The following is a 57,671-nucleotide window of genomic DNA, read 5'->3' on the forward strand; positions in this document are numbered from 1 at the left end:
GCAGACCTCGCCACCTTGCGCTGGTCAGTGCGCAGCGCGGGCGGCAGCGGCTTCCTCTTCGTCAACAACCACGTCCGCCAATATCCGACGCCGGCCCATCCCGGCACGCAGTTCACCGTGCGCCTCCCCGGCGGCCCGGTGACGCTGCCCTCCGCGCCGGTCACGATCCCGAGCGGTGCCAGCTTCGCCTGGCCCATCGGCATCGACCTCGACGGCCTGCGCCTCGCCTGGGCCACCGCGCAGCCGGTGACGCGGCTGGAGGACGGTGAAGGCCCGATCCATGTCCTGGCCGCGACGATTGCCGACGATGTGGAAGTCGCCATCGACGGCGCGAGCCTTCAGGACGGGCCGGCGGGCTTCCGCCGCGACGGTGCGGGACGCTGGATCGGGCAGGTCCGGTCCGGACCGGAACGGCTGCTGCGCTTCGTCACCGCGCAAGGGGCGGCAGTGCGGCTGCTGGTGCTGGATCGCGCCTCGGCCGGGCAGACATGGGTTGGCACATTTGGCGGGAAACGACGGCTGATCCTGACGGACGCCGACGTGATGTTCGCGGGCGGCGAGCTGGAACTGCGTCAGCGCGGCAACCGGGACTTCGCTTTCGCCATGATCCCCCCGGAGCCCGGGATGAAAGCGGACGCCGCCCTGACCCGGCACGGCGGCCACCATGGCGCGCGCGTACCCGGTCCCGTCGCGGCATCCGTCGAGGCCCGGCAGATCCGCCCGGCGGGCGAAGCGCCGGCGCCCGTGATCGGCGGCCCGGCGAAGACGGTGCTCCAACCGTTGCCGGAAACCTGGAAAGCCGCCGCGACATGGGAATTCACGCTCTCACCCGCGCTGCTGCCCGAAGGCGGAGACGCCTTCCTGGAGATCGCCTGCAAGGGCGACATCCTGCGCCTGCACGATGGCATCGACTTGCTGGACGACACTTTCTGGGACGGCCAGCTATGGCGCATCGGCCTCAAGCGCTTTGCCGGGCGGCTCGGACGGCCCTGGCGCCTCTCGATCATGCCGCTGCGCGTCGATGCGCCGATCTACCTGGACGACAAGGCGCGGGCCGCGCTGCCCGCTGCCGGGCAGGTCGCGACACTGGATTCGCTGCGCGTAGTGCCGGAGCACCGCCTAAGGGTGCGGCCGCCCCGGCCATGACCCGGCTGCTCGCGGATTAGCCCCGCGGCGCGCGGTAGCCCACGGCCTCGCCGACCTGCCCCGCGGTGGCGACGATGGCCGCGACCAGATCGTCGACGATGTCGTCCGTCAGGTAATGGGCCGCGCTGGCGATCGAGATGGCGATGCAGATCTCGCGGCGCGCATCGCGGATCGGCACTGCGATCGAGCGCACGCCGTCGCCCAGCTCGCTGTCGTGCAGCACGTAGCCATGCGCCTTGTGCTCCCGCATCAGCGCCACGTATTCCTTCACCGCCTTGGCCGAGACCTTGCCGCCATTGGCTTCACGGTAGAGGTCTTCCCAGACCTTCTCGTCCTCGTCCAGCAGCAGCGCCTTGCCCAGGCCGGTTTCGGCGATGGGGCGGCGGTCTCCCGGCGCGGTCGCCACGCGAAGACGCTGGCGCCCGGTCACGCGGTCGAGGTGGCGGGACCAGTCCCCCTCGCGCTTGCCCACGAAAACGCAGAAACCCGTCTTTTCCGAGAGCTTTTCCATGAACGGCCGCGCCACCCGCACATAGTCGATCTGCTCGGTGGCCATGACGCCCAGTTCCAGCAGCTTGGGGCCGAGACCGAAGCCATCGCTCGTCACCGAGAGATAGCCGCGGGACTTCAGCGCCTGCACCAGGCGGTGCGCGGTGGTCTTGCTCATGCCCAGCTTGCGGGCGAGATCGGCGGCGCGGATCGGGCCGCCGATCACTTCGTCCATGATGTCGAGCGCACGCATCAACGTTTGCGTGCCCTTGACCTCGACTTCGGGCTTGTCGTCGCGAAGTGCCGTCATCGTTCGTGTCTTTCTCCGGATCGGTCCACTTTGCGGGACGCGAATCCATTTGTTCCACCTGCTCTATACCCTCGGGCGCGGCGGTCAATGGGAGAAGACGGAGACGGAGGCGCCCGCAGGACGGGCGGGTCTGGAGCGCATCCGATCCTGCTGCGGGGGCTCTACCGCTTTCGGGTTTCTGGCTTGCCGCGTTTGCCGCGTCATCAGGCGATTCCACCCGATGGGAAGACGTTCTAGGCGGTGAAGGTCCGCTCGGTGTTGCGCCGGATCGACAGCAGGCCGATCAGGCTGAGGATCGCCGCCGCCGAGATATACGTGCCCACATATAGCACGCCGCCCTTGTCGGCCAGCGTCTGGGCGATAGCGGGCGCGAAGCCGCCGCCGAAGATGCCGCCGACGTTGAAGGCGATGGACGATCCCGTGTAGCGGACCCGCGCGTCGAAGAGCTGCGGCAGGAGCGAGGCGACCGGACCGTAGACGAAGCCCATCGTGAACAGGCCCAGGCACAGGAAGGCGGCGATGGCCGAGAGCGATCCGGCCGCGAACATGGGCCCCATCAGCAGGCCCACCCCGATGGCGCCCAGGCAGCCGGCGATCAGCACGCCGCGCGAACTCCAGCGGTCCGCCGCATAGCCGGCCAGCACGATGCCCAGCGCCATGAACAGGATCGCGAACAATTGCACGCCCAGGAAGCTGCGGCGATCGTAGCCCAGCGTCTCGGTGCCATAGCCCAGCGCGAAGGTCGTGGTGAGGTAGTAGAGCGCGAAGCAGGCGATCACCGCGAAAGTGCCGGCCAGGGTCTGGCGCAAGTGCGTGCGGAACAGCTCGACGATCGGGATCGACTTGGGCGGGGTTTCCTCCAGCACGGCTTCGAAGGCCGGGGTTTCCGTCAGCTTCAGGCGGATCCACATGCCCAGGCCGACCAGCACCGAACTCAGCAGGAAGGGAATGCGCCAGCCCCAGGCGAGGAAGTCCGCGTCGCTCAGGGTCATGCTGAAGACCAGGAACAGCCCGTTGGCGGCGATGAAGCCCACCGGCGCGCCGAGCTGGGGAAACATGCCGAAGCGCGCGCGGTAGCCGGGCGGGGCGTTCTCCACCGCCAGCAGCGCGGCACCGCCCCACTCGCCGCCGAGGCCCAGGCCCTGCGAGAAGCGCATGAGGCACAGCAGCAGCGGCGCGAACCAGCCGATGCTCTCGTAAGTGGGCAGGAGGCCGATGATCACCGTGGCGCCGCCCATCAGCAGCAGCGAGGCGACCAGCGTGGACTTGCGCCCCACCCTGTCGCCGAAGTGGCCGAACAGCGTGGCGCCCACCGGCCGGGCGATGAAAGCGATCGCGAAGCTGGCATAGGCGGCCAGCCGCTGCACCGAGGGCGATTCCCCCGGAAAGAACAACGGGCCGAATACCAGCGCCGCAGCGGTGGCGTAGATGTAGAAGTCGTAGAATTCGACGGCGGTACCGACCAGGCTGGCGGCCAGGACGCGGGAATTGCTGCGATAGACGTTCATCGCCGCGGCTCCGCGATACTGCCGCACCATCCGATCACACCCGACTCTTCAACCGACACTTTGGCGCCCCTGCAAGGCTCCGCCCTGGGAGCCGCTTCGTTTCAAGCGGCCCGCCTTAGAGCAAGCCTCGCCGGTTTACAGCCGAAATGCGCGCAACAATATTACGCGGATCAGCTCGCCGCGGCGAGGCGCTTGCCGGTGACCAGCGTCTGCACCACGAAGAGCACCATCAGGATCGCGCCGACCGAGCCCACGAACAGGTCGAAGCCCGAAACCATGCCGAACAGGCCGCGTCCCGTGCCCAGCAGCATCATCATCGCGGTCAGGCCGATCAGCATGAAGCGCAGTTCGGTGGGGCCGGCCTGGAGATACGAGAGCTTGAATTCGCCAAGGACCCGCGCGGCGAGATAGGCGTGGATCGACAGCAGCAGGTAACCCACCAGCGCCACCATCGCCACGTCCATCGTGACATAGGGACTGGTGCCGATGCCCCAGACGATCAGCGCGGTGGTCAGGCCGTCGCAGCTATGGTCGATGAAATAGCCGTAGGAGGGACGCTCGATCTTGCGGAAGCGGGCGAGGCTGCCGTCCATGGAATCGCCGAACCACTGCACCACGTATCCGGCCATGGCCAGCCAGAGCCAGCCCGGGGACAGGTTGCTGGCCGTATAGCCCGCAAAAGTCATGAACGCGCCCAGCAGGCCCCCGGCGGTCAGCAGGTCCGGCGTCACCCAGCGGGGCATGCGGGCGCAGAGCCATTGCAGGAGCTGCCGCTCGCGCCGTGCCAGCAGGTTTTCCTGGATGCGGGTCGGCGGGGCGGGATGGGCGGTGGTCTTGGCGTTCATGCGGATCTTCTCGATTATCGGGGGGCGAAGTTGCTGGAGGTCGAAGCCATGTCGATCAGGACAGGGCACAGCCAGCCGCTTCCCGCGTGCGCGGCGCGCGAGACTTGAATCCTCAGGATTTTACAGAGTTCCATGAGCGGCTCCTTTATGCGGGAGCTCGTTGGTCTCTCAGTCGCCGGCGCGCAAATTCCAGTCGGCGATCCGGCCTCCATAGCCGACGATGCGCCGATTGGCCAGTTTTGGGGCCCTTGGCGATCCCGCCACGCCCACCGCTCGCCGATTAAAGCCGCGAAAACAGCGGGATCGGAGAGAACATCATGGAGATCAATCCGCCCAGGCTCAGCGCCACGAGCGTCGCGCCGGTCAGTTCCATCAGCCGGCGCGGGGAAATGCGGCGGGTGAGCAGGGCGCCGAACGGTGCGGCCACCACGCCGCCGATCAGCAGGCCGCTGGCGGCGATCGTCAGCGATTCCACGCCCAGCCTGCCGATGAAGGCGGTGAGCACGGTGACGGTAACGAAGAACTCGGCGGCATTGGCCGTGCCGATCGCCATGCGCGGGGTCATGCCCTGGGCCATGAGGTTGCCCGTCACCATCGGTCCCCAGCCCCCGCCCGAGGCATCGAGGAAGCCCGCGATGAGGCCGAGCGGACCGACCAGCTTCATCCGCCGGTACGACTGCGGCCGCCGCGGCCCCCGCCAGATCAGGTAGAGCCCCACGGCTGCGAGGTAGACCAGCACGGCAGGGCGCAGGATCGCCATGCTGACGCTGGTGAGCACCCAGACGCCCAGCAGCCCCCCGGCGATGCCCGGCACGACCAGCCGCGCGAACAGCGGCCAGTCCACATTGCGCTGCAAGGCATGGGCGATGCCCGATGCGCCGCTGGTGAAGCTCTCCACCCGGTGCGTCACGGCCGAGGCCGCCCCCGGCGGCACCCCGAGCAGCATCAGCAGCGAGTTGGACAGGACGCCGAAGCCCATGCCCAGCCCGCCGTCGACCAATTGGGCGAGGAAGCCGGCAATGATGAACGGGGCGAGCGCGGCCCAGGGAATGGTCGCCGGATCGATCATCCGCCGGTCCTTCGGCGCAGGGAGGAAGCGGACCTGCCGAACCGTCCCGTCGGCGCGGTGGTCATGAACAGCACGGGGAAGCACAAGGCGATCACCGAAAGCACGGCGCCGGGAACCACGTCCGCGCCCGCCAGCCAGGGCAGGACCGCCGCCCAGATCGCCGCCACCAGCACGATCATCAGCGTCCTTTCCTGTTCGGTGTCGTTGAGCGCCGAGAGATCGGCGTTGACCCGGCCGTCGAACAGGGTGCGCAGGCCGGTGCCGACCCGGCTCTTGCGGTCGACCAGCATCGGCGGGAGGCTGGCATGGGCCAGGCAGCCCAGTCCTGCGCCGACCATGCGCAGGCCGACGGCGCTGGCGAAGCGGCGATATTCGGGGTTGCGGTCGCTGAGGACGCGCAGGCCCGCGCGTCCCCCGAAAGCGAGTTCGGCCAGGGCATTGCTTTCCGCCGCCGGGGCCGTGACAGGCTCCGCCGCGTCCTGGGTGGAGATCACCCATTCGAGGATCGCCGAGGGCACGTCGTAGCTGGTGGCGCGCTCCAGCCCCTGGAAGCCCGGCGCCGAGTTCGCCTCGCAGATCCGGTAGCCTTCCTCGTCGAAGAGGATGTCGATCCCGGTCACGTCCAGCCCCAGCACGTCGGCCGCCTGGACCGCCAGTTCGGCCATTTCCGGCGGCGGATTATAAGCGATCCCCACGCCGCCGAGCGAGACGTTGGACTTGAACCCCCCGGTCAGCGAGCGCCGCTCCATCGCCGCCACCACGCGGCCGCCCACCACCAGCACGCGCACATCGCGGCCATGGCTGGCGCGGACGTAATGCTGGAGGATGAAGTCGGCCTGGGCATCGGCGCTTTCCAGCAGCCCGGCCAGATCCTCGAACTGGTTGCGATCCTCGCACTTGAGCACACCGGCCCCGCGCGTGCCCTTCAGCGTCTTGACGATCACGGGAAAGCCCAGTTCGCGCTCCACGAGGTCGACGTCGATGGGGAAAGTGCCCAGGATCGTGCGCGGGATCGGCAGACCGGCGCGGTTGAGCGTCTGCAGGGTGTGCAGCTTGTCCGCCACCTGCTCGATCGTCGCCGGGCCGTTGACCAGCCGCACGCCGCGCCGCTCCAGATGGCGCAGCAGGGCCAGGGTGAAATAGTCCGTCTCCGCGCCGGTGCGGCAGATCACGAAATCCGGCCGCTCCACCAGCCGCCCCTGGTAAGTCGTGCTCCAGCCTTCCTCGGAGCCGACCACCAGGTCGAACTTGTGGGGATGGAGCACTTGCAGCTCGATGCCCATGGCGCTGGCCGCTTCCTGGAAGCGCAGCACCTCGGGCACTTCCGAGTTCGCGGGATCAAGCTCGCGATGAAACAGTATCCAGCCACGCAAGGCTTCATTTCCCCCAAGGATAGACGGCGGCGGACCGATCCGCCGTGCCCAGTACGGCGTGCCCAGTACGGCGTGCCCAGTACGGCGTGCCAAGTGCGGCGTGCCAATGCATTAGAAACAAAGCAGATTAGGCCGAAACGCGTCGGCGGCGCCGTGGTGCCACGCAATTCAACGCCCGCCAATCTTCTTTGGTTGCCTGTCACACATTGCCACGGAACGCCAGCCGCCGCCCAAGCTCCGGTCGCTGTCGGAGCACGGGTCTCCGATGACATCCCGGCCGACGAATTGCGATTTCCCGGTTCCCTCGTCGGCCCAAGGCTTTATGCACGGGGAGATCGGCGCGGGGAGACGGCGCCAGAAGGAGAGCACCATGATCCGCCACTTGCCCTGGCTCCTCACCGGCCTTGTCGGCGCCATTTCGCTCGCCGTCGTCGCGGTTTCGCGCGGAGAGGCGGTGAATGCGCTGTGGATCGTGGTGGCCGCCGTCTGCTGCTTCCTCGTCGCCTATCGCTACTATGCGCTGTTCATCGCCCGCCACGTCATGAAACTGGACCCGTCGCGGCCGACGCCCGCCCTGCGCCGCGCCGACGGGCTGGACTATGTCGCGACCGACCGCACCGTGCTGTTCGGGCACCATTTCGCCGCGATCGCCGGGGCCGGACCTCTGGTCGGGCCGGTGCTGGCGGCGCAGATGGGCTACCTGCCGGGCACGCTCTGGATCATCGGCGGCGTCGTGCTGGCAGGGGCGGTGCAGGACTTCATGGTCCTGTTCATCTCGATGCGGCGCGACGGGCGCTCGCTGGGCGAGCTGATCCGCATGGAAATGGGGCAGGTGGCCGGGACCATCGCGCTGTTCGGCGCCTTCATGATCATGGTCATCATCCTGGCCGTGCTGGCGCTGATCGTCGTGAAGGCCCTGGCGGAGAGCCCCTGGGGCATGTTCACCGTGGCCGCCACCGTGCCGCTGGCCATGCTGATGGGCGCTTATACCCGCTGGATCCGGCCCGGCCGGATCGGGGAAGTCTCCATCCTCGGCCTCGTCGGGCTGCTGGCCGCCATCGTCTATGGCCAGGCGATCGCCCAGTCGCCGGTGTGGGGACCGCTGTTCACGTTCACGCCGGTGCAGCTCTGCTGGATCCTGATCGGTTACGGCGCGGTCGCTTCGGTCCTGCCGGTCTGGCTGCTGCTGGCCCCGCGCGACTACCTTTCCACTTTCCTCAAGATCGGCGCCATCGCCGCGCTCGCCATCGGCATCGTCATCATGGCGCCGCCGCTGCGGATGCCCGCGCTCACCGCCTTTGCCTCTGGCGGCGGGCCGGTCTTCTCGGGCGGGCTGTTCCCCTTCCTGTTCATCACCATCGCCTGCGGCGCGGTCTCCGGCTTCCACGCCCTGATCGCCAGCGGCACCACGCCCAAGCTGATCGCCAGCGAGAGCGATGCCCCGCTGATCGGCTACGGCGCCATGCTGATGGAGGCCTTCGTGGCGATCATGGCGCTGGTGGGCGCCTCGATCCTCGATCCGGGGATCTACTTCACCATGAACAGCCCCGCCGCGCTGATCGGCACCGACGCCGCCAGCGCCGCCCATGCGGTGACGGCCATGGGCTTCGCGATCTCCCCCGAGACCATCGCCCAGACCGCCCGGGACGTGGGTGAGCATACCATCATTTCCCGCGCGGGCGGCGCGCCGACCCTGGCCGTGGCCATGGCGGAGATATTCTCCCACGTCGTCGGCGGGCCGGCGATGAAGGCCTTCTGGTACCATTTCGCGATCCTGTTCGAGGCCCTGTTCATCCTCACCGCCGTGGACGCGGGCACCCGCGCCGGACGCTTCATGCTGCAGGACCTGATGGCGCTGGCCGTGCCCCGCCTCGGCGAGAGCAGGAGCCAGGTCCCCGGCCTCGTCGCCACGGCGCTCTGCGTGGCGGCCTGGGGGTTCTTCCTCTATCAGGGCGTCACCGATCCGCTGGGCGGGGTGAACACGCTCTGGCCGGTGTTCGGCATTTCGAACCAGATGCTCGCCGCCATCGCCCTCATGCTGGCGACCGCCGTGCTGTTCCGCATGAAGCGCGACCGCTACGCCTGGGTCACCGTGCTGCCGACCGCGTGGCTGCTGATCTGCACGCTTTCGGCGGGCTGGCTGAAGCTGTTCTCCGCCGATCCCGCCGTCGGCTTCCTGGCGCACGGCGCCAGGTTCTCCGCCGCGCTGGAGCGGGGCGAACTGCTGAACCCCGCCAAGTCCATGGAACAGATGGAGCGCATCGTCTTCAACGACCGGGTCGACGCCGCGCTGGTGGCGGTGTTCCTGGCGGTGGTGCTCTCCCTGATGGTCTTCACCTGGCGCACCTGCATGGCCTCGCGCCGCAGCCCGGTGCCGACCGTGAACGAGATCCCCGCCCATGAGGCCTCCTCGCGGCCGGTGCCGGCATGAGCGGCCTGATCCAGACCCTGCGCCGCACGGCCCGGCTCATGGTGGGCCTGCCGGACTACGACGATTACGTCCGGCACATGACCGCGCATCACCCGGACCGCCCGGTGATGGACCGCAAGGCGTTCTTCCGGGACCGTCAGGAGGCGCGGTACGGCGGCAAGAACGGCGGACGGTGCTGCTGAGGCACTGACGCGGCGCAAGCCGCGCCGTCAGTGCCGGCGAATCACCAGCTTGGTCTCGCCGCAAAGGCTGCATTCGTCCTTGCTCCGCACGAAACCGTTGGTTCCAACGAGTTCGCGGGTCTGGACATCCGCATGGTGAAGCACGCTCAGGCCCAGCCTTTGCGTGATGCAATCGTCGCAGACCGGCTCTGGTGCGAGCCGGACGACGAGTTTCTCGATATCTTGCAGGATGGTCATTCGCATTGCCCTCGACCTGCCCGTGCCAGCTTGGCGCGGTCCCGGCAATGGCAATTACGGGTGTTGGAGTTTCGCTCCGGTAAACTCACCATCAAGGCGATGCTTCAGCCACACCGCGAAGGCCAGCACCGCCGCGGTCCTGGCCGGAGGACTGCCGGGATGGCGAACGAAATGATAGGCGCCTTCAAAGGGATGCTCGACCGCGGAGAGACGGACCAGCCGCCCGGCGGCGATGGCGTCCTGCGCGATCACCTTGCGCACGAGCGCCACGCCGTGCCCGGCCGCGGTCGCTTCCAGCAGCAGCCCGGCATCGTCGTAGGGCTGCGAATCGGCAGGCTCCGGCAGCGCCAGCCCGGCGCGCTGGAACCACGGCGTCCAAGGCTGCCAGGAATTGCGCAGGAACCGGCAGCGGCCGAGGTCCTGCTCGCTCTCGATCCCCATCCGCTCGCGATAGGCGGGCGAGCAGGCGGGGAACACGGTGTCCTGCATCAGCCGTTCGACCACCAGCCCCGGCCACTCGCCGCTGCCATAGCGGATGGCGGCGTCCAGCCCCTGCGGGCCGACCGGGCTGAGGTCCATGCGCGGATCGAGCGCGATGGCGATGCCGGGATGGGACTCGTGGAACTCCGCCAGCCGCGGCACCAGCCAGTGCGAGGCGAATGACGGGAGCACCGCCACTTTCAGCACCACATGCCCCGCCGCGGGCGGTTCCGGGAATACGCTGGCGATCAGTTCCAGCGACTGGCGCACGGTGGGCAGGATGCGCAGCGCCGCCAGGGTCGGCTGCATGGAATTGCCCTGCCGCTCGAACATCGGCTCTCCCAGCCGCTCCTCCACTTCGCGGACCCGGTGGCTGATCGCGCCGTGCGTAACGCCCAGTTCCTCGGCCGCCCGCGTGAAACTGCGGTGCCGGGCAGCGGCGACCAGCGCACGCAGCGTGTTGAGCGAGGGCGGGCGGTACATGCCCGGGTTGTTACTGGAATTCACAACCCGCGCCAATCTTTCTCGTTCGGATCGCGGCGGGACTCCCGCTATCTCTCCGCTTCGACCTTTTCGGGAAACCTGCCCATGCCCCTTGCCCTCCGCCGCCCGCACCCCGCCTGGATCGTCGTGGCCGTGACGTTCTTCGCCCTGCTGTTCTCGGCCGGCCTGCGATCGGCACCGGGCGTGATGATGCTGCCCCTGGAACTGCACTTCGGCTGGGACCGGGCGACGATCTCGTTCTCCGCGGCCATCGGCATCCTGCTCTACGGCCTCGTCGGCCCCTTCGCCGCGGCGCTGATGATGAGCGTGGGGATCAAGCGCACCATGCTGGCGGGCCTCGTGCTCATGGCGCTGTCCACTTTCGCCAGCCGCTGGATGACGGCGCCCTGGCATTTCGTGCTGAGCTGGGGCGTGCTGTCGGGCATCGGTTCGGGTGCCGTCGCCTCGGTGCTGGGCGCGGCCGTGGTCAACCGCTGGTTCGCCTCGCGGCAGGGGCTGGTCATGGGCATGCTGAGCGCCAGCACGGCCACCGGCGCGCTCGTGTTCCTGCCCTTCCTGGCCTGGCTGTCGGAAGGCGGCGCCTGGCGGCCGGTGGCACTGGCCGTCAGCCTGGGCTGCGCCGCGCTAATCCCCGTGGTGGCCCTGTTCGTCCCCGAACGTCCCGAGACGCGCGGCGTGCGGCGCTTCGGCGAAGACGAAGGCACTGCCCCCGCGCCGCCGATGAAGCAGGCGGCGACGCCCTGGCTCGCCATCGAGGCGCTCGTCCGCGCCGCCCGCCAGCCGGTGTTCTGGCTGCTGGCGGGAAGCTTCTTCGTCTGCGGCCTCACCACCAACGGCCTGGTCGGCACGCATATGATCGCCTTCTGCGGAGACCACGGCATCGCCCCGGTCGCGGCCGCCGGGCTGCTTTCGCTGATGGGCTTCTTCGACCTGATCGGCACGACCGCGTCGGGCTGGCTGTCCGATCGCCACGACCCGCGCCGCCTCCTGGCCGTCTATTACGGCCTGCGCGGACTGTCGCTGCTGGCCCTGCCCTTCATAGATTTCGGCACGGTCAGCCTGACCATCTTCGCGGTGTTCTACGGGCTGGACTGGATCGCCACGGTGCCGCCGACGCTCAAGCTCGCCAACCTGTCCTTTGGAGAGCGCGACGCGCCGATCGTGTTCGGCTGGGTGATGGTGGCGCACCAGATGGGCGCCGCGCTGGCCGCTTTCGGCGCCGGCGTGATCCGCGAGCTGACCGGCTCCTACACGCCCGCCTTCGCCCTGGCCGGCGCGTTCGCCGTGGTTGCCGCGCTCGTTTTCGTGGCGGGCATCGGCAAGGTTCGCGCCGTTCGGCGGCCGGAATTCGCCTGATCGGGGGGCGAGAATATCCCGGTTGCCCCTGACGGATGTTAGCGCTATCTTTCGGATAGAAGGTTTAAACCGACCGGGAGATAGATGTGTCGAGGCGAATTTACGCAGCCCTTGCGGCAACCGCTTTCTGCGGCCTGATGGCCGCCTGCAATGGTACCGGAGGCGCGCCTGACGCCGCCGCATCGGCCGATGCCACCGAAGCCGGCGCCGCTTCGGGCAAGAAGTACCTTTCGCAGCCGCTGGTCAGCGAGATGTATACCGCCGATCCTTCCGCCCATGTCTGGAACGGCAAGTTCTACATCTACAACAGCCACGACGTGGACGGTCCCACGCCGGAAGACGATCTCGGCGGCCACTTCGAAATGCGCGACTACCACGTCCTGTCGATGGACAAGGTGGGCGACAAGGTCACCATCGGTCCCCTCGCGCTGGACGTGAAGCAGGTGCCCTGGGCCTCGAAGCAGATGTGGGCGCCGGACGCCGCCTTCAAGAACGGCACGTACTACCTCTACTTCCCGGCCAAGGACAAGCAGGGCGCCTTCCGCATCGGCGTCGCCACCTCGAAGGACCCGATGGGCCCGTTCAAGGCGGAACCGCAGCCGATCAAGGGCAGCTACTCGATGGACCCCGCCGTCTTCACTGACGACGACGGCCAGAGCTACATGTACTTCGGCGGCATCTGGGGCGGCCAGCTCCAGCGCAACGTGAACGGCAAGTACGATCCGAACGGTTCGAAGACCGACCTCCAGGCCGACGACAAGCCCGCCCTGCTCCCGCGCGTGGCGCGCATGACCGGCGACATGCTGGAATTCGCCGAAGCACCGCGTGAAGTGAAGATCGTGGACGAGAAGGGCAAGCTCCTGCTCGGCGGCGACCATGACCGCCGGTTCTTCGAAGCCTCGTGGATGCACAAGTACAAGGGCAAGTACTACTTCAGCTACTCGACCGGCGACACGCACTACATCGCTTACGGTATCGGCGATAACCCCTACGGTCCCTTCACGTACAAGGGCCGCATCCTGAACCCGGTCGAAGGCTGGACCTCGCATCACTCGATCGTCGAGAAGGACGGCAAGTGGTGGCTGTTCTATGCCGACAGCCAGCTCTCCGGCCAGACGCGCCTGCGCAACGTCAAGGTCACCGAACTGCACTACAATGAAGACGGCACGATCAAGACGATCGATCCCTTCGTTCACTGATACGGCAAAGGGATGGCGAACGAGATGCGGTTCGCCATCCCTTTGGGCGCTCCTGTGGGGGTGCGGGAATGCGAGATCGCCCAAGGGGCGCGCAGTCTCTTGAACCACGCGCACAGCCGACAGACGGAAACACAGACATCCGACACCCGACACACCTCGTCATTGCGAGCGTAGCGAAGCAATCCAGGGCGGCTCTGCGCGACTCTGGATTGCTTCGCTACGCTCGCAATGACGAAATAAGGGATGGGCAGTGCGGAGGGACGGTTCAGGAAAAGGTGGGGGAAGAGGGCGTGCAGGCGGAAGTAACGACGCAAGTCGCAACGGCAACCAGGGCGCCAGCCGCAAAATCCACGCGCCTGCTGAGCGCCGCGCTGCCCCTGATCCTGGCGCTCGCCCCGCATCCCGCGCTTGCCGCCCCCGCGCCGCAGATCGCGCTCACGTTCGACGACCTGCCCCTGCACACGCCTTACCCCAGCGGCGATACCCCGCTCTCGGTGACGGACGCCATCCTGGCCGCCCTGAAACAGGCCCGCGCCCCGGCTTTCGGCTTCGTCAATGCCGGCAAGGGCGAGGCTGGCGATCTCGACACCGTGCTGGACCATTGGCACGCCGCCGGGCTGCCTTTCGGCAATCACGGCTTCCGGCATCTCAATTTGGACAAAGTGGGCGCGGCGGAATTCGTGGCCGAGCTGGACCGCAACCAGGCCGCCCTCGCACCGCGCGGCATGAAGCCCTGGCTACGCTACCCCTTCCTCGCCGAGGGCAGGGACCCGGCCATGCGCGACTCCGTGCGGGCGGCGCTGGCGCAGCGGCACTATCGTATCGCCGGGGTCAGCCTCTCCTTCGACGACTGGGCGTGGAACGCGCCTTATGCCCGCTGCGCCGTCCAGGGGAACACCGCCGCGATCGCCGATCTCGAAGCGCGCTTCCTTTCCGCCGCCCGCGCCGATGCCGAGGCCGCGCGGGCCGCTTCGCAGGCCCGGTTCCGCCGCGATGTGCCTTATGTGCTGCTGCTCCACGTCGGCGCTTTCGATGCGCGGATGATGCCGCGGCTCCTGGCGCTCTACCGGGACATGGGCTTTCGGTTCGTCACTCTGGAACAGGCCCAGCGCGACCCGTTCTATGCCGCCACCGATCCGGCCAGACCCGGCCCGACGCCTGCCCTGCTGCGCACGACACCGCTGCCGCGCCCCGGAGACGACGTCTGCCCGGCTTGAGATCGTCATCCCGGACCTGATCCGGGAGACGCACCTCTCCTCGCTCTTTCCTAGCGCAGCAAGTCCAGCGGGATCGCCTCGCCCATGGCCTTGTAGCCGGCCGGGTTGGGATGGATCGCGTCGCCCACGTCATAGGCGGGATTGAGCCGGTCCGGCCGCGCGGGATCGCGCATCACCTTGTCGAAATCGATCACCGCATCGAAGTTGCCCGGTGCCCGGATCCAGGCGTTGATCGCCTGGCGGTCGGCCTCGTTGACGGCGCCCGGGTGGTAGTAGTCCATGCCCATGAACGGCAGCAATGTCGCGCCGTAGACCTTGATCCCCTTCGCATGGGCGCGAGCAACGATCTGGCCGTAGGCGCCGGTGATCTGCTCCACCTTGGCGGCGTGTTCCGCAGCGCTCACCGGGTGGTCGCGCGTGAGGACGCCCAGGTCGTTGATGCCTTCCAGCACGATGAGGTGAGTGACGCCGGGCAGCGCCAGCACGTCACGGTCGAGCCGGGCCATGGCATTGGGCCCGAGCCCGTCAAGCAGCACGCGGTTGCCCCCGATGCCCTGGTTGATCACCGCGCGCCTGCCTGCCGAACTGCCCGCCAGCCGCCGGGCGAGAACGTCGGTCCAGCGGTCGTTGCCATTGGTGGTGGAGCCGCGCCCATCGGTTATCGAATCGCCCAGCGCCACCACTGCGCCCGCCCCGCAGGCCCGCGCCTCGATTCCCGAAAGGAGATACCAGTGGTCGATCGGCTTGGCCGCGGCCAGTTCGGCATCGGCAACATGGTCGCCCGCGATCCAGTAGGAAGTCGCGCGCGAGCCGGGATGCGCGGTCTGGCGCTGGGGCATGGCCTGGACGTGGAGCGAGACGGCCAGGTCCTCGAAAGCGCGGACGGGCAGGTCCAGGGGGTCGGAAAGCCAGTCCGCGCCCGGCGGGATCACCACGCGGGCCTTGCCGGAGAAGCGCAGCGGCGTGAGCGAACGGGCGTCGATCCCGGCCTTGTCCGCCGCCCGGGCGCGGGCCAGCGTGGCGGCCTCGATCACCAGCGGCGTGTCGCCGAAAGCATTGGACAGGCGCACGCGCAGTCCGGTGCCGCCGATCGAGGGCCGCACGATCTGGCGCAGCGTCACATCGCGCGTAGCCTCGGCCGGAAGGGCATTGTCGGCATCGGGAAGCATCTGCGAGGATCCCCAGGCCGAAACCCAGGGACAGGCCGCCGCCAGCGCAGGCGCCGAGACGCCCAGCCCGGCCGTCACAAGAGCGGCCGGGATCAGCACGCGAGTGAACGGGCGGCCCGTGACCATCCGGGCGGTGAGGGCAAGGTGACGGAACTTCGGCAGCATCGCGGACCCCATAAAAGAAATGAGCCGGCATCCAGGGAATGGACGCCGGCTCGGAGTTTTCAGGGAGGAGGAGTTCCCTGCAAGAACAATCAGAAGTTGGCGCGCAGACCCAGCAGGACCTGACGGCCCGGGTAGTAGACCGAGTAAGCGGCGTTGTCGTATTCGAAGGTGGTGCGGATCGGCTCGTTGGTGATGTTCAGCACATCGAGCGTCAGGCGCACCGCGTTGTTCAGGAAGGGCAGCTGGTAGCCGGCCGACATGTCGAGCTGGCCACGGGCGTCCGAGCGCAGGGCGGCGTTCTGGATGCCGTTCTGCGGACCGTTCACGGCGATCGACGCGTCGTTCCAGACGTAGTTCACGCTGACCGACAGGCCGTTGTTCTCGTAGAAGCCCTGGAGGTTGTACGAGTAGGGCGAAACACCGGTGGCGACGAGGCCCGAGGACGAGGACTGCTTCAGGTAGGTGCCGTTGGCCGAGAAGCCCAGGCCCTGCACCAGGAAGTCGAGCGGCTGCACCCAGGTGGCCTCGATGCCCTTGATCTTCAGGTCGCTGAGGTTGATCGGGCGGGTCACCGTGATCGGCAGGTTCGCGATCGGCACGCCGGTCTGGAGCGAACGGTCGCTGAGGGCGTTCTGCTGGGTCGAGATCAGGCTGTCGTACGGAATGTTGAGCGAACCGAAGGGCACTTCCGAGGACGTGGTGACGGTGAAGCCGGCGATGTTCTTCTGGAAGGCCGACACACCGACATAACCGATGCCGCCGGTGTAGAATTCACCGCCGATATCGAAGTTGTCCGAAGTGTAGGGCTTCAGATCAGGATTGCCCGCGCTGGCCGTGAGGGCCGAGGGATCCGAGAACGTGATGCCCGGCAGGATCTGGTCGGCATTCGGACGCGTCATCGTGCGCGAGGCCGAGAAGCGCAGCTTCAGGTTGTCCAGCACATCGTACGTGAAGTTCACCGAGGGCAGGAAGTTGTCGTAGTTCGAGCGCGAGGTGATGTCGATGATGGCGGTGCCGACCTGGCTCGGGCCGACGACGATCTGCTTGGTATGGGCATAGCGCATGCCGCCGTTCATGTGCAGTTCGCGGCCGAACAGTTCGGTGGTGCCGTTCAGTTCGAAGTAGGCGCCCAGCACCGTCTCGTCGATATCGCCCGTGGCGCCGCCGGTCACTGCGCCGCGCGTTTCCGGCGCGCTGTCACGGTAGCTGGCGTAGTTGGTGGCCTGCTTGATGGCATCGAAGTCGGGGATGACGAAGGCATTGTAGCCCACGCTGCCGCTGGCGAGATGGCCGAAGTTGCTGACCGGGAACTGGGTCAGGTACTGCGGGATCTGGCCGGTGGTGATCGAGCCGGTATCGCCAGTGCAGCCGGTGCCGCAGACGGAAAGCTGGTAGGCCGGGCTGTTGTCGTAAGCGCGGATCGAACGCTGGGCCCGGTCATAGGCGCCGCCGAACTTCACGCTGAAGTCGCTGTCGCCGATGGTGGTGTCGAGGTGGGCACCGCGCGTCTCGGTATCGCGGCGAACCAGCGACACGTTCTGGCGGTACCATTCCCAGCCCATGTTCGGATCGTTGAGATCGACATTGGTGGTGATGATCGGCTGGTTGCCGCCGCTGTTGTCGTAGTAGACGTCCACGCCCGAACCCGGGGTGGTCTGGAAGGCCCAGGTCGGCTGTTCGCGGAAGAACTTGCTCTTCGACCAGTTGGCATTGGCTTCCACCTTCACGCGGTCGGAAGGCTGCCAGGTCACGCTCGGCGCGATGTTCCAGAACTTGGTGGTCTGCTTGAACTGGCTCGCTTCGAGGAAGAACGAGGAGTTGGCGAAGGTGCCGCTGGTGACCACGCCGTTGTCGTCGACCGCAAGGTCGATCGGGATCATGCCGCCGGTCGACTGCGCGCTGGTGCCCGGGCCCGAGTTACGGACCTGCCAGTTCATGTTGACCTTGTAGTAGTCACGCTTGGACTTGGCCCAGATACCGTCGATCGCGAAGTGCAGCTCGTCGCTGGGACGCCATTCGAGCGATGCCAGCGCGGAGATGCGCGAACGGTCGCCGTTGGTCAGGCTGTTGCGGCCGAGGCGCGGGATCAGCGCGGTGCTGAGCTGGTCGCGGGTGAGACCCGAAGTGGCGACCACGTCCACCGGCTGGCCAGCAACGAGGCCGTGACCGGTATTGGTCGGAACCACCGAGGCCCAGGAGAAGTTGTTGCCGCCCGGATCGCCGGCGCCGAGGTTGCCGTCGGTCCAGCCCACGGATTCGAAGCCATCGACGCGGGTCTTGGTCTTCACGCCGGCCACGCCGACGAGAATGCCGAAGGTATCCGTGGTGTGGCTGGCGACGACGGCGCCGCGCGGGCTGATCTTGCCGTTGCTATCGGTATACTGGCCCTGGCCGACGACGGTGAAGTGCGTGCCTTCCTTGTCGAAGGGGCGCGCGTTGTGCAGGTTGACGGTGCCGGCGATACCGCCTTCGAGCGTCGAGGGCGAAGGGCTCTTGGCAAGGTCGAGACGGGTGAAGAGTTCGGACGGGAAGAAGTCGAGATCGACTTCGCGGTTGGCGCTGCCGCCGTTGGTGCCGCCGTCGGACGCGACCTGGAGCTGCGAGCCGTTCAGCAGCACGCGGGTGAAGCTGGGGCCAAGGCCGCGGATGGCGACCTGGGTGCCTTCGCCGTTGATGTCGCGGTTGAGGCGCACGCCGGGCATGCGGTTCAGCGTTTCGGCCAGGTTGGTGGCGGGCAGCTTGCCGATGTCTTCGGCGAAGATCGAATCGCCGAAGGTCACGGCATCGCGCTTGGCATTGGTCGCGCTCTGCAGCGAGGCGCGGATGCCGGTGACGATGATGTCGCCCGCGGAAGGCGTATCGTCCTGAGGGGCGGCGGTCGTATCGACGGTGTCGGCGGCCGTGGTGCCCGCAGCGTCCTGCGCAAAGGCGGCAGGCGCGGAAAGGCCCGAGAGCGCGGCGGCGCTCAGAAGAACGGCACGAACGGAAATACGGTTGGATCGCATTGGATATCCCCTCCCATTTAAATCACGTCCGCTTCCGAGCGGATCGTGGGTTGCGCCAACACTGGTAGCGCTATCATTGAAGCCTTAATATGCCCAGTGCCGGCGCGCGTCAACAGTTATGTTAGCGGTATCTTTCAATCGTAATCATAGAGTTTTACCCGCTGAATCTGCCACTTTCCGGACTCCAGGCGGATGTGGCGGCCCTGGTGCGTCTGGTCGCCGTTGAGCAGGCGGCCGGGCACCCATTTGCCGGTCGAATCGAATTCGCCCTCGAACGCCGAATCGATCCCGGCCAGCGCGGCCTTGCCGGTCCTGGGCTTGAACGTCACGGTAATGCCCTGCCCGGCGATCAGATACTCTTCCGGTCCGATCTGGATGATCATGCCGCCTGCCGCCGCGATCGCCGCAGTGGTGCCCGGTACCGAGGCGTCGGCGCCGGGATTGGCCACCGGCCTCTGGATATCGGCATAGGCGATGGTGAAGCGATAGGGGCCGACATCGCGGGTTTCCGGCTCGTAGACCAGCGTTTCGTCATAGAGCTGGCGCGGCTTGAAGCCGACCATGCGATCGGTGCCCTGCGCATCGAGAATGTAGGGCTTGAGCTGCTGGAGCACGCCGTAGGCATCCTTGAGCGCGCCGGGATCCTCGTCCACCGAGTCGATGGAGAAGGGGCCGAAGCCGATCGCGTCGAGCTGGCCGATGGCGTAGAACGCATTGGCGGGCGCCACCGGATTGGTGGAATTGTGCGCCTCGGGAATGAACAGCACGTTGTCCGGGCGCTTGTAGCCGTTCACGATGTCCACGAAGCTGGAAAAGTAGATGTCCGGCGCCAGGAAATCGAGGTGCGGCCCTCCGGCCTTCCAGACGTCGAGCAAGTGCGGCAGCGGGCCGCCGCTCGGGTATTCGCCGGGGATGCGGCCCGGGCGGTTGAGCGCGACATTGACGTACATCGGGATCGGATAGGCCGCCTTGCCCGCCGCGGCGAGCTGGTCGGCGAAGCGGGCATAGTGCCAGGCCGCGAAGACTTCCGCCGCGGCATCGCCGCCGCCGAACAGCTCGTCCCACGAACCGCTGGTACGCGCGCCGCGTTCGAGCCACATCCGGCGCATGCCCGGAACCAGCGAATCCTTGTGAGCGACGAGGTAGTTGACCAGTTCAGCAGGAACCGGCTCGCGGTAGGCGGCATTGGCGGCGGCGCTGTAGTCGCGCGCGACCGGCAACATGCCGATCTCGTTCTCCACTTGCACCATGACGACGGTATTCTGCGTGGAATCCACCGCCTTGAGGTGCGCCATGAGCGCGGCATAGGCGCGCTCGTCGGCCTTCAGCGTCTCCGCGCCGAACGTCGAGAGGATCTCCACGCCCTGACCATTGGGAAGCTGCGCGCGCGGGAAGCGCTGCTGGTCGCGCTTGACCCAGGCCGGGATGTACGTGGACATGGAGTTCTTCCACGCCCCGAACCACAGCACCACCAGCTTGAGGTTGTTGGCGCGTGCCGCCTTGATCTGGGAATCGACCGAGGACCAGTCGAACGTGCCCTCGGTGGGTTCGATCAGTTCCCACGACACCGGCGTCAGCACGGTATCGAGGTTCATCTCCTTCAGCCGCTTCCAGTGCGGCGCCATATAGGCGGCGCTGGAGGAGGCCGAATTGCTCAGCTCGCCCGCGATCATCAGCATCGGCTTGCCGTTCACGATCAGCTGCTTCGTATCGCCCTTGGTCTCCAGACGCGGCGCATCGGCCAGGGCGGGAGCGGCGAGGCTCAGGCTGGCCGCAAGGGCCGAGACCGCCAGCAGGGCAGTGCGGAGGGTCATGCGTTCTCTCCCAGGAATGCAGTGATGACGGCGCGGGCGCCGGAAGTTTCGAGATGGCCGAGATGGGCGGCCACGGCATCGAGCACGGCGGCATCGGGCACATGGCCCAGCACGCCGAGGGCTGCGGTGACCCGGGCGCGCGGCGTGGCCGCAAGGCGCAGTGCATCGGCAAGGGCGGCAGCGGCGGGATCGTCGATGGCGAAGCTCTCGCCCGCGTCGCTCGTGCCCGCCTGCCAGCGTACCCAGGCGGCAACGGCCAGCGTGATGGCCGCGAAGGAACCGCCCTGCTCCGCCACAGCGGCCAGCGGCGCGAGCAGGCGCTGCGGCAGCTTCTGCGATCCGTCCATGGCGATCTGGCGGGTGCGGTGCTGGAGCGCGCTGTTGGCGAAGCGGGCCATCAGTTCCTGGCGGTAGGCCGGCACGTCGAGCCCGGCGGGCGGGTTCAGCGTGGGCACCACTTCGTCCCACAGCCGCTCGACGAAAGCACGGCCCTGCGCGGTGCCGACGAACTCGTGGACGAACGCGTCGCCTGCCAGCCCGCCGAGATAGGCGATGGCCGAATGCGCGCCGTTGAGCAGGCGCAGCTTGGCTTCCTCCCACGGGGCGACGGCATCGGTCAGCTGGACGCCGAGAGCAGCGAAATCCGGCCGCTCGCCTGCGAAGCTGTCCTCGATCACCCATTGCAGGAAGGGCTCGGCCTTCACCATGGCCCGATCTTCCACGCCGGTCAGCGCGGCGAGACCGGCGATGTCCTCGTCCGTGGTGGCGGGCACGATGCGGTCGACCATGGTGGCCGGGAACGTGCAGCCCTGCGCGATCCAGGCGGCGAGCGCAGGATCGTGCGCCTCGGCCATGGCGAGCACCGCGCCTTTCAGCAGCGCGCCGTTGTGGGGCAGGTTGTCGCAGGAGAGGATCGAGAGCGGGGCGAGGCCCTCTACCCGCCGGCGCGCGAGCGCCGCGACGAGGAAGCCCGCCGCCGTGCGCGGACGCTCCAGCCCGGCGAGATCGGCGGCGACGTCCGCGTCATCCGCCATGAGCCTGCCGGTCTTGCGATCGAGGCAATAGCCTTTCTCGGTCACCGTCAACGTGACGAGGTGCGTATCGGGCGAGGCCAGCGCGGCGACCACCGCCTCCGGCTCTTCCGGCGCGACCAGCACGCGCTGTACGGCGCCGATGATCTGCGGGGTCTGCACCGCGCCTTCGCGCACCAGCAGGGTGTAGAGGCCGTCCTGCGGGTTCATCTGGTCCCGCACCGAGGCCGAGCGCAGCGAGACGCCGACCACGCCCCAGCGCAAGTCGCCCGAAGCCAGCGCCGCCTCGAACACGGCGGCCTGGTGCGCGCGGTGGAAGGCACCGATGCCGAGGTGGACGACCCCCGCCTTGACCGCCGCGCGGTCATAGGCGGGACGGGCGACGGAGGCCGGAACCTGGCCGAGGGTCTCTGCGGAAAGTCTCACAGCTTGTATGCCGCCTTGACGAGATCGTAAGCGAGCGCGCGGGCAACTTCATGCGCCTCATCCTCGGGCAGGCGGTGTTCGGCCACGAGCTGCGCCAGCCAGGCGCAGTCCATGCGGCGGGCCACGTCGTGCCGCGCGGGGATCGAGAGGAAAGCGCGGGTATCGTCGTTGAAGCCGACGGTGTTGTAGAAGCCCGAGGTTTCGGTCGTGCGCTCGCGGAAGCGGCGCATGCCTTCGGGGGAATCGTGGAACCACCAGGGCGGGCCGAGCCGCAGCGAGGGGTAGTGCCCGGCGAGCGGCGCCAGTTCGCGCGAATAGACGTCCTCGTCCAGCGTGAACAGGATCAGCGTCAGGCGCGGGTCGTTGCCGTAGCGGTCGAGCAGGGGCTTCAGCGCCTGCACGAATTCGCCGGGCAGCGGAATGTCGCCGCCCTTGTCACGCCCGAAGCGGTCGAGCACGGCCTGGTTGTGGCTGCGATGGACGGCGGGGTGAAGCTGCATGACCATGCCGTCTTCCACGCTCATCCCGGCCATTTCGGTGAGGAGCTGGGCGCGGAACAGTTCGGCGTCATCCTTGCCCGGTGCCGACAGGACACGCTGGTAGAGCGCCTCGCAATCCTCTGGCAAGAGATCGGCGGTGCGGGCGCTGGGATGGCCGTGATCGGTCGAGGTGGCTCCGGCCTCGCGGAAGCGGGCGCGGTGGAAGCGGTGCGCGGCCAGATAGCCCGCGTAAGTCGAGACGTCCTCGCCTGCCATCTCGCCGAACTTCGCCACTTTGGCGGCAAAGCCCGGCGTTTCGGGATCGACCACCGGATCGGGGCGATAGGCGGTGACGACGCGGCCGCTCCAGCCGCTTTCCCGGATCGCGCGGTGATGGGCGAGCGGGTCGAGCGGCCCTTCTGTGGTGGCGATCAGTTCGATGTTGAAGGCCTCGAACAGCGCGCGGGGACGGAACGCCTCGGTCTTGAGCGCGGCGTCGATCACCTCGTAGTAATGGTCCGCCGTGCTCTCATCCAGCAGCACGTCGAGGCCGAACACTTCCGCGAAGACCCAGTCCAGCCACATGCGCGAAGGGGTGCCGCGGAACAGGTGGTAGTGCTTGGCGAAGATCGCCCAGATCTTGCGCGGATCCTGCTCCACCGGGCTGCCGTCCACGCTGGGCACGCCCAGCGATTCCAGCGCCACGCCCTGCGAATAGAGCATGCGGAACACGTAGTGGTCCGGCACGATCAGCAGCGAGGCAGGGTCGGTGAACGGCTGGTCATAGGCGAACCAGGAGGGGTCGGTATGGCCGTGCGGGCTGACGATCGGCAGGTCCTTCACGCCTTCGTAGAGCGCGCGCGCGATGGCGCGGGTGCCCGGATCGGCGGGGAACAGGCGGTCTGGGTGAAGAACGAGGGGACGAGTCATGCGGGTACTTTCTCGCCGTCGGGATCGGCGACCTGGTAGCGGGGAAGGATCAGGTGAATGACGCCGAGCGCCACGAGATAGGCGCAGGAGGCCACGACGAAGATCGGCTCGTAGCTGCCCACGGTTTCAAGGATGGCGCCGGCGAACTTGGCCATGAGCATGCCGCCCAGCGCCCCGGAAAGCCCGCCAAGGCCGACGACCGATCCGGTCATCCAGCGCGGCATGGTATCGCCGGGAAGGGCGTAGAGGTTGGCGGAGAAGCCCTGGTGCCCCGCGCAGGCGAGGCCCACCAGCGCCACGGCCGTCCACAGGCCCGGCGCATTCGGCGCCATGGCGATCGGCACGGCGCAGAGCGCGGCCATGAACATCGCCGTCTTGCGCGAGCGGTTGACGCTCCAGCCGCGGCCGATGAAGCGCGAGGAAGCCCAGCCGCCCAGCACCGAACCGATGTCGGCCAGGATATAGACCGCGATCAGCGGCGGGCCGAAGTCCAGCATCTTCACGCCGAACTGCTTGTTGAAGAAGTCCGGCAGCCAGAACAGGAATGTCCACCAGACCGGATCGATCAGGAAGCGGCCCATCATGTAGGCCCAGGTCTGGCGATAGCCGAACAGCGCGCGCCACTTGACCGGGCGCGGCTTCTCCACCGGATCGGCCTCGATCCAGGCCAGTTCTTCGGCGCTGAGGTTCTTCTTGTCGCGCGGGCGGCGGTAGAAGCCGAGCCAGGCCGCCAGCCACACCACCGTCAGCAGGCCGGTGAGGATGAAGGCCCAGCGCCAGCCGAGCGTCAGCGCGATCACCGGCACCACCAGCGGCGTCAGGATCGCACCCACGTTGGAGCCGGCGTTGAAGATGCCGATGGCGAAAGCGCGCTCGCGCTTGGGGAACCATTCGTTGGTGGCGGCGATGGCGGCGGGGAATGTCCCCGCCTCGCCGATGGCCAGCGGGATGCGCGCCAGGAGCATGCCGCTGGTGGACGTGAACAGCGCGTGCGCCATGTGGCCCACCGTCCAGAGCGTCACGGCCAGGGCATAGCCCGCCCGCGCGCCCAGCCGGTCGATCAGCCTGCCGAACACGACATAGGCAATGCCGTAGCCCGCCTGGAACCAGATCGCGAGGTCGGCATAGCCGCTCTCGCTCCAGCCGTAGCGGGCCTGAAGCTCGGGCTTGAGCGTGGGCAGGACCAGCCTGTCCACATAGCTCAGCACCACCGCCGCGAACAGCAGCGCGCAGACGATCCAGCGCACCCGGCCCGCGGGTTTCCCCGGGCCGGTCGCCGCGGCCTTGAGTGGCGTCACGCCGTTCACCACGCTCACCAGTTGTACATCGTGCCGTCTTCAAGGCGGTTCACCGGCAGGAAGGCGCGGCTGTATTCGTAGCCGGCGGCCAGTTCCTCATCGATGTCCACGCCCAGGCCCGGCGCTTCGCCCGGGTGCATCATGCCGTTCTCGAACGTATAGGCATGGGGGAAGACCGCGTCGGTCTCCGGCGTGTGGCGCATATATTCCTGCACGCCGAAGTTCGGCACCGAGAGGTCGAAGTGCAGCGCGGCAGCCATGCAGACCGGCGAAAGGTCGGTGGCGCCGTGGCAGCCGGTGCGGATCTGGTAGAGATCGGCCAGCGCGGCGATGCGGCGAAGGTGCGTGATGCCGCCTGCGTGGACCACGGTGGCGCGGATATAGTCGATCAGCTGGTTCTGGATCAGGTCCTTGCAGTCCCAGATCGAGTTGAAGATCTCGCCCACGGCCAGGGGCGCGGTGGTGTGCTGGCGGATGAGCTTGAACGCTTCCTGGTTCTCGGCAGGCGTCGCGTCTTCCAGCCAGAACGGGCGGTAGGGCTCCAGATCCTTGCCGAGGCGGCCCGCCTCGATCGGGGTCAGGCGGTGATGGATGTCATGCAGCAGGTGCACGTCCCAGCCCAGCGCCTCGCGTGCGGCCTTGAACAGTTCGGGCACGACGCGCAGGTACTTCGCGGTGTTCCAGACGTTCTCGGTGGGCAGGTCGGCGTCGGCGGGCTCGTAGAAGTACTTGTCCTTGGAAACGCCGTACGTCGAAGCCATGCCGGGCACGCCGCACTGGAGGCGGATCGCCTTGTAGCCCTGCTTCTGATAGTCGAGCGCCACGTTGATCGTGTCCTCGATGGTGGTGCCGTTGGCGTGGCCGTAGACCATCACGCCTTCACGGCTCGCGCCGCCCAGCAGCTGGTACACCGGCAGGCCGGCGATCTTGCCCTTGATGTCCCACAGCGCCATGTCGACGGCGGCGATGGCGGTCATCGTCACCGGACCGCGGCGCCAGTAGGCACCCTTGTAGAGGTACTGCCAGACGTCCTCGATACGGTGCGCGTCGCGGCCGATCAGGCAGGGGATGACGTGGTCGGTCAGGTAGCTGGCCACCGACAGCTCGCGGCCGTTGAGGGTCGCGTCCCCCACGCCGGTGGTGCCGTCGTCGCAAGTGATCTTCAGCGTGACGAAGTTGCGACCCGGGCAGGTGATGATGACTTTGGCATCGACGATCTTGGGCATGGGGAGGATCCTCAGGCGATTTCGAGAGTGGTGGTCTTGAGATCGGCGCTGCTGGCGCCGACCAGGATATCGAACAGGCCGGGTTCGACGACTTCGCGCATATCCTCGTTCCAGAGGCTGAAATCGTCAGGGCCGAGCGTGAATTCGATCCTGCGCGTCTCGCCGGGCTTCAGCGTGACACGGCGGAAACCGCGCAGTTCCATGACCGGGCGGGTTACACTCGCGGCCTGATCGTGGACATAGAGCTGCACCACTTCATCGCCGGCGCGCTGGCCGGTATTGGTCACGTCGACAAAGACGGTGACATTGCCGGAAAGGCCGATACGCGGCGCCGAAAGGCTGGGCGCGCCCACGGTGAACGTGGTGTAGCTCAGGCCGAAGCCGAACGGATAGAGCGGCGCCGTCTCGGTGAAGAGATAGCCGCGCTTGGCCGAGGGCTTGTGGTTGTAGAAGAAGGGCACCTGCCCCACGTCCTTGACCACGGTGACCGGCAGCTTGGCACCGGGATTGACGTCTCCGAACAGCGCCTCGGCCATGGCGGTGCCGCCTTCCTGGCCGAGATACCAGCATTCGAGGATCGCATCGGCCTGCTCCGCCACGGTCGGCCATGAAGGCGGGCGGCCGTTGAGCGCGACGACGATCACCGGCTTGCCGGTCGCCTTGAGGGCGCGGAACAGTTCGTTCTGCTCGCCCACGAGGTCGAGGTCGGTGCGGTCGCCAAGGTGATTCTTGGCATAGCCCTCGCGGCTGGTCTGCTCGGTATCGCCGATGGCCAGCACGATCACGTCGCTGGCTTTCGCGACTTCGGCCGCCTCGGCAATCAGGGCGCGGTTCTTGGCGGGGTCAGCCAGCAGCACTTCGTTGGCCGAGCGGTCCTCGCTTTTCGTGATGAACACGCCCTGCACGAAGACCACTTCGGCCTTGCCAGCAACGCGCGCCTTGATGCCTTCGACGAGGTTCACGCTGGAACGCGGCTCGGACGAATAGCCGCCCAGGCGGGTGACATTGGCGTTCGGCCCGATCACGGCGATGCGCTTCTGCGCGCCTGCCGCAAGCGGCAGGACGCCGGTATTCTTGAGCAGGCAGATCGACTTGCGCGCCGCTTCCAGCGCCAGCGCGCGGGCTTCGGCATTGGCGGTGAGCTTTGCGGAAGCCTTGGGATCGACCGGCCCGGCCTCGAACATGCCGGCGCGGAACTTCAGCGTCAGCATGTGGCGGCAGGCGGTATCGACGGTGGCAAGCGGCACCAGCCCCTTGCGGACCTGATCGGCCAGGGTGCGATAGGCCTCGCCGTCGGGCAGGTCGCAATCGACACCCGCGTGGAGGGCAAGGCGCGCCGCGCCCTGGATATCGGCGGCAAGGTGGTGGAAGCTCGCCAATTCGCCGATCGCGGCATAGTCGCTGACGATGGCGCCGTCGAAGCCCCATTCGCCGCGCAGCACGTCGTTCAGCAGCCAGCGGTTGGCGTGGCTGGGGATGCCGTCGATCTCATTGTAGGAAGGCATGACCGCGGCGATGCCGGTGCGGCGGACCACTTCGCGGAACGGCGGGAAGAAGCTGTCGTAAAGCTCGCGCTTGCCGAGCGGGGCCGGGGCGACGTTGTTGCCCGCCTCGGGCTGGCCGTGGCCGGTCATGTGCTTGAGCGTGGCGAAGACTTTGCCCTCGGCCAGTTCCTTGCCTTCGCCCTGCAGGCCGCGCACGGCGGCGACGCCCATTTCTCCGCAGAGATAGGGGTCTTCCCCGAAGGTTTCCTCGATACGGCCCCAGCGCGGGTCGCGGGCGATGTCCACCACCGGCGAAAGCGCCAGGGTGGAGCCGTGCGCGCGCACTTCGCGGCCGATCACCGACTGCACGCGCTCCACCAGTTCAGGGTCGAAGCTGCCGGCCATGGCGATGGCCTGCGGGAAGCTGGTGGCCTCGGGCGCCATGTAGCCGTGAAGCGATTCCTCATGGAACAGCACGGGGATGCCAAGGCGGGTCTGCTCGCGCGCCCACTTCTGGGTGGCATTGACGAAAGCGATGGTATCGGCGGGCTTGCGCCAGCGGCCGGTGACGTCGGTGCCGGTATTGTTGGCCGTGGCCGCGCCGCCCCGGTCGGACGGGCGCGCGATCTGGCCGATACCCTCGGGATGGTTCTTGCTGGCCAGCGCCGGATCGAAAGCGCGCGATTCGTCCATGATCTCGCGCTTGCGGGTGGAGAGGGTGACGAGCTGGGCCACCTTCTCGTCCAGCGTCATGCGGGCCATCAGGTCCTTGACGCGAAGGTCCACCGGGACCTTGGGATCCTTGTAGAGCGGGGTCGCGGCGCGCGCGGCAACCGGCAGGAAGGCCAGCATCGAGGCACCCGCGCCCCAGCGCAGCAGTTCGCGGCGTTTCACCTGGGCAGCGATCATGATAGCGCCACCACGCGCAAACGGCGCGTTTGCGCATGCGTCAGACAAACCGGAAAAATCATATTTCTCCCCTGCATCCCCTTGAACCGCGTTGGGTTCATTTCCCAATCGGACGGCAAACACTGTTGCCTGCCCTGAACTTTGTGTGTTAGCGGTATCATGCGCGACAATGAACGAGCTTGTCAATGGCATCGCGGCGCTAATTAATCCGGCCACAGGGCCATGATTTTGGGACACAGGGGAGGATGATGAAGAAGCGGCTTCTGACGATTGGCGTATGCCTTGCGGCGCTGGGCTTCGCTGACACGCCTGCCTTTGCAAACGATGGCTATGACCTCTGGCTGGCCCCTGCGGCCAATCCGGCACTGCAAGCGAGCGAAATCCGCGTGATCGGCCAGTCCGAAACGCTGGACCGCGCCGCCGGCGAACTGCGCCGCGACCTGACCGCCGCGCCGCTTCCCGTGGTCCTGGCCAGGGCCGACGATCCCGCCCTTTCCGCTCTGCGCCTGCCCACGGCGGCCCTGGGCGAGGAAGGCTATCTGGTGCGCGCCGCCACGCTGGATGGCCGCAAGTCGCTGGTCGTCACCGGCAGGACCGACCGCGCCGTGCTCTACGGCGCCTTCGCGCTGATCCGCGCGCAGAAGACCGGCGCCGATCTGGCCGCGATCGACCTCCAGTCCGCCCCGAAGATCGGGCTGCGCGTGCTCAATCACTGGGACAATCTCGACGGTTCGGTGGAGCGCGGCTACGCGGGCCAGTCGCTGTGGGACTGGTGGACCCTGCCGGACTTCAAGGATCCCCGCTACACCGACTATGCCCGCGCCAACGCGGCGCTCGGCATCAACGGCGTGGTCCTCAACAACGTCAACGCCAAGCCCGAAAGCCTGACCGCGCCTTATATCGCCAAGGCCGCCGCGCTGGCCGAGGTGTTCCGGCCCTGGGGCATCAAGGTCTACCTCTCGGCCCGCTTCTCCGCGCCGATCGAGATCGGCCATCTCAAGAGCGCCGACCCGCTCGACCCCGAAGTCCAGGCCTGGTGGAAGGACAAGACCGACGAGATCTATGCCGCGATCCCCGATTTCGGCGGTTTCCTGGTCAAGGCCAACAGCGAAGGCCAACCCGGCCCGCGCGACTATCACCGCAGCCATGCCGAAGGCGCCAACATGCTGGCCGCCGCCGTCGCACCGCATAACGGCATCGTCATGTGGCGCGCCTTCGTCTATGCCGAAACCGACCCGGACGACCGCGCCAAGCAGGCCTATACCGAGTTCAAGCCGCTCGACGGCAAGTTCGCGGACAACGTGCTGGTGCAGGTGAAGAACGGCGCCATCGACTTCCAGCCGCGCGAGCCGTTCCATCCGCTGTTCGGCGCCATGCCGAAGACGCCGATGATGCTGGAACTCCAGATCACCAAGGAATACCTCGGCTTCGCCACCCACCTCGCCTACCTCGGCCCCTTGTTCGAGGAAGTGCTGGAGGCCGACACCCGCGCCAGGGGCAAGGGGTCGACCGTGGCCAAAGTGGTCGACGGTTCGCTCTATGGCCACACATTGAGCGGCATTGCCGGCGTCGCCAATGTCGGACGCGACCGGGACTGGTCGGGCTCCACTTTCAACCAGGCCAACTGGTACGCCTTCGGCCGCCTCGCCTGGGATCCGACGCTTTCGGCGGACACGATCGCCCGCGAATGGGCACAGCAGACCTTCGGCAACGATCCGCGCGTGGTCGATACGGCGGTGAAGATGATGATGGCCTCGCGCGAGGCGGTGGTCGACTATACCGGCCCGCTCGGGCTCGCGCACGTCATGGGCACCGGCCACCACTACGGCCCCGGCCCGTGGATCAACAACCTCGCCCGGCCCGAATGGAACCCGGTCTACTACCACAAGGCCGACAAGGACGGCATCGGCTTTGATCGCACGAAGACCGGCAGCAACGCGGTTGCGCAGTACGAGCCGGCCGTGGCGAAGCTGCTGGCCGATCCGCGCACGACGCCGGAAAGCGAACTGCTGTGGTTCCACCACTTGCCGTGGGACTGGAAGATGAAGTCCGGCCGCACGCTGTGGAACGAGATGGTGGCGCACTACGATCGCGGCGTGGCCACCGTCGCGCAGATGGAAGCGGACTGGCAGGGCGTGAAGGGCCAGGTCGATGCCGAGCGCTGGCAGAAGACCGCCAGCTACCTCAAGATCCAGCACAACGAGGCCAAGTGGTGGCGCGATGCCAGCCTGGCCTACTGGATGTCGATCAACGGACTGCCCCTGCCGGCCGGATCCCCGGCGCCCGAGCACGACCTGGCCTGGTACGAGGCGCAGGACTTCCCGCTCGCCCCCGGGCATCCTCACTGAGCCGGATGCTGGACAAGGCATCGATTTTACGCTCGATGGTTGCGCTACCAACGTAACTTGTGGTGTTAGCGAACATTCCCCGGCGCTCTTCGTGAGCGCCGGGGCTCCGCCAGGGAACCAGATGAGCAGCACCACCCGAGGTCCGCGCAAGCAGCGCACCAGCGCCAAGATCGACGACGTCGCGCGACTGGCCGGCGTCTCGCCGATGACGGTCAGCCGCGTGATCAACAAGGGCGCCAACGTCCGCGAGGAAACCCGCCGCAAGGTGGAGGCCGCCATCGCGGAGCTGAACTATGCCCCCAGCACCGCCGCGCGCGCGCTGGCGGGGGGCGAGGACTTGCGGATCGGCCTGCTCCATTCCAACCCCAGCTTCGCCTATCTCAGCGAATTCCTGGTCGGCGCCCTGGAGGAAACCAGCGCCGCCCATGCCCAGCTTCTGGTCAAGCCCTGCAACGAGGACGGCGGCGAGGGCGGCGGTGAGGCGAAGGCCGTGGCGCAATTGCTGCGCACCCGCATCGACGGCGTGATCCTGCCGCCGCCGCTCAGCGATTCCCCGGCCGTGCTGGAAGCGCTCAAGGATGCCGACGTGCCGGTGGTGGCAGTCGCCACGGGCCGGGCGCCGGAATGGGCGCTCTCGGTCAGCATCGACGACCGCGAGGCGGCCTTCACGATGACGCATCACCTGGCCGCGCTGGGGCATCGCCGGATCGGCTTCGTCACCGGCCACCCGAACCAGACCGCCAGCGCCGAGCGCCTCGACGGCTACCGCGAGGCGCTTTCCGCGCTCAACCTGCCCTTCGATCCCGCGCTGGTAGCGCAGGGCTACTTCACCTATCGCTCGGGGCTGGAAGCGGCAGGGCGGTTGCTGGACCTCGACAGTCCGCCCACCGCGATCTTCGCCTCCAACGACGACATGGCCGCCGCCGCCATCACCGTGGCCCATCGCCGCGGGCTGGACGTGCCGCGCCAGCTCACCGTCTGCGGCTACGACGATACCGCGCTGGCCGTCTCGGTCTGGCCCGAACTGACCACGATCCGCCAGCCGACCACCGAGATGGCACGCCGCGCCGTGCGGCTGCTGATCGGCGAAATCCGCGCGCGCAGCGCGGGCACACCCACCGTGGAGCATCCCCATGTCGTCGCGGAGTTCAAGCTGATCCGCCGGGATTCCGACGCCAGCCCTGGCGCCTGAGCCCGCCTGGCGTGCCTTGCCCGGCGCGCCTTGCCGGCGTGCCTCGCGACGCGTCGAAACGTCCCTTTGTCTTCACCCCTCCCCTTCGTCATTGCGAGCGTAGCGAAGCAATCCAGAGTCGCGCAGAGCCGCCCTGGATTGCTTCGCTACGCTCGCAATGACGAAGTTTGGGGGGAGGTGAGGTGACGCGGTGAAGTGAAGCGGTAGAGGCCGCCGCGTGAGCCCGTGAGCGCCTCAGCCATAAGCCCGTGAGGACGGGCGGGGGGCAAGGGCTATCCAGCCCCTGCCCCCGATCCGTCAGCCTTCCATTTCTTCCAGTTCGCGGCCCTTGGTCTCGTTGACCATGGCGCGGACGAAGAAGAACGACACGGCCGCGAAGAAGGCATAGCCGGTGTAGGTTACGGCCAGGCCCGGGCTAACGGCCAGCGCCGGGAAGCTCACCGAGACGGCGGCATTGGCGATCCACTGCGCGAAGCCCGCCACCGCCAGGCCGGAGCCGCGGATCTGGTTGGGGAACATTTCGCCCAGCATGACCCACATGATCGGGCCCCAGCTCATATTGAAGAAGATCACGTAGAGGTTGGCGGCGACCAGCGCGATCACGCCGTTGTTGCCGGGCAGCGAGACCGCGCCGTCCGCGCCGGTGACGGCGGTGGAGAAGGCATAGGCCACGGTGGCGAGTGTCACCGCCATGCCGGCCGAGCCGATCAGCAGCAGCGGCTTGCGGCCGATGCGGTCCACCAGCGCGATCGTGGCGAGGCAGGCGCCGATCGAGAGCACGCCGGAAAGGATGTTGGTCTGGAGCGCATAGTCTTCCGAGAAGCCGACCGCCTCCCAAAGCGTGGCGCCATAGTAGAACACCACGTTGATGCCGACGAGCTGCTGGAACACGGCCAGGCCGATGCCCGCCCAGACGATGGGGCGCACGCGGCCGCTGGCCTTGTCGATCAGGTCGGAGAGCTTGGGCTTATGGTGGTCCGCGGCCAGGCTGGCGCGAATCTCGGCAACCTTGCGGTCCGCCTCGGCCGTGCCGAACAGCTTGGTCAGCACGGCATGGGCGCGGGGCTCCTGGCCCTTGACCACCAGATAGCGCGGGCTCTCGGGGATGATGAGCAGCGCGAAGAAGTAGATCGCGGCGGGGATCGACTGCAGCCAGAACATCCAGCGCCAGGCCGGAAGGTCGAGCCAGAGCGATTCCGTGGAACCGCCCGCATAGCGCGCGAGCGCGAAGTTTGCGACGAAGGCGCCGGTGAGACCGGAGATGATCATCACCTGCTGCACGCTCGACAGACGGCCGCGAATGGCGGCGGGCGTCACTTCCGAGATATAGACCGGCGAAATGACGCTGGCCGCGCCGACGCCGAGGCCGCCGACGATGCGCGCGAGGATGAAGATGACCGAGGAACCGGCCGCGCCGGCCACCAGGGCGCTGATGAAGAACAGTACGGCGGCGAGCATCATCACGCCGCGGCGGCCGATGATGTCGGCCATGCGGCCGGCGGCGAAAGCACCGATCGACGAACCGACGAGGATCGCGCCGACATTGAAGCCGATGCCCAGCTTGCCAAGGTCGAAGGCGGCTTCAAGCCCCTTCTGGGTGCCGTTGATAACGCCGGAATCGTAGCCGAACATGAAACCGCCGATCGTGGCGACGGCCACGATAGCGATGATGAACGCCATGTTGATCCGGCTTTCCGAACCAATCGCTGGCCCAGTCTGCGCCGCAGTCATTCCTCTTTCCCCTTCATCGTGATGCGCGATGTTATTTTTGGCGCCCGAAAAATGTTGCCGGGACTTTGCTGTTGGCGGGACTTAGCTGTTGGCGGGGCAAACCGGCAAGCCGGAAACGCCCGGATCGAAGGCAAAAACGTTGCCTGCAAACGGCTGTTGTTCCAGTTCGGCGGGGGACAGGCCCTTGCGTGCCGTGGTGGCATAGGCAGTGCGCAGGTCCGGGCCTCCGAACGCGATCTTGGTGATGTTGGCGACCGGGAATTTCACGGTGGCCATCAGCTTGCCCGCGGGGTCGTAGCGCCGCACGCCCCACCCGCCGAACAGGCCGGTCCAGAGGCAGCCCTCGGCATCGATCACGCAGCCGTCGGGCCAGCCTGCGCCGTCCTCGATGGTGACGAACGGTTCGGCCTGGCCAAGCGCGCCGTCTTCATTGACGGCGACGCGCCAGATCGTCTTGCCCAGCGTATCGGTGTGCCAGAGCGTGCGCCCGTCCGCACTGATCGCAGGGCCGTTGGTGATGACCACCTCGGGCAGGCCGGCATGGACGCAGTGCCCCCGGTCGAGCCGGTAGAGCGCGCCCGAATCCTCGGTCTCCGCGTCATGCATCGACCCCAGCCAGATGCGCCCGGCCGGATCGGTGGCGGCATCGTTGAGCCGGTTGTCCGGGCGGCTCGGCTCGGGATCGTGGAGCAGCGTGAAGGCGCCGGTGTCCGGGCTGAAACGGTGCAGCCCGGTCTTGACCCCGGCGATCATGTCGCCCCGCTCCGTCGGCAGCGCCCAGCCGATCTGGTCGGGCGCATGCCACATGTCGAGCATGCCGGTGGCGGGATCGTGCCGGTAGAGCCGGTGTTCCTTGATATCGACGAACCACAGGCGGTCGCCGGTCCAGACCGGCCCCTCGCCCAGCGTGGCGCCGATGGAGAGGACGGATTCCGGCGTCACGTCAGCGCCACCCGGCATCGACGAAGTAGTCGTGCCCGGTGCACATGGCGCCGTCGTCCGAGGCCAGGAACAGGCAGAGCGCGGCGACGTCGGCAGGCTGGATGCGCGCCTTCAGGCACTGCGCGGCCATGATCTCGGCCTCGCCCTCGGGCGTGTACCACTGCTTCTGGCGCGGGGTATCGACATTGCCCGGCACGATCGTGTTGACGCGGATATTGTCCGCGCCCAGATCGCGCGCCATGGCGCGGGTCATGCCTTCCACGGCCGCCTTGGCGGTCTGGTAAAGCACCAGGTCGGGCAGACCGAGGTGCCAGCTGATCGAACCGAAGTTCAGGATCACGCCGCCGCCTTGCGCCTTCATGCCCGGAACCACCGCCTGCGCCGCGAAGAACTGGTGGCGCAGATTGGTGGCCATGCGCTCGTCCCAATAGGCGGGCGTCACATCGTCGATCGTGTGGCGATCGTCGTTGGCGGCATTGTTGAGCAGCACGTCCACGCCGCCCAGCAGGCCCGAAAGCTCGGCCAGGGTGGCGGCGGTCGCTTCAAGGTCGCGCAAGTCACAAGTGCGGAAATGCGTGCCCGGCAGCGAGGCGGAGAGCGCCTCGCCGGCCGCCGCGTTGATGTCCACGAAGGCGACCTGCGCGCCCTGGGCCACGAAAGCCTCGACAAGGCCCGCACCGATGCCGGTGCCGCCGCCCGTGATGACCACGCGCTTGCCCTTGAGGCTGGGATAGATGGCGGAATGGTTGGTCATGGATGTGATCTTCAAGCCTTGAGAAGCCCGCGCGCGAGCAGGTTGGCGTAGAGCGCCGCAATGCCGCTGCGCCAGGGCGCGGCATCGCGCGAGGTGACGACGCGGTTCTGGAGCTGGCCCAGCTTGTCGCTCTCGATGGTGACGACGTCGCCGACCTTGTGGGTGAAGCCGCGGCCTTCCTCGTCGCGGTCCTGCACGGGCGCGAAGAGCGTGCCGAGGAACAGCACGAAGCCGTCCGGGTACTGGTGTTCGCTCAGGGTCTGGCGCACGAGGTCCAGCGGATCGCGGCTGATTTCCGCCATGTTGCTGGTGCCGCGCAGCACGAACTGGTCCTCGCCGGTGATCGAGAGGCGCACTTCGGCGACGCGCACGTCATCGATGGTGAAGCTCTCGTCGAAAATGCGGACGAGCGGGCCGAGCGAGCAGGAGGCGTTGTTGTCCTTGGCCTTGCCCAGCAGCAGGGCCGAGCGGCCCTCGAAATCGCGCAAGTTGACGTCGTTGCCCAGCGTGGCGCCCACGGCCTGGCCGTCGCTGCCGACCAGCAGGGCGATCTCGGGCTCGGGGTTGTTCCAGCTGGAGTCCGAACGCACGCCGATCTCGGCGCCGACGCCCATGGTGGAGAGCACCGGCGACTTGGTGAAGACTTCGGCATCGGGACCGATGGCGACTTCGAGGTACTGCGACCAGAGGCCGTCCTCGATCAGCGCGGCCTTCAATTGCGCGGCGCTTTCCGAACCGGGCACGACCGAGCGGATCTGGCCGCCGATGCGCGATTCCAGACGCTCGCGAATGGCGGCGGCAGCGCTCCAGTCACCGCGCGCGCGTTCTTCGATCACGCGCTCGATGGCGGAAGTGGCGAAAGTGACGCCGCAGGCCTTCACGCACTGGAGGTCGACCGGGGAGAGCAGGTTCACCGCCTCTGCGTCGAACGCGCCGAGGTTCTTGCCGCCCTGACCGGAGAAATCGCCGGCCTCGACCAGCGCCGATACGGTGGGGGCCACGGCGGACATGTCGATCAGTTCGCCGCGAACGACGAGGATCGGGCTCGGCCCTTCGCCGAAATCGGCACGGCCCAGGAAGGTACCGGCAGTCCAGTCGGCAGGCATCAACGACATGCAGTATCGGGATTCGTCACGATTTCCCCCTCCCATGTTTCTTACAGTGATAGCGCTACCAATTGGCAGATCGGCAGGCGTTGTCAAGACCGATTGCGCGCGGGGCCGGGTGCGCCGAAGCCGCCCTGGGCCCGGCGGTGCGGGGGCAGGCTGCATCCTCGGGCCGGGCTCGGGCGTTCAACCGTTCTGGAACGCTGATGCGAGGATGGTGCGACGTGACGGAAATTCGCTCTGGAGCCGGGATCCTGGCCACGCCGCCGCCCGACGAACCTTTCGCCAACGAGCACGATCAGGCGACATGGCTGGAGGCGGCGCGGCGCATCGCCGCCATTGCCGAGGCCGATCTCTCGGACCAGCCCGGCTGGATGACGCTGCGCGGCAGCGGCGAGCGCTTCTTCGTGCCGCGCGACACCCTGCTGGTGCCAGAGGCGCACGCCTTGGGCATTACTCGCGACTCGCAGTTCTTCGGCGGCGCCGTGCCCGCCCGCTTCGTGGCCACCAAGGCGATCAGTCATGGGCTGGTCTCTCCCGATGCCCGCGCGCCGGAAGGCTGGTGCGCGGCGCTCGCGGCCAGCCTGGGAGGCGCGGTGCTGCGCGGCTATACCGCCTTCGCCGTTGAAGATGCCCGCCGCGCCGGGCGCCTGATGCTGCCAGAGGGCGCGGTGCGGCTCAAGGAAGTGGAGGCCACCAGCGGGCAGGGCCAGACGGTCGTGTCCACCCCGGCGGAACTGGACGCGGCACTGGCGGAAATCGATCCGGCGCGGCTGGAAAGCGACGGACTGGTGATCGAGGAGAACCTGGCCGAAGTCGAGACCTTCAGCGTCGGCGTGGTGGCGCTGCCCGGTGGCTCGCTCGCCTATTGGGGCATGCAGCGGCTGACACGCAACAATACCGGGGACGTCGCCTATGGCGGATCGCAGCTCCATGTGGTGCGGGGCGGGTTCGCGGAACTGGGCCGCGAACTTCTCCGCCACGACCGGGCCGAGGCCGTGGCCAAGGCCCATGCCTACGACGAGGCCGTGTTCGCGGCCTATCCCGGCCTCTTCGCCTCGCGCCGCAATTACGACGTCGCCGAAGGGCGGGCCGCCGACGGCACCACCCGCATCGGCGTGCTGGAGCAAAGCTGGCGGATCGGCGGCGCGACCGGCGCGGAAATCGCCGCTTTCGAATATCTGCAGGCCCATCCCGAACGCGCCGGGGTGACGTGTGCCACCGTCGAGATCTACGGAGCGGTCGACGCCGCCCCGCCCGGCGCGGCGGTATACTATAGCGGCGTGGACCCGGTGGCCGGTCCGCTGACCAAATACGCCGAAATCCTCGACTGATCCCGCTGAACGGCCCTACCCAACGAGGGGGTGCCCAACGAATGGTGAACGCATGAAATCCGCCCGTCCCGTCACCCTGACCGTCGCCGACGAAACCATCGACGGCACGGTCCTCACCCCGGCCAAGCTCACCCCCGGGGTGCTGTTCATCCACGGCTGGGGCGGCTGCCAGGAGCAGGATCTGGTCCGCGCCGAGGAGATCGCCCAGCTCGGCTGCATCTGCTTCACCTTCGACTTGCGCGGCCATGCCCGCCACGACGACCAGCGGGACAGCGTCACCCGTTCGGACGGCCTGGCCGACGTGCTGGCCGCCTACGATTTCCTGGCCCGGCAGGAGGGGATCGACGCGTCCGCCATCGCCGTGGTCGGCACCAGCTATGGCGGCTACCTCGCCACCCTGCTCACCGCCGAGCGGCCGGTGTCCTGGCTGGCGCTGCGGGTGCCCGCGCTCTACCCGGACAGCCACTGGGACGTGCCCAAGGCCCTGCTCGACCGCGCCGAGATCGACCGTTACCGCAGCCATTTCCGCACCGGCCATCAGGACCGCGCCCTCGCCGCCTGCGAGCGCTTCGCCGGCGACGTGCTGATCGTGGAATCGGAATTCGACGACTACGTCCCGCACCCGGCGATCAGCTCCTACATGGCGGCGTTCCGCAACAGCCGCTCGCTGAGCTACCGCGTGCTAAAGGGCGCAGACCATGCGCTGAAGGACGAGAGCCAGCGCAAGGGCTACAACAACCTGCTGATCGCCTGGATCGAGGAAATGGTGCGCGGCGTGCGGCGTCCGACATGACCTGACCAACATGGATCAAGCGCCGCCGCATCTGGCCCGGCCCGCCGAACGGTACGTCGCACACCGCCCTGCCCCTGAAACCGCAGGCTGCCTGCCACGTTGGCTCAGGACGGACGGGACATGACAAGACGAGGAGCGAGCCGATGGCCGACATCGAGGAAATGATCCATGAAGACGCCCTGCCCGGCCATGAGAGCCAGCTCGAACCCAAGCCCGAGTGGCAGCCCCGCTATCCCGGTTCGGACCGGCTGAAAGACAAAGTGGCCGTCGTCACCGGCGCTGACAGCGGCATCGGCCGCGCGGTGGCCGCGCTCTTTGCGCGCGAGGGCGCGAACGTGGCGATCGTCTACCTGCTGGAGGACGACGATGCGGCCGAAACCAAGCGGATCGTCGAGGCGGAGGGCCGCCGCGCCATCACCATCCGTGCCGACGTGGGCTCTCCCGATGCCTGCGAACTGGCGATCCGCCAGACGGTCGAGACCTTCGGCCGGATCGACGTCCTGGTGAACAATGCGGGCGAGCAGCACCCCGACAAGGACATCACCGACATTTCCGAAGACCAGCTTCGCCGCACGTTCCAGACCAACATCTTCGGCATGTTCTTCATGACCCAGGCCGCCCGGCCGCATCTGGAACCCGGTGCCAGCATCATCAACTGCACCAGCGTGACGATGTACAAGGGCAGCAAGGAACTGCTCGACTACAGCGCCACCAAGGGCGCGATCACGGCCTTCACCCGCTCCCTGTCAGAAAACCTCGTGGCCGAGGGCATTCGCGTCAACGCCGTGGCGCCCGGCCCGATCTGGACCCCGCTCAACCCCTGCGGCGGCGCCAGCCCGGAAAAGGTCGAGCATTTCGGCGAGGATACGCCCATGGGCCGCCCCGGCCAGCCCAATGAAGTGGCGCCCTCGTTCCTGTTCCTGGCCTGCGAGGATGCCAGCTACATGAGCGGGCAGGTGCTGCACCCCAATGGCGGGATCATCGTCGGCAGTTGAGGTCGGCAGGAAGGAGCGCGGATGCGGCCCGCCCTCCTTCCGCCCCTGCCGGGCGCCGCTAGAACGCGATGTCGAAAGTGAACCGCCGGTCCTCCAGCGCGCGCGTTACCGTCCAACCTTGCGCGGTTTCGCGCAGCGCATAGCTGCCCCGCGCGAAAAGCTCGGGATCGGCCTTGCGCTCTGCCAGCAGTTGCCGGGTGAGAGCGAGCTTGCGCGCGGAAAGGCCGTCCCAGGTTCCGCCATCACCGCCGCCTTCCCAGTCTATCGCACGGCGATTGTCGGGATCGGTGAGCGCCACCGCGGTCCACTCGGTGCCCTGATAGATGTCGGGAATACCCGGCGCCGTCAGCTGGAATGCCGCCTGAGCCAGAATCGCGCCCTCCCGCGCCGCACGATAGGCGGGTTCGGCGGCCTCGGGCCAGTAGGCGGGGTTCTCCAGATCCCGCAGCAACGCGGTGCAGAGCGCGGCGGTGCGGCTTTCGGCGTCTTCGTCAGGCGCTTCGTGACGGGAGAGGTCCTTGGCCTCGCGCACGGCCTTGGCCATGTGATCGGTGATGCGGCGCTCGGCATCGGGCACCCCGCGCATGGCCAGCGCCGTCTGCACCGCATAGATGCCCCAGACGTCCGGCAGTCCGGCCTGCGCCGCCCGGCTTCGCGCGTCCTCGTAGAAGGTACGCGCAAGATCGGGAAATCGGGCCAGGGCGATGACAGCCGCGCGCGCATCGGCGGAGCGCTTGGTGTCGTGCGTGGAAAGGGCATCGAGAGCCAGCGGCGTCCGTTCGGCACGGGCCTGCATGCGCCGGGCGAACGTAGCGGTGCCGATCGGTGCGAGGTCCGGTTCTCCGCCCACTTCGCAGAACGGCAGGTAGGATACGGCGCGGAAGAACACCGTGTCTTCCTCCGACTTGGCCGTGAGCGCGCCGGTCAGCTGCTCGAACCGGGCCGCGAAGTTGCGGGCGGCATCGCTGCCGTTCGCCGCGCCCAGCAAGTCCAGCAGAGGCCCGGTCAGATCGTCCCGCAGCGCCTCCAGCGCCGGATCGAGCGGCAGGCCGTCAGCGCTGTAGGAGCGGTAGACCGGCCAGGCGAGCGCCAGGCCCGCCACGGCCCCGGCCAGCCTGGAGCCCTGGCTGCGCGGCGCGGCAAGGGCGCTCATCGCCGCCTCGGTGACGCGGCGCAGTTCGGGCGAGAGCGCGCCGGACAGCAATTCGCTGCGGACGGCGCGCACTTCGGCCAGAGTATCGGGCGGCACGGCGCCCGCGGCCGCCTCGCGCATGGCGGACAGGCCGGGAGCGGAGGTGAGGAGCTGCGTCACCGGCGCCATGAATTCGTAGCCGCTCATGCCCTCTATCGGCCAGGCAGCGGGGATTTCCTCGTGCTCCTTGACGATCTTCTCCACCCAGACGGGCACGCTGCCCACGGCATCGCGCAGGCGGCGCAGATAGCCGCCGGGGCGGGCCAGCCCGTCTATATGGTCGACCCGCAGGCCCTGGATGCGCCCGGCGCGTACTTGCTCGGTGATCCAGCGGTGCGTGAGGCTGAACACCCCGGCATCCTCCTGAAGCACGCCGATCAGGCTGGTGATGTTGAAGAACCGGCGGTGGATGATCGCCTCGGCCGTCTCGCGCCAGTCTCCCACCGACCACCACTGCTCCGAGAGCAGGGCCGCCAGGGTCGGCGCATCCAGGCCGCCTTCCTCGACCAGGCGCCGGGCCAGCGGCGTCTCGCGCAAGGGATAGGGCTGGCCGTAGATCGCCAGCGCCGGGTCCTGCACGGTGCCCGTCACGGCGATCTCGCCGGCATCGAGAACGTCCTCGACCATGCCGTCCAGCACCGGGAAGTGCAGCGGGCCCTTGTCCCAGTCGATGTCGAACACCCGCGCGAACTGGCTGCCCCGGCCGTGGCGCATGATGTCGGCGATCCAGGGGTTTTCCGGCGTGAAGGCCATGTGGTTGGGTACGATGTCCAGCACCACGCCGATGCCCGCCGCGCGCGCGGCGTCGCAAAGCGCCACGAAGGCCGCCTCGCCGCCGAGCACGGGATCCACGGCATTGGGATCGATCACGTCGTAGCCGTGGGTAGAGCCCGAGGCCGCCCGGAACAGCGGCGAGAGGTAGAGGTGGCTCACGCCCAGCTCCACCAGCCACGGCAGCAGGGCGCGCGCCTGCTCCAACCCCACGCCGCCGCGCAGCTGCAGGCGGTAGGTGGCGATCCATGCGGGCGGGAAGCTCATGTATGTCGATCCGGAAGAAGAGCGGCGGAAAAGGCGAAGGGGCTGTCAGGGCCGGTCAGCACCAGCAGGGGATCGCCGTGCGGCGTGAACGGTGCATCACCCAGGCAGGCACGCAGCGAGAGATGTGCCTCGCCGAAGTTCCAGACGGCTTCGATCGCCGCGCCCTCGCGCCGGACGGCGGCGATGGGCGCCGGGTTCGCCGCCAGCAGCGGCATCACATGAGCGCGGCGCAGGGAGAGCAGTTCGCCCAGGAACCGTTCGTGCTCCCGCTGCTCCTGGCGCCGCGGACGGCCGATCCGGGAAGCCGCGAAAGTCTCGGGAGAGATCGGGTCGGGCACTTCGCCGCCGAACGCCTTGAACTGCGCGAATTCCGCGGCACGGCCCTTGCGCACGGCTTCGGCAAGGTCGCCGGTGAAGTCCGCGAAGAACAGGAAAGGCGCATCGGTCAGGAACTCGTCGCCCATGAAGATCATCGGCACGAAGGGCGCCAGCATGGTCAGCGCACTCGCCACGCGCAGCGCCGTGCGGTCCGCCACCAGTTGGTGCAGCCGCTCGCCCCGCGCGCGGTTGCCGACCTGGTCGTGATTGCCCAGGAAGTTCACGAAAGCCGTGCGCGGCAGCGCGCCGGAAGGCTCTCCGCGCGGCGCCTTGGCGGCCGGGCGCTGCTGGCCCTGTTCGACATAGCCGTCACGCAGCGCCGTCTCGATATCGGCCAGCGGATCGACCGCGAAAGGCGCGTAATAGGCCTCGTCCTCGCCGGTCAGCAGGCAATGGACGGCATGGTGCCAGTCGTCGTTCCAGGTCGCGTCGAAAGGTGCGTCCGGCGCGAAATAGCGCGCCAGGTTGCGCTCGTCCTCGGTAACGAGGTGGATCGGCCGCCCCCAGTCCGCGGCGCGCACCCGCTCTCCCAGTTCGTCCAGGACGTGCCGGTCGGAATGGTCCTCGATGGCATGGACCGCATCGAGCCGCAGCCCGTCGAGCCGATATTCGGTCAGCCAGTAGAGCGCGTTCTCCAGGAAATAGTCGCGCACCGCCGGGGTCTCATAGGCAATGCCCTGCCCCCAGGGCGAGCTGCGCTCGGCATGGAAGAACGAGGGGCACCAGGCTGACAGGTAATTCCCCGAGGGGCCGAGGTGGTTGTAGACCACGTCCAGCAGCACGCCCATGCCCAGCCCATGCGCCGCATCCACGAAGCGCCGGAAATCGTCGGGCGATCCATAGGCATTGTGCGGTGCATAAGGCAGCACCCCATCGTAGCCCCAGCCGTGCCGCCCGTCGAACTGTGCCACCGGCAGCAGTTCCACCAGGGTCACGCCCAGATCGCGCAGGCGCGGCAGCGCTTTGGCGGCGGCGGCGAAAGTGCCTTCCTCGGTGAACGTGCCCAGATGCAGTTCGTAGACCGCCGCTTCGCTCCACGGCAGGCCGTCCCAGTCGTTCTGCCAGTCGAATTCCTGCGGATCGACCAGCAGCGAGGGCCCATGCACATCGCCTTCCTGCGCCCGCGCCGCCGGGTCGGGATAAGCCGTGCCGTCGACATGGAAGCGATAGCTTTCGCCCGGCGCCGCGGCGGCCTCTATGCTCCACCAGCCGTCCGCCTCATTCTCCAGCGGGATCAGGCCCGCCGCCAGCGCCACCGAGACGCCTTGCGCATCGGGCGCCCAGAGGCTGAAGCACCAGCGGCCGTCGTGAAGCGGCTCCGCGCCCCAGGACTTCGCGAAACGGGCCGAAGCCGGCAGCGGCATGGCGGTCACTCYGGCGCGAAGACGCAGACGCTATGGGCGGGAACGATGGCGGCCTCGCCTTCCACCGGCTCGGGCTCGAACGCATCGGGCCGCGCGGTATCGAGCACGCGCTGCCACCTGGCGATGCCATTGTGGTCCGGCAGGGTGAACGTCACCTCGTCGCCCGCATTGAGCACGATGAACAGCGGCCGCTCACCTTCCACGAAGGCTTCCTGCGCCGAATAGGTCAGGAAGAAGCCCAGGACGCGCAGTTCCGCCTGCTCCCACAGCTCGGCGTCCATCTCGCGGCCGTCGGGCTGGTGCCAGGCGATCTCGACGCGGCCGTCCTCGGCCGGCTCGCCGTTCAGGAAATTGTCCTGCGACAGCACGGGATGGTCGCGGCGGAAGCCCACCATGCGGGCCGTGAACGCCAGCAGCGCGTCGTCCTTGCCCGCCCAGTCGATCCAGGCGGTCTCGTTGTCCTGGCAGTAGACGTTGTTGTTGCCGTTCTGGCTGTTGCCGAACTCGTCCCCGGCCAGGATCATCGGCACGCCCTGGCTCAGCAGCAGGGTCGCCAGCATGGCGCGGCGGCGCGCGGCGCGCGCGGCGTTGATGCCCTCGTCCTCGGTCGGCCCTTCGGCGCCCATGTCATCGGACAGGTTGTTGTCGTGGCCGTCCGCCCCACCCTCGCCGTTCGCCTCGTTGTGGCGATCGTTGTAGGAAACGGTGTCCAGCAACGTGAACCCGTCATGCGCGGCCAGGAAGTTGACCGAGGAGGTCGCCCCGCGATCGGAGTGGTTGAACTGTTCGGGCGAGCCGATCAGGTGGTTGGCAAGATCGCCCACCAGCGCCGGATCGCCGCGCCAGAACCCGCGCGCGGTGTCGCGGAACTTGTCGTTCCATTCGCGGAACGGATAAGGGAAGCCGCCGACCTGGTAGCCGCCGCTGCCCACGTCCCACGGCTCGGCGATCAGCTTGACGCCCGAGAGGATGGGGTCCTGCCGGATCGCGTCGAAGAAGCCGCCTTCGCGGTCGAAGCCCAGGGCCTCGCGCCCCAGCGTGGAGGCCAGGTCGAAGCGGAAACCATCGACGTGCATGGCCTGCACCCAGTAGCGCAGCGAATCGAGCACCATGCGGATGACCATCGGATTGGCCACGCTCAGCGTATTGCCGGTGCCGGTCTGGTCGAAGCTGTAGCGCGGGTTTTCGGGCGAGAGGGCGTAGTAGCTGGCGTTGTCCAGCCCGCGGAAGCAGAGCGTGGGTCCGCGCTCCGAACCTTCGGCGGTGTGGTTATAGACCACGTCCATGATGACTTCGATGCCGACCTGGTGGAAGCGCTTCACCATGGCCTTGAACTGGCGGATCGCCACGGAACCGCCACCGGGCTTGCCGCGGATCGGGCCGAGATAGCGCGGCTCGGGCGCGAAGTAGCCCAGCGTCTGGTAGCCCCAGTAGTTCGACAGGCCCTTGTCCAGCAGGATGCGGTCGTCGAGGAAGAACTGGCAGGGCAGCAGTTCGATCGCCGAAACGCCCAGCTCCTGCAGGTGGTCGAGGATCGGCGCGCTGACCATGCCGGCATAAGTGCCGCGCAGTTCCTCCGGCACGTCCGGGTGGCTCATGGTCAGGCCGCGGACATGCGCCTCGTAGACCAGCGTTTCGCCCCAGGGGCGGCGGATCGAATTGTCGCCCTCCCAGTCAAAGTCAGGATCCTGCACCACGCCCTTGACCATGAACGGCGCGGAATCGCGGCCGTCGAACGTCAGGTCGTCCCCGGTCGAGAGGTCGTAGCCCCAGAGCGCATCGTCCCATTGCAGGCTGCCGGCAATCTCGCGCGCATAAGGATCGAGCAGCAGCTTGTTGGGATTGAAGCGGTGGCCCTGCTCCGGCTCGTAGCGCCCGTGGGCGCGGTAGCCGTAAAGCTGGCCGGGCTTCACGTCCGGAAGGTAGCCCGAGAAGATCGAGCCTTCCCGGCTGGGCATTTCCAGCCGGGCGACTTCCTCTTCGCCATCCTCGGAGAAGAGGCAAAGCTCCATGGCTTCGGCGTTCTCCGAGAAGATCGCGAAATGCGTGCCTTCCCCGGTGAAATCCGCGCCCAGTTCGTGCTGCTGCCGCTCCGGCTTGGCGAAGGCGAAAGGCGTCTCGGCGGACATGGAAGTCCCTTTCAGAAGAAGGAGACGGGCATGGCTTCGGCCATGCGGGGACGCTGATCCGGTTTCTGGCCGGTCATCTGGCCCGGCTGCTGGATGGCCTTGATCGGGGCCACCTCATTGGCGCGCCGCCGCCGCGAGGCGAGCCGCTGCAGCGCCCTGGCGGAAATCACGCGGATGCCGCCTTCCGAGATGGTGCACCACTTGCCGCTCTCGGCCAGTTCGGCATCGAGATCGAAACCGTCCGGGATCACCGCGTCGGCCAGCACGATGGCGTTCGAGATCGTCACCGCCCGCCCGATCCGCGCGCCCGGCAGCAGCACGACATTGCGCAAGGTGGACCCGAAGCCGATCGCGCGGCGGTCTCCCACGCCGTGATGGACGGGATGCTCCACCGGCCAGGCGGGGTCGAGCGCCAGAGACCCGTCCAGCAGGTGGCGCTGCACCGCGTGATAGGCGTCCAGCGTGCCGAGGTCCTGCCACAAGGGCTCGCGCCCCTGCCTTCCGGGCAGGGCATAGGCATAGGCGGTGCCGCAGGAAACGAGCGCGGGAATGATGTGCTTGCCGAAGTCGAGATCGGCCACGGTGCCCTCGATCTCCTTCAGCAGGTCGCGCAGCAGCGACCATTCGAAGACGTAGATGCCCATGGAGGCCAGCGCGTGGTCCGGCCGGTCCGGCGCGGCAGGGGCGATCACGGGCTTTTCGACGAAGGCGGTGATCCGGTGATCGGCATCCGCCTCCAGCACGCCGAAGCCCGAGGCCTGGTCGCGCGGGACATGGACCACGCCCACGGTGACTTCGGCCCTGGCGGCGATGTGGCGTTCCACGAAGGGGCGATAGTCCATCTGGTAGAGATGGTCTCCCGCCAGGATCACGACATGGCGCGGCGCGACGAGGTCGATCTCGTCGGCGATGCAGGCCACGGCGGCGGCCGTGCCTTCGTAAGGACCGAAATCCGCGCCATCGAGGATCGAGATGGCCGGCTGCGCGGTTTCGGCCTGCCAGCTGTCCAGAAGATGGCGGTGAAGCGTATCGGGCTGGTACTGGGTCAGCACCATCGTCTCCCCCAACCGGGAATTGACGACATTGGCCAGGGTATAGTCGATCAGGCGCCCGTGCGGCCCGATCGGCAGGGCCGGTTTCGCCTTGTGATCGGTCAGGTCGTGGAGACGGCTGCCCCGGCCCCCCGCCAGGATGATCGACAGCACCGTACCGGCATGACCTTCGATGTTCGCGCTAACCATTCGCCCCTCTTCATCGGAACCGTTCTGCGCTGCCTAAACCGCGAAAAGAGGGCCGGTTCCGCCGGGCGGCGCTCCGTTCGTCGCATTCATCCCGCCCGGAAACGCGACTTGGGAACATGGGTGATGCGGCAGGCGAGATCGGCCTCGCCCGAGGCGACGACATAGTGATCGCCCGCGTCCGCGATTCCCGTCGTGAAAACAACGTCGCGCAGGTACATCTGGGCTTCAAGCGGGTGAGTCAGGTCCGGGTTCGCCTCGATCAGCGGCCGGTCGTCCGTCCGTAATACGCGGGAGGGATCCTCCCGGTCGAGAATCGACCAGTACGTGCGATAGATGCCGACGATCTCCTTGGGCTCGACCCCGTGCCAGAGCGTCAGCCAGCCCTCGTCGGTCAGGACCGGCGGCGCGCCGCCGCCCATGCGCGCAGTGGCGACCGTGGCGGCATGGGGGCGGATGCCGGGGCGCCGGCAGGGCTTCCAGAACAGCCCGTCCGGCGAATGGGCCAGGTTGATCGACGGGCCCGCGCGCCATTCGCTGCCGGGCGGATACGCGAAGTAGAGATCGCCCAGCGGCCGCGTCTGCGCCCAGTAGTGCCCGCCGATCAGCCCCTCGAAGATCAGCATGTCCTTGTTCTGGTGGTCCAGCACGATATCCTCGAACTGCCAGTCCAGCCCGTTTTCCGAACTGTAGAGCGTGGTGGAGTGGCGCTCCGGGCTGACCGAGCACGTGGTCATGAGCCAGCCCTCGCCCACCTTGCTGATCCGCGCGTCCTCCACGCCGTAGCACTGGAGGCTGCTGCGCGGCGCCACGGCGCGGTCGTAATGGACGGCCACCACTTCCAATCCCGCGGCGTCGAGTTCCACCGGCAAGAGCCAGGACAGCGAGGTCAGGGCCATGACCTTCCAGCCCCCGCCCCGCAGCATGAACTTGCGCGGATCGGCGGTGTCGGCGTGTTCGAGCGGCCAGGCATCCAGCACATAGCGGCCCGGTTCGCCTTCCTCGCCCTCCCAGCGGATGGCGTGGACATGGCCGTCCCGGATCGGATCGCGCAGCGCCTCGGCCACGCGGACCATCATCAGCAGGTTGCCGCCCGGCAGCCGGGTGAGGCCCGGATTGAAGGCGCCCAGCACGTAAGTCTCGGCATCGAGCTGGCCCGCCAGCGGCGAGCGCGAGAGGTCGACATCGTCGGGAACGAAGACGAGACGATCTTCGGGAAACGGCTCTGGCATCGGCGCGGCCTCCTTGAGGAAAGATCCCCCTTCGCCGCCAACGCGCGAGGGGGCGCCGGGTGCCCGCCGGGCCGGCTTACGGCGGCGGGGCGGGCGGAGCGGGCGACGGGGGCGACGGGGCCGATGGCGGAGGGCGGCGCTGCCCCTCCCCCTCGCCCCCCGCGGTTGACGCAGCCCGCCGCACCTCTCTACTCGGGGCGTCGCGCGGCCGGGAACAATCCCGCCGGCACGATCATTGAACCATCCTGCGCCGAGCCTGCGCCGCACAGGACGCAGGGCGTCGTGGGTCGCCTGGTCGGCCGGATCGCCCGTCACGCGGAGCGGCCCGCCGATGCGCTCAGCAGAACGAAGAGTATTGATGGCTGCAAGCACCCCCACCCCCGCCGCCTCCACGTCCACGGCCGCTTCGGCTCGGCATGCTCCCCCTGACGTGCAGGCACAGATCCACGATCTGACCAATGCCACGGTAAACTGGTTCCAGACCTACTGGCTGCAGATCATCATCGCCGGTGCCATCGCCATCGGCATCGTCACGGCGCTCTACGCGCTGCGGCGGCTGGGCAACCGCCTCTGCCGCCCCGGCCAGTCGCGCGGCGCCTGGCTGACGGTGGTCGGCCGGGTGGTGACCAAGACCACCAACTACTTCATCGTCATGACCGCCATCAAGGTGGTCGACAACTATGCCCAGACCCCGCCCGCGCTCGACCGGCTGGTGACATTCCTGTTCACCATCGCCGCCGTTCTGCAGGGCGCGATCTGGGCGCGCGAGTTCATTCTCGGCACGATCGAGCACAAGACCGCCAGCGAGCACTTCCAGGGCGAGACGATCATCAATGCCATGGGCCTGATCCGGCTGCTGGTGAGCGTGGTGGTCTTCGCGGTCGCCACGGTGGTCCTGCTGGACAATCTGGGCGTCAACGTGACCGGCCTCGTCGCGGGCCTCGGTGTCGGCGGCATCGCCATCGGCCTGGCGGCGCAAGGCATCTTCGCGGATCTGTTCGCGGCGCTGGCGATCATCTTCGACCGGCCCTTCAGCAAGGGCGACCAGATCAGCTTCGGCAGCAGCACCGGCGTGATCGAGGCGATCGGCCTCAAGTCCACCCGCATCCGCGCCTATACCGGCGAGCTGCGCATCATCTCCAACAAGAACCTGCTGGACACGGAGATCCTCAACGTCACCAAGCGGGATCACATCCGCCTGCCCTTCACCATCGGCGTCGCCTACGAGACCCCGGCGGAGACGCTGGAACGGATCCCCGGCATCCTGAGGGAACTGGTGGAGGAAGTCGGCGGCAAGCCCGCACGCGCCGGGTTCGAGACGTTCGGCCCCAGCTCGCTCGACTTCGCGCTGCTGGTCGACGTGCCCGGCGCGGACTGGTCGGTGGCGCATCCGCTGCGCGACCGCCTGCTGGTCTCCATCATGAAGCGTTTCGCGGCCGAGGGCATCTCCATCCCCTATCCGACGCAGACGACTTATACCGCCGCACCGGACGGACGGCTCATCATGCCTTACGCCGATGACCGGGCGCAGGTGCCCCAGCGTGCCGAACGCCAGATGAGCCAGCGCGGATAATCACCCGCTGTCCCCACCACGAAAAAGGCCCCGGCCGCTGCTGCGACCGGGGCCTTTTTCATGCCTTTGGCGGATTTCAGGTGACCGGGGCTGCCTGAAGATCCATTTCCAGCGACAGTTCGCGGACTTTCGCCACTTCCTCGGGATCGCCCAGGACCACGCCGATGCGCTGGTGCAGGCCCACGGCCTCGGCATCCAGGATACGCTCGCGTCCATCGGTAGCCGCGCCGCCGGCCTGCTCGATCAGCATGGCCATCGGGTTGGCTTCATAGAGCAGGCGCAGGCGCGCCTTGCCCGGCTTGGCGTAGTCCGAGGGGTAGAGGAACACGCCGCCCCGCTTGAGGATGCGGTGGACATCGGCCACCATCGAGCCGGTCCAGCGCATGTTGTACTGCCCCGCCAGCGGACCGTCGATGCAGCCCACGCGTTCGTCCACGTAGCGCGAGATGCCGGGCGACCACTGGCTGCGGCGCGCCATGTTGATCGCCACTTCGGGGTTGCCCGGGGTGATCCGGAGCGGACCGTCGGTCATGCGCCAGGCGCCCACTTCGCGGTCGAGCGTGAATTCGTAGACGCCGTTGCCGATGGTCAGGACCAGCATGGTCTGCGGGCCGTAGATGGCATAGCCGGCGGCAACCTGCTCGCGGCCGTACTGGAGGAAATCCTCCTCGGTCACTTCGCGGCCCGAAGCACCCTCGGGCGCCTTGAACACGGAAAAGATCGTGCCCACCGAGAGATCGACGTCGATGTTGCTGGAACCGTCGATGGGATCGTAGAGCAACAGGTATTCGCCCTTAGGGTACCGGCCCGGGATGCGGTGGATCGTCTCCATTTCCTCGGAAGCCAGGGCCGCCAGGTGGCCGCCCCACTCGTTCGCGTCGACCAGGAGGTCATTGGCGATCACGTCCAGCTTCTTCTGCACTTCGCCCTGGACGTTCTCGGAACCGAGGCTGCCGAGCACGTCGCCCAGGGCACCCTTGGAGATCGCCTGGGCAATCACCTTGCAGGCGCGGGCCACGGTCTCGATCAGGAGGCGCAGTTCGGCGGGACAGGCGGAATTGGGCTCCCGTTGCTGTTCTATCAGAAAGCGGGTGAGCGTAGTCGGCTTCATGGTCGGTTCCCTGCCTAGGCGGTCGAAAGGAGGCGATGAGGCCGGGGTCGGCCTGAAATCATGTGGCGCGGCGGCCATGCAGCCTCCGGTCCGGCATCCTTAGCCCAAGCGGCCCCGCGCGGCCATCGTCAAACGCTGGAATGAAGGATTAGAAAGGCGGGACTTTTCGCGCAGGCGATAAACCCATATTTGGTGCAGGTAATCATCGCCGCAGAACGATGTTCTCTTCCTCCCCGGACGCCGAAGTGGTATCCTGCGCGCAACCGCCAAAGAGCGGTACCGATAGGAGAGCGATATGGAGCGTCTGGAATCCGTATTTTGCGTCTGCGAGTTCAAGGTATTGTGCGCTGCGGTGTGCTGTTCCGGTAGCCTCGCACTCGTGACGATACTGCTATTGACCTGACTGGGCTGAACCTTCCGGAGATCCCCGGTTGTCCAGCGCGCCGTTGTCGAGCGTACTGGGCGCGCCCATCTCGATCATCCGGTCGTTCAAGGTTCTCAGGATAGACAGGAACGTGTTCAGGTCCTCATCGCCCAGGACCTCGAAAAACTGCGCTGCGAAGGCATCCCGGTGCGGTTCCACCTCGCGGATGACCGCGCGCCCCGCTTCCGTCAGATTGATCCGCTTCGCCCGCCGGTCGCTGGGATCGGGGCTCCGCGCCACAAGCCCATCCCGCTCCAGCCCGTCGATCGCTTCGGTTACCGTGCGCGGCGCCTGACCCAGCGCGTCGGCAATGTCGGTCGAACGCATCGCGCCGCATCTTTCCATCAGCAACAGCAACTTGAGCTGCGCCAGCGACGCCCCATGCGCCCGCATCCGGTCATTGAAGAGCCGGTGCATGCGCAGATGCAGATCGCGCATCTGTTCGAGGACTTCCTGCTGGATGCTCATGTCGAGAAATAGTGTGGGACCATATCAAATGCCATTGCCATATGCTCCGCGCGGGTGCAAGTGCATGTCCATCACTGCTGCGATGCAGCAATAAGGCATGAGTAACGATTGATGGCAAACGATGTGAGCGGGTCGCACGAAGGTCCCCAGAATGCCCCCGACAGCGAATCCGGCACCTCCCCGGCAGCCGAAACCGCGAATCGGCCTTCCGCGCTCAAGCGCCCGGGCGTGCGCCGCGCGCTGTTCGTCGGGGTGCTGGTGGTGATCGTCGCGGGCGGCGCCTGGCTGCTTCACTACGAAACGCGTGGCAAGTACCTTCAGGACACCAACGACGCCTATATCCAGGCGGACGCGGTCACCATCTCGCCCAAGATCTCCGGCTATGTCGAGGACGTGCTCGTCGGCGACAACCAGGACGTGAAGGCCGGCCAGCCGCTCGTCCGCATCGACCCGCGCGACTACAATGCCCAGGCGGAGCAGTACCAGGCGCAGATCGACGTCGCCAAGGCCAATGCCGATAACGTGCGCGCCGGCATCGGCGAGCAGGAAGCCGGCATCGCCCAGGCCCGCGCCCAGCTGGCCTCGGCCGAGGAAGACGCCCGCTACGCCGAGCGCGAGGCCGCTCGCTATGCCCCGCTGGCCGCCAGCGGCGCCGAGACGAAACAGCAGCTCGCCTCCTTGCGCAACCAGGCCGCCAAGGCCCGCGCCGCCGCCAATGCCCAGCGCGCTGCCGTGCTTTCGGCCGAGCGCCGGATCGGTTCGCTCAACGCCCAGATCCGCCAGGCCGAGGCCCAGGGCGAAGCCGCCCGCGCCCAGCTGGCCGCCGCCCATGTCAATGTCGGCTCCACCGTGCTCAAGGCCAGCATCGACGGCCGCATCGGCGACCGTACCGTGCGCACCGGGCAGTTCGTGCAGGCCGGCACCCGCCTGATGTCGGTGGTGCCGCTGACCAAGCTCTACGTCACCGCCAACTTCAAGGAAACGCAGATCGGCCTGATGCACGCCGGCCAGCCCGCGACCATCCAGGTGGACGCGCTGGACGGCACCAGGATCCGCGGCCACGTCGAATCCATCTCGCCGGGCACGGGCGCGCAGTTCTCCCTGCTGCCGCCCCAGAACGCGACTGGCAACTTCACCAAGATCGTCCAGCGCGTGCCCGTGCGCATCGCCATCGACGCCGGACCCGAGGCGCGCCGCGTCCTCGTGCCCGGCCTTTCGGTCACCGTCACGGTCGACACCCTGGCCGCCAAGGGCACCCAGGGCGCCGTGGCCAAGCAGGAAAAGGCACGCCGGGACGATAACCGGTGAGCCGATCCGCTTCCGTTTCGTCCCCGGCCCGGTCGCCGGCCGAATCGCCGGCGCCGCCGGAAACCGAGCAGCGCGCCGATGCCGCCGCCTGGCTGGCCGTGGCCGCGGGCACGCTGGGCGCGCTGATGGCGACGCTGGACGTCTCCATCGTCAACAGCTCGCTGCCCACGATCCAGGGCGAGATCGGCGCCAGCGGCACCGAAGGCACCTGGATCGCCACGGCCTATCTCGTGGCCGAGATCGTCATCATTCCGCTGTCCGGCTGGCTTGAACGCCTGCTGGGCCTTCGCACCCTGCTGCTCGTCGCCTCGGCGCTGTTCACCCTGTTCTCGATCATGTGCGGCCTTTCGACCACCCTGCCGATGATGATCGTCGGCCGCGTGGGCCAGGGCTTCACGGGCGGCGCGCTGATCCCCACCGCCATGACCATCGTGGCGACACGATTGCCCCGCGCCCAGCAGCCGATCGGCAATGCCCTGTTCGGCGCGACCGCGCTGCTCGGGCCGGTGGTCGGCCCGGTGCTGGGCGGCTGGCTGACCGAGAACGTCAGCTGGCACTATGCCTTCTTCCTCAACCTGCCGGTCGGCATCGCACTGGCGACGCTGCTGCTGGTGGCCATCCCGCACCAGAAATCCAACCTCGGCCTCATCCGCGAGGCGGACTGGATGGGCATTCTCGGCTTGGCCCTCGGCCTGGGCGGGCTGACCGTGGTGCTGGAGGAAGGCGAGCGCGAGCAGTGGTTCTCCTCCGGCCTCATCATCTCGCTGACGGCGGTATCGGTGTTCGGGATGGTGCTGATCGCGCTGGGCCAGATTTTCGCGCGCAAGCCGGTGATCCAGCTCAAGCTCCTGCTGAACCGGCAATTCGGCAGCGTCGTCGCCATGGTCACCGTGGTGGGCATGGTGATCTACGGCACGTCCTACGTGATCCCGCAGTTCCTTTCGACGATCGCCGGATACAATTCGCTGCAATCGGGGCAGGTGGTGATGCTTTCGGGCATCCCGGTCATGCTGATGATGCCGATTACCCCCTGGCTGATCCGCAACGTCGACATTCGCCTCTCCGTCGGCTTCGGCCTCTCCGTACTGGCGCTGAGCGCCCTGCTGGAGACCGGCCTGACGCCGCTTTCCGATGGCGCGGACTTCGTGGAATCCCAGCTCATGCGCGGCATGGGCACGGTGTTCTGCATGATGTTCCTGAATCAGGCGGCGATCCGCTCGGTGCCCAGGGAAGAGGCGGGCGATGCCTCGGGCCTCTACAACGCCGCGCGCAACCTGGGCGGTTCCTTCGCCCTGGCCGGCATCGCAGTGATCCAGGACCAGCGCCTCTGGCTCCACGCCCGGCGCCTGGAAGAAACGCTCAACGCCAATTCGGTCTCCGTGCAGGACTATGTCGCCGCGCAAGGACCGGGCGTGCTGCGATCGCTGGAATCGACCATCCAGATCCAGGCGCTGACGATGACTTATGCCGACATGTTCTGGATGATGTCGGTGGGCATCGTCTTCGTCATTCCGCTCGTTCTGTTCCTTCGCCCGCTGCCCAAGAATGCGCCGCTGGCGACCGGACATTGAGGAAAACCATGCGTTCCATCCTTCTGCTGCCCCTGATGACCGGGGCTCTGACGGTCACTCTCGCCGGCTGTACGGTCGGTCCCGACTATGCCGGCCCGCCCAGGGCCGCCTCCGACGGCGCCACGGCCGCCGCCTTCGTGCGCGCCGATGCCGGTGCGGTCACGGCCGCGCCGCCGGTCGCCGACTGGTGGAAGCCGCTTGGCGATCCGCTGCTCGACGATCTGATCGCCCGCGCCCTGGCCGGCAATACCGACGTCAAGGCCGGCGAGGCGCGCCTGCGCCAGGCCCGTGCTGCCTTGGGCGAGGAGCGCGCCAACCTCGCGCCCAAGGTCAGCGCTTCGGCCATGTACGCCCATGCCCATGTCCCCGGCGTGGCTTTCGGCAGCAGTGACGGCAGCGACAGCAGCGGCGGCGACAGCAGCGGGGGCAGCAGCGGCACCGACCTCAACCTCTACAACCTGGGCTTCAACGCCAGCTGGGAAGTCGACCTGTTCGGCGGCCAGCGCCGTGCGGTGGAAGCCGCGCGCGCCGGCATCGAGGGCGCCGAGGCCAGCCTGGCCGACGTGCAGGTGAGCATCGCCGCCAATGTCGCCAAGTCCTACCTCGACTTGCGCGACCGTCAGCAGCGCATCGCGCTCGGCCAGCAGTCGATCGCCTGGCAGGAAGAGGCGCTCACCCTCACGCGCCAGCGGCTCGAAAGCGGCACCGCAACCGCGATGGAAGTGGCCCAGGCCGAAGGCCAGCTCGCCTCCGCCCGCGCCCAGATCGCCCCGCTCGCCGCCGAGCGCGACGCCTACATGAACGCGCTGGCGGTGCTGACCGCGCAGGAACCCGGCGCGCTCGACGCTGCCCTGACCGCCGCCGGGGAGATCCCGCTGCCGCCCGCGACAGTGCCCGTGGGCGACCCCGCGCGGTTGATCGCCAACCGTCCCGACATCCGCGCGGCCGAGCGTGAGCTTGCCGCCGATACCGCCAAGATCGGCCAGGCCGAAGCCGCGCGCTTCCCGCGCCTCTCGTTCATGGGCCTGATCGGCATCGGCGGCACCAAGATCAGCGACCTTGGCAAGCTGGACGACTTCACCGCCCTTGCCGCCCCGCAACTGAGCTGGAGCTTCCTCGACTTCGGCCGCAGCAAGGCCAAGGTCCACCAGTCCGAAGCCGTGCGCGACGAGGCCGAGGCCCGCTACCGCGGCACCGTGCTGACCGCTTTGCGCGATGCCGAGGATTCGCTGGCGCGCTACCGCGAAGGCCGCATCACCGTGGCCGCGCTGGCCCGCGCGCGCGACAAGGCGGCGATGGCGGAGAGCCTCACCGACCAGCGCTTCCAGTCCGGCACCGCCACCCGCGTCGCCGTGCTCAACGCCCGCCGCGACCGCAGCAGCGCCGAGCAGAACCTGGTGACGGCCCGCGCCGCGCTCACATCGGATTACGTGGCCATCCAGAAGGCGCTCGGCCTAGCCTGGCGCTGATAAGGGCTTGGGGCTGATAAATATCTGACTGATACGGCGCTGACGAAAAAGGCTCCCCGGTCGCACCGACCGGGGAGCCTTCGCGTATCCGCGGTGGAACCGCTCAGCCGTGGCGCGCGATCAGCCGCAGGCCCGGGGTCGCCGGTCCCATCCGGAAACGATCGGCCTCGGCCGCCAGTGCGGCGATTTCCGAGGTCAGATTGCGAGCAGCGGCGGAGGTTTCCTCGACCATCGCCGCATTCTGCTGGGTGGCGTGGTCCATGGCCCCCACTGCCGTATTGATTTCACCGATCGCCGCGGCCTGCGCGTCGTTGTCGGCGGCGATCTGGCCCGCAAGCCGGGTCACTTCCTCGCCAGAGGAGGAGATGACGCCGAACGCCGAGTCCACTTTCTCCACGGCATCGACCGCCGCCTCGATGTCGGTCTGGGTCACGCCCAGCTGGTCGCGGGCACGCTTCGATTCCTCTTCGGCGCGCATGGCGAGGGCCGAGACAAGGTCCGCCACCACCGCGAAACCGCGCCCGGCATCGCCGGCCCGGCCGGCCTCTACCGCCGCGTTCATGGCGAGCACGCGGGTCTGGAAGGCGATCTTGTCGAGCCCCTCGATCACGCCGTCGATGCCCTTGGCGCTGTCGCTCACGCGGTTCATCGCCTGGACCGCGGCGTCCGTGCGCGCCCGGCCTTCCAGCACCGCGCCCATCGCCTGTTCCGACGTGGAGAGCGAGCGCGAGGCGGCCTGCGCCGTGGCGCGCAGGCGGTCGTCGATCTGCTGGATCGCCGCGGCCGTCTGCTCCAGGCTGGCGGCATTGCCCTCGGTGCGGCGGGCCAGGTCCTCGGAGGCCTGGGCGATCTCGCGCGATCCGGTGAGGCTGTTCTGGGTGCTGGCCTTCACCGAGCCGAGCAGGCCGCGCAGGCTGGCCAGGGCTTCGTTGAAGCTGGCCTTGAGCGCGGCGTATTCGGCCGGGTAGTCCTCTACGATATCGCAGGAAAGGTCGCCTTCGGACAAGCGGCGGAAGTTCTCGGCCATGCCCTGCACGACGGCGGAATTGCGCTGCGCCTCGCCGTTCGAGGCGATTTCCGCCTGCGCGGTCGCGCGGAACTGGAACATCGCCTGGGTCAGGCGGCCGACGCAGTCGCGGTAGTGCGTGAATTCGATCGGGCTATCGAGATCGCCCGAAGCCAGGCCCTCCATGCGCACCACGGTGGTGACGTAAGGCCCGGCGATCGCCTCGCGGTAGGCCACGGCCAGGACCACCGCCAGCGCGGTCGCGCCCAGCGCCACCCAGTGCGCGGCACTTTCGCCCACCAGCAGCCCGGCGCCTCCCGACAGTCCGACGAGAATGACGAAGCTACTGAAAGCGATAAGTAATTTCAGTCTGATCGGCGCGTTGGCCTTGAACCATTCCATTCGGATTCCCCCACCCCTGAGTTGTCGCCCGAGCGGCGGGAATTCCAGCCGGACGAGATATCCATCAGGCTTTATAGAGTGGAAGAAAGGCGTCAGTTTCGGACTCGTCGGAATTACAACCGAAGAGGTTCTTTTGCAGGACTGTTCTTGCAGGAGCCGTGAAAGCGGAAAACGATTGCCAAATGAACGCACGGATTCTTGCGCTTTTTAGGTAATGGTTTGCAAGCGGCAAGAATACCGCCGCCGCCGGCCTCTCAGCCCGGCCGGCTTCCCTTCAGGACCACGGCCTGG

Annotated in this window: 43 protein-coding genes (2 of these 43 running past the window's edge); 15 read left to right on the plus strand and 28 right to left on the minus strand. The window is 67.8% G+C overall.

Annotated features, from left to right (window positions below):
- Window positions 1-1,146, plus strand: the final stretch of a protein-coding gene (locus AB4Z00_RS06445; protein WP_442045369.1) for a beta-galactosidase. 1,323 nt of this gene lie to the left of the window's left edge; the window shows 1,146 of its 2,469 coding nt (coding positions 1,324-2,469); its start codon lies off the left edge, out of view; it ends in the stop codon at window positions 1,144-1,146.
- A gap of 16 nt (window positions 1,147-1,162) precedes the next feature.
- Here AB4Z00_RS06445 and AB4Z00_RS06450 read toward each other — a convergent pair whose 3' ends face one another.
- The 5 genes from AB4Z00_RS06450 to AB4Z00_RS06470 form a co-directional block, all read right to left on the minus strand.
- Complete coding sequence (locus AB4Z00_RS06450; RefSeq protein WP_132267623.1) at window positions 1,163-1,945, minus strand: IclR family transcriptional regulator; 783 nt, start codon at window positions 1,943-1,945, stop codon at window positions 1,163-1,165.
- 233 nt (window positions 1,946-2,178) lie between these two features.
- Complete coding sequence (locus AB4Z00_RS06455) at window positions 2,179-3,453, minus strand: MFS transporter (protein ID WP_442045370.1); 1,275 nt, start codon at window positions 3,451-3,453, stop codon at window positions 2,179-2,181.
- 170 nt (window positions 3,454-3,623) lie between these two features.
- The gene (locus AB4Z00_RS06460; RefSeq protein WP_243654319.1) at window positions 3,624-4,298 is read right to left on the minus strand and encodes a CDP-alcohol phosphatidyltransferase family protein; all 675 of its coding nucleotides are present in this window, start codon (window positions 4,296-4,298) and stop codon (window positions 3,624-3,626) included.
- Window positions 4,299-4,578: 280 nt separating this feature from the next.
- Window positions 4,579-5,367, minus strand: a complete 789-nt coding sequence (locus tag AB4Z00_RS06465) for a sulfite exporter TauE/SafE family protein (RefSeq protein ID WP_132267626.1) — start codon at window positions 5,365-5,367, stop codon at window positions 4,579-4,581.
- The gene (locus tag AB4Z00_RS06470) at window positions 5,364-6,740 is read right to left on the minus strand and encodes an ATP-grasp domain-containing protein (RefSeq protein WP_132267628.1); all 1,377 of its coding nucleotides are present in this window, start codon (window positions 6,738-6,740) and stop codon (window positions 5,364-5,366) included. The genes AB4Z00_RS06465 and AB4Z00_RS06470 overlap by 4 nt, the downstream gene beginning before the upstream one ends.
- A gap of 370 nt (window positions 6,741-7,110) precedes the next feature.
- On the opposite strand from AB4Z00_RS06470, the gene AB4Z00_RS06475 reads away from it, so the two are divergent.
- Window positions 7,111-9,171 carry a carbon starvation CstA family protein gene (locus AB4Z00_RS06475; RefSeq protein WP_442045371.1) on the plus strand — a complete coding sequence of 687 codons (2,061 nt, stop codon included), beginning with the start codon at window positions 7,111-7,113 and terminating at the stop codon, window positions 9,169-9,171.
- Window positions 9,168-9,353 (plus strand): YbdD/YjiX family protein, encoded by a 186-nt coding sequence (locus tag AB4Z00_RS06480; RefSeq protein ID WP_442045372.1) that lies wholly within the window; start codon window positions 9,168-9,170, stop codon window positions 9,351-9,353. The genes AB4Z00_RS06475 and AB4Z00_RS06480 overlap by 4 nt, the downstream gene beginning before the upstream one ends.
- Before the next feature lie 27 nt (window positions 9,354-9,380).
- Here AB4Z00_RS06480 and AB4Z00_RS06485 read toward each other — a convergent pair whose 3' ends face one another.
- Together AB4Z00_RS06485 and AB4Z00_RS06490 are read right to left on the minus strand one after the other, a co-directional pair.
- Window positions 9,381-9,590: a hypothetical protein gene (locus AB4Z00_RS06485; RefSeq protein WP_132267633.1), complete on the minus strand. Its 210-nt coding sequence runs from the start codon at window positions 9,588-9,590 to the stop codon at window positions 9,381-9,383.
- A 54-nt stretch (window positions 9,591-9,644) separates the two neighbouring features.
- Window positions 9,645-10,577 (minus strand): LysR substrate-binding domain-containing protein, encoded by a 933-nt coding sequence (locus AB4Z00_RS06490; protein ID WP_442045373.1) that lies wholly within the window; start codon window positions 10,575-10,577, stop codon window positions 9,645-9,647.
- Between the two features lie 81 nt (window positions 10,578-10,658).
- Here AB4Z00_RS06490 and AB4Z00_RS06495 point away from each other — a divergent pair, with 81 nt between their 5' ends.
- The 3 genes from AB4Z00_RS06495 (at window position 10,659) to AB4Z00_RS06505 (ending at window position 14,346) form a co-directional block, all read left to right on the plus strand.
- Complete coding sequence (locus AB4Z00_RS06495; protein ID WP_442045374.1) at window positions 10,659-11,930, plus strand: MFS transporter; 1,272 nt, start codon at window positions 10,659-10,661, stop codon at window positions 11,928-11,930.
- 137 nt (window positions 11,931-12,067) lie between these two features.
- A complete protein-coding gene (locus tag AB4Z00_RS06500) occupies window positions 12,068-13,129 on the plus strand; it encodes a glycoside hydrolase family 43 protein (protein ID WP_132267924.1) in 1,062 nt (353 codons plus the stop codon).
- Window positions 13,130-13,419: 290 nt separating this feature from the next.
- A complete protein-coding gene (locus AB4Z00_RS06505; protein WP_442045375.1) occupies window positions 13,420-14,346 on the plus strand; it encodes a polysaccharide deacetylase family protein in 927 nt (308 codons plus the stop codon).
- A 50-nt stretch (window positions 14,347-14,396) separates the two neighbouring features.
- Here AB4Z00_RS06505 and AB4Z00_RS06510 read toward each other — a convergent pair whose 3' ends face one another.
- The 8 genes from AB4Z00_RS06510 to AB4Z00_RS06545 all read right to left on the minus strand — a co-directional run bounded on the left by AB4Z00_RS06510 (window position 14,397) and on the right by AB4Z00_RS06545 (window position 28,282).
- Window positions 14,397-15,641, minus strand: a complete 1,245-nt coding sequence (locus AB4Z00_RS06510; protein WP_442045476.1) for an SGNH/GDSL hydrolase family protein — start codon at window positions 15,639-15,641, stop codon at window positions 14,397-14,399.
- Between the two features lie 128 nt (window positions 15,642-15,769).
- Entirely contained in the window at window positions 15,770-18,685 is a 2,916-nt protein-coding gene (locus AB4Z00_RS06515) for a TonB-dependent receptor (RefSeq protein WP_442045376.1), read from the minus strand.
- Between the two features lie 134 nt (window positions 18,686-18,819).
- Window positions 18,820-20,499: a GH35 family beta-galactosidase gene (locus tag AB4Z00_RS06520; protein WP_314467358.1), complete on the minus strand. Its 1,680-nt coding sequence runs from the start codon at window positions 20,497-20,499 to the stop codon at window positions 18,820-18,822.
- The gene (locus AB4Z00_RS06525) at window positions 20,496-21,965 is read right to left on the minus strand and encodes a mannitol dehydrogenase family protein (protein ID WP_442045477.1); all 1,470 of its coding nucleotides are present in this window, start codon (window positions 21,963-21,965) and stop codon (window positions 20,496-20,498) included. Before AB4Z00_RS06525 ends, AB4Z00_RS06520 begins: the two co-directional genes overlap by 4 nt.
- Window positions 21,953-23,365, minus strand: a complete 1,413-nt coding sequence (gene uxaC / locus AB4Z00_RS06530; protein ID WP_442045377.1) for a glucuronate isomerase — start codon at window positions 23,363-23,365, stop codon at window positions 21,953-21,955. The genes AB4Z00_RS06525 and uxaC overlap by 13 nt, the downstream gene beginning before the upstream one ends.
- Entirely contained in the window at window positions 23,362-24,681 is a 1,320-nt protein-coding gene (locus AB4Z00_RS06535; protein WP_442045378.1) for an MFS transporter, read from the minus strand. The genes uxaC and AB4Z00_RS06535 overlap by 4 nt, the downstream gene beginning before the upstream one ends.
- Window positions 24,678-25,889 (minus strand): D-mannonate dehydratase ManD, encoded by a 1,212-nt coding sequence (gene manD / locus AB4Z00_RS06540; RefSeq protein ID WP_132267648.1) that lies wholly within the window; start codon window positions 25,887-25,889, stop codon window positions 24,678-24,680. The genes AB4Z00_RS06535 and manD overlap by 4 nt, the downstream gene beginning before the upstream one ends.
- A gap of 11 nt (window positions 25,890-25,900) precedes the next feature.
- Window positions 25,901-28,282: a glycoside hydrolase family 3 N-terminal domain-containing protein gene (locus AB4Z00_RS06545; RefSeq protein WP_442045379.1), complete on the minus strand. Its 2,382-nt coding sequence runs from the start codon at window positions 28,280-28,282 to the stop codon at window positions 25,901-25,903.
- Window positions 28,283-28,527: 245 nt separating this feature from the next.
- Here AB4Z00_RS06545 and AB4Z00_RS06550 point away from each other — a divergent pair, with 245 nt between their 5' ends.
- Window positions 28,528-30,630, plus strand: a complete 2,103-nt coding sequence (locus AB4Z00_RS06550; protein ID WP_442045380.1) for an alpha-glucuronidase family glycosyl hydrolase — start codon at window positions 28,528-28,530, stop codon at window positions 30,628-30,630.
- A gap of 121 nt (window positions 30,631-30,751) precedes the next feature.
- Entirely contained in the window at window positions 30,752-31,822 is a 1,071-nt protein-coding gene (locus AB4Z00_RS06555) for a LacI family DNA-binding transcriptional regulator (protein ID WP_442045381.1), read from the plus strand.
- A gap of 297 nt (window positions 31,823-32,119) precedes the next feature.
- On the opposite strand, the gene AB4Z00_RS06560 is transcribed toward AB4Z00_RS06555, so the two are convergent.
- From AB4Z00_RS06560 to AB4Z00_RS06575, 4 genes are read right to left on the minus strand one after another with little or no spacing between them, the layout of a single operon-like run.
- Complete coding sequence (locus AB4Z00_RS06560) at window positions 32,120-33,583, minus strand: sugar porter family MFS transporter (protein ID WP_279388331.1); 1,464 nt, start codon at window positions 33,581-33,583, stop codon at window positions 32,120-32,122.
- A gap of 51 nt (window positions 33,584-33,634) precedes the next feature.
- Window positions 33,635-34,513 carry an SMP-30/gluconolactonase/LRE family protein gene (locus AB4Z00_RS06565; protein ID WP_442045382.1) on the minus strand — a complete coding sequence of 293 codons (879 nt, stop codon included), beginning with the start codon at window positions 34,511-34,513 and terminating at the stop codon, window positions 33,635-33,637.
- Window positions 34,497-35,249 (minus strand): SDR family NAD(P)-dependent oxidoreductase, encoded by a 753-nt coding sequence (locus AB4Z00_RS06570; RefSeq protein WP_442045383.1) that lies wholly within the window; start codon window positions 35,247-35,249, stop codon window positions 34,497-34,499. The genes AB4Z00_RS06565 and AB4Z00_RS06570 overlap by 17 nt, the downstream gene beginning before the upstream one ends.
- Before the next feature lie 11 nt (window positions 35,250-35,260).
- Window positions 35,261-36,364, minus strand: coding sequence for a fumarylacetoacetate hydrolase family protein (locus AB4Z00_RS06575; RefSeq protein WP_442045384.1), 1,104 nt, complete (start codon window positions 36,362-36,364; stop codon window positions 35,261-35,263).
- A 215-nt stretch (window positions 36,365-36,579) separates the two neighbouring features.
- Between AB4Z00_RS06575 and AB4Z00_RS06580 the strand changes: the two genes are divergently transcribed.
- From AB4Z00_RS06580 to AB4Z00_RS06590, 3 genes are all read left to right on the plus strand, one after another.
- The gene (locus AB4Z00_RS06580; RefSeq protein WP_442045385.1) at window positions 36,580-37,689 is read left to right on the plus strand and encodes a DUF3182 family protein; all 1,110 of its coding nucleotides are present in this window, start codon (window positions 36,580-36,582) and stop codon (window positions 37,687-37,689) included.
- Window positions 37,690-37,741: 52 nt separating this feature from the next.
- Window positions 37,742-38,482, plus strand: coding sequence for an alpha/beta hydrolase family protein (locus tag AB4Z00_RS06585; protein WP_134093355.1), 741 nt, complete (start codon window positions 37,742-37,744; stop codon window positions 38,480-38,482).
- 143 nt (window positions 38,483-38,625) lie between these two features.
- On the plus strand, window positions 38,626-39,477 hold the full coding sequence (locus AB4Z00_RS06590; protein ID WP_132267664.1) for an SDR family oxidoreductase: 852 nt from the start codon (window positions 38,626-38,628) through the stop codon (window positions 39,475-39,477).
- A gap of 58 nt (window positions 39,478-39,535) precedes the next feature.
- Here AB4Z00_RS06590 and treY read toward each other — a convergent pair whose 3' ends face one another.
- From treY to AB4Z00_RS06615, 5 genes are all read right to left on the minus strand, one after another.
- Window positions 39,536-41,707, minus strand: a complete 2,172-nt coding sequence (gene treY / locus AB4Z00_RS06595; protein WP_442045386.1) for a malto-oligosyltrehalose synthase — start codon at window positions 41,705-41,707, stop codon at window positions 39,536-39,538.
- Window positions 41,704-43,449, minus strand: a complete 1,746-nt coding sequence (treZ, locus tag AB4Z00_RS06600) for a malto-oligosyltrehalose trehalohydrolase (RefSeq protein WP_442045387.1) — start codon at window positions 43,447-43,449, stop codon at window positions 41,704-41,706. The genes treY and treZ overlap by 4 nt, the downstream gene beginning before the upstream one ends.
- 5 nt (window positions 43,450-43,454) lie before the next feature.
- Complete coding sequence (gene glgX / locus AB4Z00_RS06605) at window positions 43,455-45,578, minus strand: glycogen debranching protein GlgX (RefSeq protein ID WP_442045388.1); 2,124 nt, start codon at window positions 45,576-45,578, stop codon at window positions 43,455-43,457.
- Window positions 45,579-45,589: 11 nt separating this feature from the next.
- Window positions 45,590-46,819, minus strand: coding sequence for a sugar phosphate nucleotidyltransferase (locus tag AB4Z00_RS06610; protein WP_442045389.1), 1,230 nt, complete (start codon window positions 46,817-46,819; stop codon window positions 45,590-45,592).
- A gap of 86 nt (window positions 46,820-46,905) precedes the next feature.
- Window positions 46,906-48,048, minus strand: coding sequence for a glycosidase (locus AB4Z00_RS06615; protein ID WP_442045390.1), 1,143 nt, complete (start codon window positions 48,046-48,048; stop codon window positions 46,906-46,908).
- A gap of 358 nt (window positions 48,049-48,406) precedes the next feature.
- Here AB4Z00_RS06615 and AB4Z00_RS06620 point away from each other — a divergent pair, with 358 nt between their 5' ends.
- Window positions 48,407-49,621, plus strand: coding sequence for a mechanosensitive ion channel family protein (locus AB4Z00_RS06620; RefSeq protein ID WP_132267674.1), 1,215 nt, complete (start codon window positions 48,407-48,409; stop codon window positions 49,619-49,621).
- A 76-nt stretch (window positions 49,622-49,697) separates the two neighbouring features.
- Here AB4Z00_RS06620 and AB4Z00_RS06625 read toward each other — a convergent pair whose 3' ends face one another.
- Both AB4Z00_RS06625 and AB4Z00_RS06630 read right to left on the minus strand, forming a co-directional pair.
- Window positions 49,698-50,732 (minus strand): class 1 fructose-bisphosphatase, encoded by a 1,035-nt coding sequence (locus tag AB4Z00_RS06625; RefSeq protein ID WP_132267676.1) that lies wholly within the window; start codon window positions 50,730-50,732, stop codon window positions 49,698-49,700.
- Window positions 50,733-51,123: 391 nt separating this feature from the next.
- Window positions 51,124-51,624 (minus strand): MarR family winged helix-turn-helix transcriptional regulator, encoded by a 501-nt coding sequence (locus AB4Z00_RS06630; RefSeq protein WP_442045391.1) that lies wholly within the window; start codon window positions 51,622-51,624, stop codon window positions 51,124-51,126.
- A gap of 111 nt (window positions 51,625-51,735) precedes the next feature.
- On the opposite strand from AB4Z00_RS06630, the gene AB4Z00_RS06635 reads away from it, so the two are divergent.
- Genes AB4Z00_RS06635 through AB4Z00_RS06645 form a run of 3 tightly spaced genes read left to right on the plus strand, consistent with a single transcriptional unit; the run spans window position 51,736 to window position 55,972 of the window.
- The gene (locus AB4Z00_RS06635; protein WP_442045392.1) at window positions 51,736-52,932 is read left to right on the plus strand and encodes an HlyD family secretion protein; all 1,197 of its coding nucleotides are present in this window, start codon (window positions 51,736-51,738) and stop codon (window positions 52,930-52,932) included.
- Window positions 52,929-54,503 (plus strand): MDR family MFS transporter, encoded by a 1,575-nt coding sequence (locus AB4Z00_RS06640; RefSeq protein ID WP_442045393.1) that lies wholly within the window; start codon window positions 52,929-52,931, stop codon window positions 54,501-54,503. The genes AB4Z00_RS06635 and AB4Z00_RS06640 overlap by 4 nt, the downstream gene beginning before the upstream one ends.
- An 8-nt stretch (window positions 54,504-54,511) precedes the next feature.
- On the plus strand, window positions 54,512-55,972 hold the full coding sequence (locus AB4Z00_RS06645; RefSeq protein ID WP_442045394.1) for an efflux transporter outer membrane subunit: 1,461 nt from the start codon (window positions 54,512-54,514) through the stop codon (window positions 55,970-55,972).
- 103 nt (window positions 55,973-56,075) lie between these two features.
- Here the strand turns inward: AB4Z00_RS06645 and AB4Z00_RS06650 are convergent, their stop codons facing one another.
- Both AB4Z00_RS06650 and AB4Z00_RS06655 read right to left on the minus strand, forming a co-directional pair.
- Complete coding sequence (locus tag AB4Z00_RS06650; RefSeq protein ID WP_132267684.1) at window positions 56,076-57,380, minus strand: methyl-accepting chemotaxis protein; 1,305 nt, start codon at window positions 57,378-57,380, stop codon at window positions 56,076-56,078.
- A gap of 254 nt (window positions 57,381-57,634) precedes the next feature.
- Window positions 57,635-57,671: the 3' end of a fumarylacetoacetate hydrolase family protein gene (locus AB4Z00_RS06655; RefSeq protein WP_442045395.1), read on the minus strand. The gene runs 938 nt beyond the window's last position; the window shows 37 of its 975 coding nt (coding positions 939-975); the start codon falls outside the window, past its right edge; the stop codon is at window positions 57,635-57,637.

This window comes from Novosphingobium sp. YAF33 (assembly GCF_052113265.1).
Taxonomy (GTDB): Bacteria; Pseudomonadota; Alphaproteobacteria; order Sphingomonadales; family Sphingomonadaceae; genus Novosphingobium.

What these genes read in the sequence shown, in the direction of transcription:
- AB4Z00_RS06625 (WP_132267676.1), bottom strand. Translation starts at nt 50,732, where the DNA reads ATGAAGCCGACTACGCTCACCCGCTTTCTGATAGAACAGCAACGGGAG.
- treZ (WP_442045387.1), bottom strand. Translation starts at nt 43,449, where the DNA reads ATGCCGCTGCCGGCTTCGGCCCGTTTCGCGAAGTCCTGGGGCGCGGAG.
- AB4Z00_RS06485 (WP_132267633.1), bottom strand. Translation starts at nt 9,590, where the DNA reads ATGACCATCCTGCAAGATATCGAGAAACTCGTCGTCCGGCTCGCACCA.
- AB4Z00_RS06475 (WP_442045371.1), top strand. Translation starts at nt 7,111, where the DNA reads ATGATCCGCCACTTGCCCTGGCTCCTCACCGGCCTTGTCGGCGCCATT.
- AB4Z00_RS06495 (WP_442045374.1), top strand. Translation starts at nt 10,659, where the DNA reads ATGCCCCTTGCCCTCCGCCGCCCGCACCCCGCCTGGATCGTCGTGGCC.
- AB4Z00_RS06585 (WP_134093355.1), top strand. Translation starts at nt 37,742, where the DNA reads ATGAAATCCGCCCGTCCCGTCACCCTGACCGTCGCCGACGAAACCATC.
- AB4Z00_RS06590 (WP_132267664.1), top strand. Translation starts at nt 38,626, where the DNA reads ATGGCCGACATCGAGGAAATGATCCATGAAGACGCCCTGCCCGGCCAT.
- AB4Z00_RS06645 (WP_442045394.1), top strand. Translation starts at nt 54,512, where the DNA reads ATGCGTTCCATCCTTCTGCTGCCCCTGATGACCGGGGCTCTGACGGTC.
- AB4Z00_RS06575 (WP_442045384.1), bottom strand. Translation starts at nt 36,364, where the DNA reads ATGTCGTTGATGCCTGCCGACTGGACTGCCGGTACCTTCCTGGGCCGT.
- AB4Z00_RS06500 (WP_132267924.1), top strand. Translation starts at nt 12,068, where the DNA reads ATGGCCGCCTGCAATGGTACCGGAGGCGCGCCTGACGCCGCCGCATCG.
- AB4Z00_RS06465 (WP_132267626.1), bottom strand. Translation starts at nt 5,367, where the DNA reads ATGATCGATCCGGCGACCATTCCCTGGGCCGCGCTCGCCCCGTTCATC.
- AB4Z00_RS06570 (WP_442045383.1), bottom strand. Translation starts at nt 35,249, where the DNA reads ATGACCAACCATTCCGCCATCTATCCCAGCCTCAAGGGCAAGCGCGTG.
- AB4Z00_RS06460 (WP_243654319.1), bottom strand. Translation starts at nt 4,298, where the DNA reads ATGAACGCCAAGACCACCGCCCATCCCGCCCCGCCGACCCGCATCCAG.
- treY (WP_442045386.1), bottom strand. Translation starts at nt 41,707, where the DNA reads ATGAGCTTCCCGCCCGCATGGATCGCCACCTACCGCCTGCAGCTGCGC.
- AB4Z00_RS06515 (WP_442045376.1), bottom strand. Translation starts at nt 18,685, where the DNA reads ATGCGATCCAACCGTATTTCCGTTCGTGCCGTTCTTCTGAGCGCCGCC.
- AB4Z00_RS06610 (WP_442045389.1), bottom strand. Translation starts at nt 46,819, where the DNA reads ATGGTTAGCGCGAACATCGAAGGTCATGCCGGTACGGTGCTGTCGATC.
- AB4Z00_RS06455 (WP_442045370.1), bottom strand. Translation starts at nt 3,453, where the DNA reads ATGAACGTCTATCGCAGCAATTCCCGCGTCCTGGCCGCCAGCCTGGTC.
- AB4Z00_RS06650 (WP_132267684.1), bottom strand. Translation starts at nt 57,380, where the DNA reads ATGGAATGGTTCAAGGCCAACGCGCCGATCAGACTGAAATTACTTATC.
- AB4Z00_RS06635 (WP_442045392.1), top strand. Translation starts at nt 51,736, where the DNA reads ATGGCAAACGATGTGAGCGGGTCGCACGAAGGTCCCCAGAATGCCCCC.
- AB4Z00_RS06555 (WP_442045381.1), top strand. Translation starts at nt 30,752, where the DNA reads ATGAGCAGCACCACCCGAGGTCCGCGCAAGCAGCGCACCAGCGCCAAG.
- AB4Z00_RS06510 (WP_442045476.1), bottom strand. Translation starts at nt 15,641, where the DNA reads ATGGTCACGGGCCGCCCGTTCACTCGCGTGCTGATCCCGGCCGCTCTT.
- AB4Z00_RS06615 (WP_442045390.1), bottom strand. Translation starts at nt 48,048, where the DNA reads ATGCCAGAGCCGTTTCCCGAAGATCGTCTCGTCTTCGTTCCCGACGAT.
- AB4Z00_RS06620 (WP_132267674.1), top strand. Translation starts at nt 48,407, where the DNA reads ATGGCTGCAAGCACCCCCACCCCCGCCGCCTCCACGTCCACGGCCGCT.
- AB4Z00_RS06630 (WP_442045391.1), bottom strand. Translation starts at nt 51,624, where the DNA reads ATGAGCATCCAGCAGGAAGTCCTCGAACAGATGCGCGATCTGCATCTG.
- AB4Z00_RS06550 (WP_442045380.1), top strand. Translation starts at nt 28,528, where the DNA reads ATGATGAAGAAGCGGCTTCTGACGATTGGCGTATGCCTTGCGGCGCTG.
- uxaC (WP_442045377.1), bottom strand. Translation starts at nt 23,365, where the DNA reads ATGACTCGTCCCCTCGTTCTTCACCCAGACCGCCTGTTCCCCGCCGAT.
- AB4Z00_RS06450 (WP_132267623.1), bottom strand. Translation starts at nt 1,945, where the DNA reads ATGACGGCACTTCGCGACGACAAGCCCGAAGTCGAGGTCAAGGGCACG.
- AB4Z00_RS06545 (WP_442045379.1), bottom strand. Translation starts at nt 28,282, where the DNA reads ATGATCGCTGCCCAGGTGAAACGCCGCGAACTGCTGCGCTGGGGCGCG.
- manD (WP_132267648.1), bottom strand. Translation starts at nt 25,889, where the DNA reads ATGCCCAAGATCGTCGATGCCAAAGTCATCATCACCTGCCCGGGTCGC.
- AB4Z00_RS06565 (WP_442045382.1), bottom strand. Translation starts at nt 34,513, where the DNA reads ATGCCGGGTGGCGCTGACGTGACGCCGGAATCCGTCCTCTCCATCGGC.
- AB4Z00_RS06480 (WP_442045372.1), top strand. Translation starts at nt 9,168, where the DNA reads ATGAGCGGCCTGATCCAGACCCTGCGCCGCACGGCCCGGCTCATGGTG.
- AB4Z00_RS06520 (WP_314467358.1), bottom strand. Translation starts at nt 20,499, where the DNA reads ATGACCCTCCGCACTGCCCTGCTGGCGGTCTCGGCCCTTGCGGCCAGC.